This window comes from Actinomadura harenae, assembly GCF_003696215.1.
Lineage (GTDB): Bacteria > Actinomycetota > Actinomycetes > Streptosporangiales > Streptosporangiaceae > Spirillospora > Spirillospora harenae.
In genome coordinates this window covers 1-55,125 of the sequence record NZ_RFFG01000039.1, presented here as the reverse complement: position 1 = coordinate 55,125, position 55,125 = coordinate 1, and the positions used below count along the sequence as shown (strand labels likewise).

57 protein-coding genes (1 of these 57 only partly in view) are annotated in these 55,125 nt (G+C 70.7%); 24 read left to right on the top strand and 33 right to left on the bottom strand.

Annotation, left to right across the window (positions count from 1 at the left end; all coding sequences use genetic code 11):
* Window positions 1-302 carry the 3' end of an alpha/beta hydrolase gene (locus EBO15_RS21935; protein WP_158628321.1) on the top strand. The gene continues 1,264 nt to the left of window position 1, outside the view, so 302 of the gene's 1,566 nt are visible here — the last part of the coding sequence; the start codon falls outside the window, past its left edge; it ends in the stop codon at window positions 300-302.
* Between the two features lie 125 nt (window positions 303-427).
* Window positions 428-1,921: an alpha/beta hydrolase gene (locus tag EBO15_RS21930; RefSeq protein WP_147481606.1), complete on the top strand. Its 1,494-nt coding sequence runs from the start codon at window positions 428-430 to the stop codon at window positions 1,919-1,921.
* Window positions 1,922-1,963: 42 nt separating this feature from the next.
* Here EBO15_RS21930 and EBO15_RS21925 read toward each other — a convergent pair whose 3' ends face one another.
* Window positions 1,964-2,848, bottom strand: coding sequence for an ADP-ribosylglycohydrolase family protein (locus EBO15_RS21925; RefSeq protein WP_122196297.1), 885 nt, complete (start codon window positions 2,846-2,848; stop codon window positions 1,964-1,966).
* A 167-nt stretch (window positions 2,849-3,015) separates the two neighbouring features.
* Here EBO15_RS21925 and dnaE point away from each other — a divergent pair, with 167 nt between their 5' ends.
* Window positions 3,016-6,579: a DNA polymerase III subunit alpha gene (gene dnaE, locus EBO15_RS21920; RefSeq protein ID WP_122196296.1), complete on the top strand. Its 3,564-nt coding sequence runs from the start codon at window positions 3,016-3,018 to the stop codon at window positions 6,577-6,579.
* Window positions 6,580-6,642: 63 nt separating this feature from the next.
* Here dnaE and EBO15_RS21915 read toward each other — a convergent pair whose 3' ends face one another.
* Window positions 6,643-7,092, bottom strand: coding sequence for a MarR family winged helix-turn-helix transcriptional regulator (locus EBO15_RS21915; RefSeq protein WP_122196295.1), 450 nt, complete (start codon window positions 7,090-7,092; stop codon window positions 6,643-6,645).
* Between the two features lie 207 nt (window positions 7,093-7,299).
* On the opposite strand from EBO15_RS21915, the gene EBO15_RS21910 reads away from it, so the two are divergent.
* On the top strand, window positions 7,300-7,947 hold the full coding sequence (locus EBO15_RS21910; protein WP_122196294.1) for a nitroreductase family protein: 648 nt from the start codon (window positions 7,300-7,302) through the stop codon (window positions 7,945-7,947).
* Between the two features lie 4 nt (window positions 7,948-7,951).
* Here EBO15_RS21910 and EBO15_RS21905 read toward each other — a convergent pair whose 3' ends face one another.
* The gene (locus tag EBO15_RS21905) at window positions 7,952-8,944 is read right to left on the bottom strand and encodes a zinc-binding dehydrogenase (RefSeq protein WP_122196320.1); all 993 of its coding nucleotides are present in this window, start codon (window positions 8,942-8,944) and stop codon (window positions 7,952-7,954) included.
* Window positions 8,945-9,110: 166 nt separating this feature from the next.
* Here EBO15_RS21905 and EBO15_RS21900 point away from each other — a divergent pair, with 166 nt between their 5' ends.
* Window positions 9,111-9,761, top strand: coding sequence for a TetR/AcrR family transcriptional regulator (locus EBO15_RS21900; protein WP_122196293.1), 651 nt, complete (start codon window positions 9,111-9,113; stop codon window positions 9,759-9,761).
* Window positions 9,762-9,809: 48 nt separating this feature from the next.
* On the opposite strand, the gene EBO15_RS21895 is transcribed toward EBO15_RS21900, so the two are convergent.
* Window positions 9,810-10,370, bottom strand: coding sequence for a TetR/AcrR family transcriptional regulator (locus EBO15_RS21895; protein WP_122196292.1), 561 nt, complete (start codon window positions 10,368-10,370; stop codon window positions 9,810-9,812).
* Window positions 10,371-10,517: 147 nt separating this feature from the next.
* On the opposite strand from EBO15_RS21895, the gene EBO15_RS21890 reads away from it, so the two are divergent.
* Window positions 10,518-11,957: an MFS transporter gene (locus tag EBO15_RS21890; protein ID WP_158628320.1), complete on the top strand. Its 1,440-nt coding sequence runs from the start codon at window positions 10,518-10,520 to the stop codon at window positions 11,955-11,957.
* Window positions 11,954-12,760, top strand: a complete 807-nt coding sequence (locus EBO15_RS21885) for an SDR family NAD(P)-dependent oxidoreductase (protein ID WP_122196290.1) — start codon at window positions 11,954-11,956, stop codon at window positions 12,758-12,760. Before EBO15_RS21890 ends, EBO15_RS21885 begins: the two co-directional genes overlap by 4 nt.
* A gap of 175 nt (window positions 12,761-12,935) precedes the next feature.
* Here the strand turns inward: EBO15_RS21885 and EBO15_RS21875 are convergent, their stop codons facing one another.
* Window positions 12,936-13,439 (bottom strand): NUDIX domain-containing protein, encoded by a 504-nt coding sequence (locus tag EBO15_RS21875; protein WP_122196289.1) that lies wholly within the window; start codon window positions 13,437-13,439, stop codon window positions 12,936-12,938.
* Between the two features lie 31 nt (window positions 13,440-13,470).
* Window positions 13,471-14,052 carry a GNAT family N-acetyltransferase gene (locus EBO15_RS21870; RefSeq protein WP_122196288.1) on the bottom strand — a complete coding sequence of 194 codons (582 nt, stop codon included), beginning with the start codon at window positions 14,050-14,052 and terminating at the stop codon, window positions 13,471-13,473.
* Window positions 14,053-14,216: 164 nt separating this feature from the next.
* Between EBO15_RS21870 and EBO15_RS21865 the strand changes: the two genes are divergently transcribed.
* On the top strand, window positions 14,217-14,774 hold the full coding sequence (locus EBO15_RS21865; RefSeq protein ID WP_147481605.1) for a DUF6368 family protein: 558 nt from the start codon (window positions 14,217-14,219) through the stop codon (window positions 14,772-14,774).
* Between the two features lie 100 nt (window positions 14,775-14,874).
* On the opposite strand, the gene EBO15_RS21860 is transcribed toward EBO15_RS21865, so the two are convergent.
* A complete protein-coding gene (locus tag EBO15_RS21860; RefSeq protein ID WP_147481604.1) occupies window positions 14,875-15,513 on the bottom strand; it encodes a hypothetical protein in 639 nt (212 codons plus the stop codon).
* An 88-nt stretch (window positions 15,514-15,601) separates the two neighbouring features.
* Here EBO15_RS21860 and EBO15_RS21855 point away from each other — a divergent pair, with 88 nt between their 5' ends.
* Window positions 15,602-16,069, top strand: a complete 468-nt coding sequence (locus tag EBO15_RS21855) for a MarR family winged helix-turn-helix transcriptional regulator (protein ID WP_122196285.1) — start codon at window positions 15,602-15,604, stop codon at window positions 16,067-16,069.
* Between the two features lie 15 nt (window positions 16,070-16,084).
* On the opposite strand, the gene EBO15_RS21850 is transcribed toward EBO15_RS21855, so the two are convergent.
* Window positions 16,085-16,645: a helix-turn-helix domain-containing protein gene (locus EBO15_RS21850; RefSeq protein WP_158628319.1), complete on the bottom strand. Its 561-nt coding sequence runs from the start codon at window positions 16,643-16,645 to the stop codon at window positions 16,085-16,087.
* Between the two features lie 100 nt (window positions 16,646-16,745).
* Here EBO15_RS21850 and EBO15_RS21845 point away from each other — a divergent pair, with 100 nt between their 5' ends.
* On the top strand, window positions 16,746-17,105 hold the full coding sequence (locus EBO15_RS21845; RefSeq protein WP_147481602.1) for a hypothetical protein: 360 nt from the start codon (window positions 16,746-16,748) through the stop codon (window positions 17,103-17,105).
* A 202-nt stretch (window positions 17,106-17,307) separates the two neighbouring features.
* On the opposite strand, the gene EBO15_RS21840 is transcribed toward EBO15_RS21845, so the two are convergent.
* On the bottom strand, window positions 17,308-17,745 hold the full coding sequence (locus EBO15_RS21840; RefSeq protein WP_199744725.1) for a DUF6879 family protein: 438 nt from the start codon (window positions 17,743-17,745) through the stop codon (window positions 17,308-17,310).
* A 553-nt stretch (window positions 17,746-18,298) separates the two neighbouring features.
* Here EBO15_RS21840 and EBO15_RS21835 point away from each other — a divergent pair.
* From EBO15_RS21835 to EBO15_RS21830, 3 genes are all read left to right on the top strand, one after another.
* A complete protein-coding gene (locus EBO15_RS21835; protein ID WP_122196282.1) occupies window positions 18,299-18,493 on the top strand; it encodes a hypothetical protein in 195 nt (64 codons plus the stop codon).
* Window positions 18,494-18,555: 62 nt separating this feature from the next.
* Complete coding sequence (locus EBO15_RS44350; RefSeq protein ID WP_158628318.1) at window positions 18,556-19,089, top strand: DUF6879 family protein; 534 nt, start codon at window positions 18,556-18,558, stop codon at window positions 19,087-19,089.
* Window positions 19,090-19,120: 31 nt separating this feature from the next.
* On the top strand, window positions 19,121-19,957 hold the full coding sequence (locus EBO15_RS21830; protein ID WP_158628317.1) for a phytanoyl-CoA dioxygenase family protein: 837 nt from the start codon (window positions 19,121-19,123) through the stop codon (window positions 19,955-19,957).
* 102 nt (window positions 19,958-20,059) lie between these two features.
* On the opposite strand, the gene EBO15_RS21825 is transcribed toward EBO15_RS21830, so the two are convergent.
* Window positions 20,060-22,663: an ATP-binding protein gene (locus tag EBO15_RS21825; protein ID WP_199744724.1), complete on the bottom strand. Its 2,604-nt coding sequence runs from the start codon at window positions 22,661-22,663 to the stop codon at window positions 20,060-20,062.
* Between EBO15_RS21825 and EBO15_RS21820 the strand changes: the two genes are divergently transcribed.
* Window positions 22,644-23,018 (top strand): hypothetical protein, encoded by a 375-nt coding sequence (locus EBO15_RS21820; protein ID WP_147481601.1) that lies wholly within the window; start codon window positions 22,644-22,646, stop codon window positions 23,016-23,018. The genes EBO15_RS21825 and EBO15_RS21820 overlap by 20 nt on opposite strands.
* Before the next feature lie 133 nt (window positions 23,019-23,151).
* On the opposite strand, the gene EBO15_RS21815 is transcribed toward EBO15_RS21820, so the two are convergent.
* The 17 genes from EBO15_RS21815 to EBO15_RS21745 all read right to left on the bottom strand — a co-directional run bounded on the left by EBO15_RS21815 (window position 23,152) and on the right by EBO15_RS21745 (window position 38,394).
* A complete protein-coding gene (locus tag EBO15_RS21815; protein ID WP_122196279.1) occupies window positions 23,152-23,355 on the bottom strand; it encodes a protein-L-isoaspartate O-methyltransferase family protein in 204 nt (67 codons plus the stop codon).
* 579 nt (window positions 23,356-23,934) lie between these two features.
* On the bottom strand, window positions 23,935-24,804 hold the full coding sequence (locus EBO15_RS21810; protein ID WP_233616351.1) for a methyltransferase domain-containing protein: 870 nt from the start codon (window positions 24,802-24,804) through the stop codon (window positions 23,935-23,937).
* A 285-nt stretch (window positions 24,805-25,089) separates the two neighbouring features.
* Window positions 25,090-25,335, bottom strand: a complete 246-nt coding sequence (locus tag EBO15_RS21805) for a hypothetical protein (RefSeq protein ID WP_122196278.1) — start codon at window positions 25,333-25,335, stop codon at window positions 25,090-25,092.
* A 98-nt stretch (window positions 25,336-25,433) separates the two neighbouring features.
* Complete coding sequence (locus tag EBO15_RS21800; RefSeq protein WP_158628316.1) at window positions 25,434-26,297, bottom strand: helix-turn-helix domain-containing protein; 864 nt, start codon at window positions 26,295-26,297, stop codon at window positions 25,434-25,436.
* A gap of 7 nt (window positions 26,298-26,304) precedes the next feature.
* Window positions 26,305-26,814, bottom strand: coding sequence for a DUF6879 family protein (locus tag EBO15_RS44345; RefSeq protein WP_158628315.1), 510 nt, complete (start codon window positions 26,812-26,814; stop codon window positions 26,305-26,307).
* Complete coding sequence (locus tag EBO15_RS21795; RefSeq protein WP_122196276.1) at window positions 26,783-27,058, bottom strand: hypothetical protein; 276 nt, start codon at window positions 27,056-27,058, stop codon at window positions 26,783-26,785. The genes EBO15_RS44345 and EBO15_RS21795 overlap by 32 nt, the downstream gene beginning before the upstream one ends.
* Window positions 27,059-27,366: 308 nt before the next feature.
* Window positions 27,367-27,570 carry a DUF397 domain-containing protein gene (locus EBO15_RS21790; RefSeq protein WP_199744723.1) on the bottom strand — a complete coding sequence of 68 codons (204 nt, stop codon included), beginning with the start codon at window positions 27,568-27,570 and terminating at the stop codon, window positions 27,367-27,369.
* A complete protein-coding gene (locus EBO15_RS21785; RefSeq protein ID WP_122196275.1) occupies window positions 27,567-28,430 on the bottom strand; it encodes a helix-turn-helix domain-containing protein in 864 nt (287 codons plus the stop codon). Before EBO15_RS21785 ends, EBO15_RS21790 begins: the two co-directional genes overlap by 4 nt.
* Window positions 28,431-28,502: 72 nt before the next feature.
* Window positions 28,503-28,871 carry a cupin domain-containing protein gene (locus tag EBO15_RS21780; RefSeq protein ID WP_122196274.1) on the bottom strand — a complete coding sequence of 123 codons (369 nt, stop codon included), beginning with the start codon at window positions 28,869-28,871 and terminating at the stop codon, window positions 28,503-28,505.
* A gap of 446 nt (window positions 28,872-29,317) precedes the next feature.
* Complete coding sequence (locus EBO15_RS21775; protein ID WP_122196273.1) at window positions 29,318-30,967, bottom strand: bifunctional 3'-5' exonuclease/DNA polymerase; 1,650 nt, start codon at window positions 30,965-30,967, stop codon at window positions 29,318-29,320.
* Between the two features lie 51 nt (window positions 30,968-31,018).
* On the bottom strand, window positions 31,019-32,533 hold the full coding sequence (locus EBO15_RS21770) for a metallophosphoesterase family protein (protein WP_233616350.1): 1,515 nt from the start codon (window positions 32,531-32,533) through the stop codon (window positions 31,019-31,021).
* Between the two features lie 146 nt (window positions 32,534-32,679).
* Window positions 32,680-34,335, bottom strand: a complete 1,656-nt coding sequence (locus EBO15_RS21765; protein WP_122196272.1) for a solute symporter family protein — start codon at window positions 34,333-34,335, stop codon at window positions 32,680-32,682.
* Window positions 34,332-34,745 carry a DUF485 domain-containing protein gene (locus EBO15_RS21760; protein WP_122196271.1) on the bottom strand — a complete coding sequence of 138 codons (414 nt, stop codon included), beginning with the start codon at window positions 34,743-34,745 and terminating at the stop codon, window positions 34,332-34,334. The genes EBO15_RS21765 and EBO15_RS21760 overlap by 4 nt, the downstream gene beginning before the upstream one ends.
* A gap of 267 nt (window positions 34,746-35,012) precedes the next feature.
* The gene (locus EBO15_RS21755; protein ID WP_122196270.1) at window positions 35,013-35,411 is read right to left on the bottom strand and encodes a YccF domain-containing protein; all 399 of its coding nucleotides are present in this window, start codon (window positions 35,409-35,411) and stop codon (window positions 35,013-35,015) included.
* A 68-nt stretch (window positions 35,412-35,479) separates the two neighbouring features.
* Window positions 35,480-35,626: a hypothetical protein gene (locus EBO15_RS44340; protein ID WP_158628314.1), complete on the bottom strand. Its 147-nt coding sequence runs from the start codon at window positions 35,624-35,626 to the stop codon at window positions 35,480-35,482.
* A gap of 212 nt (window positions 35,627-35,838) precedes the next feature.
* Window positions 35,839-36,723 carry a diacylglycerol/lipid kinase family protein gene (locus EBO15_RS21750; protein WP_122196269.1) on the bottom strand — a complete coding sequence of 295 codons (885 nt, stop codon included), beginning with the start codon at window positions 36,721-36,723 and terminating at the stop codon, window positions 35,839-35,841.
* A 6-nt stretch (window positions 36,724-36,729) separates the two neighbouring features.
* Window positions 36,730-38,394 (bottom strand): FAD-binding oxidoreductase, encoded by a 1,665-nt coding sequence (locus EBO15_RS21745; protein WP_122196315.1) that lies wholly within the window; start codon window positions 38,392-38,394, stop codon window positions 36,730-36,732.
* Between the two features lie 64 nt (window positions 38,395-38,458).
* Between EBO15_RS21745 and EBO15_RS21740 the strand changes: the two genes are divergently transcribed.
* The 4 genes from EBO15_RS21740 to EBO15_RS21725 all read left to right on the top strand — a co-directional run bounded on the left by EBO15_RS21740 (window position 38,459) and on the right by EBO15_RS21725 (window position 42,229).
* Window positions 38,459-39,097, top strand: a complete 639-nt coding sequence (locus EBO15_RS21740) for a TetR/AcrR family transcriptional regulator (RefSeq protein ID WP_122196268.1) — start codon at window positions 38,459-38,461, stop codon at window positions 39,095-39,097.
* Window positions 39,094-40,701, top strand: a complete 1,608-nt coding sequence (locus EBO15_RS21735; RefSeq protein WP_122196267.1) for a glycerol-3-phosphate dehydrogenase/oxidase — start codon at window positions 39,094-39,096, stop codon at window positions 40,699-40,701. The genes EBO15_RS21740 and EBO15_RS21735 overlap by 4 nt, the downstream gene beginning before the upstream one ends.
* A gap of 133 nt (window positions 40,702-40,834) precedes the next feature.
* Window positions 40,835-41,743 (top strand): sucrase ferredoxin, encoded by a 909-nt coding sequence (locus tag EBO15_RS21730; protein WP_122196266.1) that lies wholly within the window; start codon window positions 40,835-40,837, stop codon window positions 41,741-41,743.
* 189 nt (window positions 41,744-41,932) lie between these two features.
* Complete coding sequence (locus EBO15_RS21725; RefSeq protein WP_084337764.1) at window positions 41,933-42,229, top strand: WhiB family transcriptional regulator; 297 nt, start codon at window positions 41,933-41,935, stop codon at window positions 42,227-42,229.
* 222 nt (window positions 42,230-42,451) lie between these two features.
* Here the strand turns inward: EBO15_RS21725 and EBO15_RS21720 are convergent, their stop codons facing one another.
* From EBO15_RS21720 to EBO15_RS21710, 3 genes are all read right to left on the bottom strand, one after another.
* On the bottom strand, window positions 42,452-43,111 hold the full coding sequence (locus tag EBO15_RS21720; protein ID WP_122196265.1) for a phosphoribosyltransferase: 660 nt from the start codon (window positions 43,109-43,111) through the stop codon (window positions 42,452-42,454).
* A gap of 108 nt (window positions 43,112-43,219) precedes the next feature.
* Entirely contained in the window at window positions 43,220-44,179 is a 960-nt protein-coding gene (locus EBO15_RS21715; protein ID WP_122196264.1) for a phosphotriesterase family protein, read from the bottom strand.
* 119 nt (window positions 44,180-44,298) lie between these two features.
* Entirely contained in the window at window positions 44,299-45,345 is a 1,047-nt protein-coding gene (locus tag EBO15_RS21710; RefSeq protein WP_233616349.1) for a YihY/virulence factor BrkB family protein, read from the bottom strand.
* Window positions 45,346-46,023: 678 nt separating this feature from the next.
* On the opposite strand from EBO15_RS21710, the gene EBO15_RS21705 reads away from it, so the two are divergent.
* The 4 genes from EBO15_RS21705 to EBO15_RS21690 are packed head-to-tail and all read left to right on the top strand — an operon-like array spanning window position 46,024 to window position 49,428.
* Window positions 46,024-47,694, top strand: coding sequence for a nitrite/sulfite reductase (locus EBO15_RS21705; protein WP_378239351.1), 1,671 nt, complete (start codon window positions 46,024-46,026; stop codon window positions 47,692-47,694).
* Window positions 47,691-47,957 (top strand): hypothetical protein, encoded by a 267-nt coding sequence (locus EBO15_RS46180; protein WP_233616348.1) that lies wholly within the window; start codon window positions 47,691-47,693, stop codon window positions 47,955-47,957. Before EBO15_RS21705 ends, EBO15_RS46180 begins: the two co-directional genes overlap by 4 nt.
* The gene (locus EBO15_RS21695) at window positions 47,954-48,664 is read left to right on the top strand and encodes a phosphoadenylyl-sulfate reductase (RefSeq protein ID WP_122196262.1); all 711 of its coding nucleotides are present in this window, start codon (window positions 47,954-47,956) and stop codon (window positions 48,662-48,664) included. The genes EBO15_RS46180 and EBO15_RS21695 overlap by 4 nt, the downstream gene beginning before the upstream one ends.
* Window positions 48,664-49,428: a sirohydrochlorin chelatase gene (locus EBO15_RS21690; protein ID WP_378239424.1), complete on the top strand. Its 765-nt coding sequence runs from the start codon at window positions 48,664-48,666 to the stop codon at window positions 49,426-49,428. Before EBO15_RS21695 ends, EBO15_RS21690 begins: the two co-directional genes overlap by 1 nt.
* A gap of 168 nt (window positions 49,429-49,596) precedes the next feature.
* On the opposite strand, the gene EBO15_RS21685 is transcribed toward EBO15_RS21690, so the two are convergent.
* From EBO15_RS21685 to EBO15_RS21675, 3 genes are read right to left on the bottom strand one after another with little or no spacing between them, the layout of a single operon-like run.
* The gene (locus EBO15_RS21685) at window positions 49,597-50,910 is read right to left on the bottom strand and encodes a M20/M25/M40 family metallo-hydrolase (protein WP_122196260.1); all 1,314 of its coding nucleotides are present in this window, start codon (window positions 50,908-50,910) and stop codon (window positions 49,597-49,599) included.
* Window positions 50,907-52,247, bottom strand: coding sequence for a cytosine permease (locus tag EBO15_RS21680; protein ID WP_122196259.1), 1,341 nt, complete (start codon window positions 52,245-52,247; stop codon window positions 50,907-50,909). The genes EBO15_RS21685 and EBO15_RS21680 overlap by 4 nt, the downstream gene beginning before the upstream one ends.
* The gene (locus EBO15_RS21675) at window positions 52,247-53,233 is read right to left on the bottom strand and encodes a DUF1177 domain-containing protein (RefSeq protein WP_122196258.1); all 987 of its coding nucleotides are present in this window, start codon (window positions 53,231-53,233) and stop codon (window positions 52,247-52,249) included. Before EBO15_RS21675 ends, EBO15_RS21680 begins: the two co-directional genes overlap by 1 nt.
* A gap of 186 nt (window positions 53,234-53,419) precedes the next feature.
* Between EBO15_RS21675 and EBO15_RS21670 the strand changes: the two genes are divergently transcribed.
* Together EBO15_RS21670 and pepE are read left to right on the top strand one after the other, a co-directional pair.
* Complete coding sequence (locus EBO15_RS21670; protein WP_122196257.1) at window positions 53,420-54,211, top strand: IclR family transcriptional regulator; 792 nt, start codon at window positions 53,420-53,422, stop codon at window positions 54,209-54,211.
* Window positions 54,212-54,260: 49 nt separating this feature from the next.
* Window positions 54,261-54,980 (top strand): dipeptidase PepE, encoded by a 720-nt coding sequence (gene pepE / locus EBO15_RS21665; protein ID WP_122196256.1) that lies wholly within the window; start codon window positions 54,261-54,263, stop codon window positions 54,978-54,980.
* Window positions 54,981-55,125: the final 145 nt, after the last annotated feature.

The following is a 55,125-nucleotide window of genomic DNA, read 5'->3' as shown; positions in this document are numbered from 1 at the left end:
CCGCGTCCGAGGCGTGGCTGATGACGGACCTGTGCGCGTCCTGGCCCGTCCCGGCGTCCGACCCATGGGCCCCGCAGAAGATCACCGGGACCCCGCCGATCCTGATCACCAGCACCCGGTACGACCCGTCCACCCCGCTCGTCTGGGCCCAGGGCCTGCACCGCGAGATCGCCGGCAGCCGCCTGCTCGTCGCCGACGTCGCCGGGCACACCGCGTTCTTCAACTCCGCCTGCGCCCGGGCCGCGGAGGCGGACTACCTCATCTCGGGCAGGCTCCCCGAGTCCATGACCTGCGGCGTCTGAGCGTCCCGTCCGAGGGCGGCCCTGCGGTCCACGCCCTCGGACGCCCCCGGGTCCTCCCTTCTGCTGATCATCCGTACGACCTGGGAGGGATGAGGGGAATGGGGCGATCTCTATACCTTCCTCGCATGAGGAGATCACGTCTGGTGACACTCGCCGTCGCGGTACTGGCCACCACCGCCGCGACCGCCGCCTCGCCACCCGAGTCCGCGCTCGCCGCGCCGTCCACCGCACCGTCCACCGCACCTTCCTGGGGCCCCTGTCCCGAGGCCGAGCCGGGGGCCGACGCTCAGTGCGCGGACATCAAGGTGCCGCTGTCCTGGTCCGCCCCCCGCGGCCGGACCATCACCCTCCATGTGTCCCGCCTGCCCGCCCTCGACCGGAAGCACCGGATCGGGGCGATGCTGTTCAACCCCGGCGGCCCCGGCGGCGAGGGCGGCGCACTGATCGCCGCGGCCGGGCGCGAGGTGATGGCCCCCTCGCTCCAGAACCGCTTCGACATCATCGGCTTCGACCCGCGCGGTGTCGGCAGGAGCACCGCCGTGAAGTGCGGCGGGCCAGCCCTGTCCGCCAAGGTCCCCGTCTTCCCGGACTCGCCCGCGCAGTTGGCGGCGGTCCGGCGGCAGAGCGCGGCCTACGGGGCGGCCTGCGTCAAGAACTCCGAACCCGGCCTCGTCGCCAACGTCGACACGGTCAGCGCGGCCCGCGACATGGACGCGATCCGCGTCGCGCTCGGCGAGAAGAAGATCAGCTACCTGGGCCTCTCCTACGGGACGTACCTCGGCCAGACCTTCGCGCGCCTGTACCCGCACCGCGTCAACACGATGGTCCTGGACGGCGCGATGGACCACGCCGTCAGCCCGAGCGACTTCCTCTACGAGGAGGCGTCGGCGGTGTCGGTCGTGTTCGGCCGGTTCGCCTCGTGGTGCTCGGCGACGGCGTCCTGCGCGCTGCACGGCCAGAACGTCACCAAGGTCTGGGACGACCTGCTCGCCCGCGCCGCCCGCAAACCGATCCCCGCCCCGAACGCCCAACACGGCGCGACGACGGTGAACGACGACACGATCCGGATGGTGCTGCCGAACCTGCTGCTGATCTCGTCGTCCTCGCTGGTCCCCGCGACCTGGCCGACGCTGGGCGACGCCATCGCGCGCGCACGAGCGGGTGACGCGTCACTTCTCGCGAACAGCTCCTCGGTCGACCAGACTCAGGACGCCTACGCCGCCATCGGCTGCCAGAGCTTCCCGCCGCAACTCCGCGGCTACGCCGACGCCGCCGCCCGCCTGAGGAAGGCGCGCGCGTTGTCCCCGCACACCGGCGGCGCGTCCGAGGCGTGGCTGATCACGGACCTGTGCGCGTCCTGGCCGCTCCCGGCGTCCGACCCGTGGGCCCCGCAGAAGATCACCGGGACCCCGCCGATCCTCGTCACCAGCACCCGGTACGACCCGTCCACCCCGCTGGTGTGGGCCCAGGGCCTGCACCGTGAGATCGCCGGCAGCGGCCTGCTCGTCGCCGAGGTCGCCGGGCACACCGCGTTCCTCAACTCCGCCTGCGCCCGCACCGAGCAGGCGAACTACCTGATCACGGGCAAGCTCCCGACGACCGCGACCTGCGGCGCGTAACCCGTCCCGGGCGGCCGGGCCCACCCGGCCGCCCCCAACGGATCAGCCCGGCGACGCCCAGGACGGCAGCGGCTCGACCGCCTCGAGCCATCCGTTCGGCAGCCCCTCGGAACCGAGCCCCGACGCGACGATGCCGCCGACGATCGCGCAGGTGGTGTCCACGTCCCCGCCCGCGGACGCCGTCGTCCAGAAGGCCCGCTCGAAGTCGTCCAGGTTCCGTGCCGCGGCCCAGATCGCGAACGGCACCGTGTCGTGGGCCGCGACGGCCCGCCCGTTCCCCAGGATCTGGGCGACGGTCCCCGCGTCCGACAGCGTCAGCAGATGGCGCGCCTCCACCAGCCCGTCGCGCACCTTCCCTTCCGGGACGTGCTCGAGGATCCGGTCGATGAACGTGCCGGGCCGCTGAGCCCCGGACGCGGCGAGACCGGCGGCGACGGCCACCGCGACCGCTCCCGCGACGGCCTCCGGATGGGTGTGGGTGACGGTCGCGGAGAGCGCGGCCTGCCGCGCCGCCTCGGACAGGTCGTCCGCCAGAAAGGCCCCGAGCGGAGCGACGCGCATCGCCGCCCCGTTCCCCCACGAGCCGCCCCCGTCGAACAGCCCGGCGGCGAGCTCCCGCCAGTCGCCGCCCTCCCGGACGAGCCGCAGCATCCGGTTCGTCGACGGCCCGTAGCCGCGGTCGAAGTCGTGCCGCTCGGCGAAGGACGCGGCGAGGACGTCCTGGTCGATGCCGCGATGGACGGCCAGGACGAGGTACACCGAACAGGCCATCTCGGTGTCGTCCGTCCACTGCCAGGGCCCGGGCGGCAGCGACCGCGCGTCCAGATGAGAACGGTTGGAGGGGACGAAGAACTGCGACCCGAGCGCGTCTCCGAGGGCGAGCCCGGCCAGGGACCCCCGGGCCCGGTCGATCCGATCGTGTGACATCGGCCCATCCTCGCCGATCCGGGAGCGCGGCAGGCCAGGGTTCCCGGGGTGCTCACGTCGGGCGGCGGGTGGGTCATAGGGTGGCGCCACCACGCCGGAGGCGGGCGTCGACCCGACCCCCAATTGTGGCTTTGACCTGCGCAAACGCGTTCTCTTGGGGGTGTCCCTTGTCCGACTCGTTCGCCCATCTGCACGTCCACACCGAGTACTCCATGCTGGACGGCGCCGCCAAGATCGATCCGCTCGTCCGCCGCGCCGCCGAGCTCGGGATGCCCGCCGTCGCGATGAGCGACCACGGCAACATGTTCGGCTCGTACGAGTTCTACAAGAACGCCAAGAAGGCCGGGATCACCCCGATCCTCGGCGTCGAGGCCTACGTCGCCCCCGAGTCGCGGCACGTCAAGAAGCCGATCCTGTGGGGCGAGCCCCACCAGAAGAAGACGAACGAGCAGACGGGTGAGGGCGGCGACGTCTCGGCGTCCGGGTCCTATCTGCACATGACGATGTGGGCCAGGGACGCCGGCGGGCTCCGGAACCTGATGAGGCTCACGTCGCTGGCGTCGCTGGAGGGCCACTACCGCAAGTGGCCGCGGATGGACGACGAGCTGCTGTCGGAGTACGGCGCGGGGATCATCGCGACGACCGGCTGCCCGTCCGGCGCGGTGCAGACGCGGCTGCGGCTCGGGCAGTACGACGAGGCGCTGAAGGCCGCCGCGAAGTACCAGGAGATCTTCGGCAAGGAGCACTACTTCCTGGAGCTGATGGACCACGGCCTGCCGCTGGAGCGGCGCGTCCGCGAGGACCTGCTGAGGATCGCGGGCGCGCTCGGCATCCCGCCGCTGGTCACCAACGACTCCCACTACGTCACCGAGGACCAGTCCGAGGCGCACGACGCGCTGCTGTGCGTCGGCACCCAGGCGCTGCTCACCGATCCGGACCGGTTCCGGTTCGGCGGGTCGGGCTACTACCTCAAGACCGCCGACGAGATGCGCGCGGTCGACGCGTCCGAGACCTGGCGGGAGGGGTGCCGCAACACGCTGCTCGTCGCCGAGATGGTCGAGCCGTACGACCCGGTGTTCGAGCGCCGTGACCTGGCCGCCAAGTTCCCGATCCCCGAGGGCGAGACCGAGTCGTCGTGGCTGCGGAGGGAGGCGTTCGCGGGGGCGGGGCGGCGGTTCGGCGACCCGGTCCCGCCGGAGGTGGCCGAGCGGATCGAGTACGAGCTCACCGTCATCGACGACATGGGGTTCCCCGGGTACTTCCTGGTCGTCTCCGACATCTGCCGGTACGCGAAGAACAACGGGATCTGGCTCGGCCCCGGGCGCGGCTCGGCGACCGGCTCGATGGTCTCCTACGTCACCGACATCACCGACCTCGACCCCATCGAGCACGGCCTGATCTTCGAGCGCTTCCTCAACCCCGAGCGCGTGTCGATGCCGGACGTCGACCTCGACTTCGACGACCGCCGCCGCGAGGACATGATCCGGTACGTCACGGAGAAGTACGGCCGGGACAACGTCAGCCTGATCATCACCTACATGTCGATCAAGTCCAAGGCCGCGGTGAAGGACGCCTGCCGGATCCACGGGCTGCCGTTCGCACTCGGCGACCGGATCACCAAGGCGTTCCCGCCCGCCGCCGGCGGCAAGGAGATCCCGCTGTCGGCGGTGTTCGACGAGGACCATCCCCGGTACGCGGAGGCCACCGAGCTGCGGCAGCTGTACGGCGACGACATCGAGGTCAAGCGCGTCATGGACACGGCCGTCGGCATCGAGGGCCTGACCCGCGGCACCGGCGTCCACGCGGCCGGGGTGATCCTGTCGTCGCGTCCGCTGATCGACGTCATGCCGATCCAGCAGCGCCAGGACGACGGGGCCCGCATCACCGGCTACGACGGGCCGTCCTGCGAGGAGCTCGGCGCGCTCAAGATGGACTTCCTCGGCCTGCGGAACCTGACCATCCTCGGCGACAGCATCGACAACGTCCGCGCCAACCGCGGCGAGGAGATCGTGCTGACCGGGCTGCCCATGGACGACGCGCGAACGTACGCGCTGCTGCGCGAGGGGCACACGCTCGGCGTCTTCCAGCTCGACTCGTCCATGATGCGGGACCTCACCAAGCTGATGTCCCCGACCGAGTTCGAGGACGTCTCGGCCGTCCTGGCCCTCGGACGCCCCGGGCCGATGGGCGCGAACGCGCACGTCAACTACGCGCTCCGCAAGGCCGGGCAGCAGGACGTCGCGCCGATCCACGACGAGCTGAAGGACGCCCTCGAACCGATCCTCGGCAACACCTACCACCTGGTCGTCTACCAGGAGCAGGTCATGGCGATCGCCCAGCGGCTCGCCGGATACACCCTCGGCGGCGCGGACCTGCTGCGGCGCGCGATGGGCAAGAAGAAGAAGGAGGAGATGGACAAGCAGTGGGCCATCTTCTCCCAGGGCATGGCCGACAAGGGCTACACCGCCGAGGCCGCCCAGGCCGTGTGGGACGTGCTCGTGCCGTTCTCGCAGTACGGGTTCAACAAGTCCCACACCGCCGGGTACGGGATGGTGTCGTACTGGACGGCCTACATGAAGGCGAACTACCCGGCCGAGTACATGGCGGCGCTGCTGACGTCCGTCGGCGACAACAAGGACCGCATGGCCATCTACCTCGGCGAGGCCCGGCGGATGGGCGTGAAGGTGCTGCCGCCGGACGTGAACGAGTCCGCCGGACGGTTCGCGGCGGTCGGCGACGACGTCCGGTTCGGGCTCGGCGCGATCCGCAACGTCGGCGAGAACGTCGTCGCGGGGATCATCGAGGGGCGCACGGAGCACGGGCCCTACGGCGACTTCAACGACTTCCTCTCCAAGGTCCCGATGCCGGTCTGCAACAAGCGCGCCGTCGAGTCGCTGACCAAGGCCGGGGCGTTCGACGGGCTCGGGCACCGGCGCCGGGCCCTGATGACCGTCCACGAGCAGGCCGTGGACGCCGTCATCTCCGAGAAGAAGAACGCCGCGATCGGCCAGGACTCCCTGTTCGGCGGCCTGGACGCGTCCGCGCCCGACGCGGGATCGGCCACGGTGGGCGTCCCGGACGAGCCCGAGTGGGACAAGTCCACCCTGCTGGCGTTCGAACGGGAGATGCTCGGCCTCTACGTCTCGTCCCATCCCCTGGACGGCACCGAACGCATCCTCGAGCGCCACCGCGACGCGACCACCGCCGACATCACCGGCGGCGGCCGCGAGGGCATGGTGCGGGTCGCGGGCCTGATCGCCGGTCTCGACCGCAAGGTCACCAAGCAGGGCAAGACCTGGGCGATCGTGAAGCTGGAGGATCTCAACGGCTCGGTCGAGGCGCTGTTCTTCCCGTCCGCCTACCAGCTGTACGCGCACGCCATCGCGGCCGACCTGGTCGTGTCGATCCTCGGGCGCGTCAACGAGCGCGACGGCGGCATCTCCCTGCACGCCCAGGAGATGGAGGTGCTGGACGTGGCGTCGGCGAGCGGCAGCGAGCCGCCCGTGGTGATCACCCTCGGCGCCGACAAGATCACCGAGGAGACGGTGGACCAGCTCAGGAACATCTTCCGCGCCCATCCCGGCGACGTCCCCGTCCACCTGTCGGTCAGGCGGCTCGGCGGCCGGAAGACCGTCGAGTGGGACCTGACCTTCTTCCGGGTGAAACCGTCGCCCGCCCTGTTCGGCGACCTCAAGTCCGTCCTCGGAGCGGGCGCAGTCACCCAGGGCTGACCCCTGCGCGGGCCGACGCCCGGCGCGCGGCGTTCACCGGGCGCGGGCCGGGCGGGCCCTGGGTCAGAGCTCCATGAGTTTGCCGACGAGCGCGGTGAGCTGGGCGCGTTCGGCGGCGTCGAGCGGCGCGAACGTCTCGTCCAGGAAGGACGGGACGGCGCCCTCGGCCTCGGCGAGGCGCGCGCGGCCCTCGCCCGTGAGGGTGACGGCGTAGGAGCGGCGGTCGTCGGGGTTGCGCTCGCGGTGGACGAACCCGGACTTCTCCAGGTCGTCGCACACGTTCACCATGACGCTGCGGTCGATGCGCAGCTCCTCGCTGAGGACCTGCTGGGAGCAGGGGCCGACGGCGTCGAGCATCTTCAGCACCAGGTGCTGCCCGACGCCGAGTCCGTGCCGGGTGGCGTGGGCGTCGGCGGCGCGGGCCAGCGCGGACGAGAGCCGGCAGATCGCGATGTCCGGGCGCTCGGTCGCGAGCACCGGGAAGTACGCCGGGCGGGCGGTCTTGGACGGCATGGCTCTCCTGCTCTGTCGGCGCGTCCAGGCTAGCAGAACCATCTTTCGAGCGATTGTTTGACAGCAGACGATTGACGATCATACGGTTTTGATCGTCTTTCCACAGACGATCTACACCAAGACGGTTCGCTCGAGGACGGAGTCCGCGGTGACGCCTTCCGAGACCCGTCCGGCGACCGCACCCACCTCCCGAGGAGGAGCACCACGATGACCCTCGACCTCACCCCCGACGAACTGCTGTCCACCACGCGGGCCGTCCGCAAGCGGCTCGACTTCGACCGTCCCGTCCCGCGCGAGCTGATCGAGGAGTGCGTCGACCTCGCCACCCAGGCGCCCACCGGACGCAACCGCCAGCGCTGGCACTTCATCGTCGTCACCGAGCCGCGCCTGCGCCGCGAGGTGGGCGACGTCTTCCGCCGCGCGCTCGCCGCCGCCGAGGGCCCGCCGCTGAACGCCCGGGACGTCCGCCGCATGAACCACTCCCCGCGCTCCACCCAGGGCGTGTTCGACGGGCTGCGGCACCTGACCGAGAACATCCACCGCGTCCCGGCGTTCGTCATCCCCGCCATCGAGGGACGCACCGACCGCGCCTCCGTGGCCGTCCAGTCCGGAACGTGGGGCTCCATCCTCCCTGCGGCATGGAGCTTCATGCTCGCCGCCCGCGCCCGTGGTCTCGGCACCACCTGGACCACCGCCCAGGGCCCCCTGGAACGCGAACTCGCCGCCACCCTGGGCGTCCCCTACAACGAGGTCATGCTCGCCGCCTTCATCCCCCTCGCCTACACGATCGGCACCGACTTCAAGCCCGCGCCCCGCGTCCCCCGCGACCAGGTCCTCCACTGGGACCGCTGGTAGGGGTTCAGGGGAGGAGGGCGAGTTTGCCTGTCGTGGCTCGGGATTCGAGGGCGGTGAGGGCCTTCGAACCATCGGCCAGGGCGTAGGTGGTGGGGTGGGCGGGAGTGAGGACTCCGGCGGCGATGAGCCCGAACAGTTCGCCCATGACCTCGCCGAAGATGTGCGGCGCGGACTCGATCAGCACGCCGATGTTCAGGCCGATGAGGTGGACCTGGTGCTTGTAGACGAGGTCCCAGTTGGTGAGGGTCGCCTCGCCGCCCGCGAGGCCGAAGACGACGACGCGGCCGGTGACCCGCCTGGTCGCGCCCAGACTGGCCTCGAAGGTGCCGCCGCCCGCCGATTCGAGGACCAGGTCCGCGCCGTGCCCGCCGGTCAGGCGCGACACCTCGGCGGCGATGTCGGCGTCGCGGGAGTCGAGCACGTGGTCGGCGCCCAGCTTCCGCACCGTGTCGTGCTTGCCCGCGGACGCGGTGGCGATCACCGTCGCGCCGTAGTGCCTGGCCATGACCACCGCGGCCTGGCCGGTCGCGCCCGCGGCGGCGTGGACGAGGACGGTCTGCCCGGCCTCGATCCGGCCCAGCGGCTTGAGCGCGGCCAGCGCGGTGGGCAGGTTCACGACGAGGCCGAGCGCCTGCGCGTCGTCCCAGCCCTGCGGCACGGGCACGGCGGCCACCGCGGGCATCGGCATGTACTCGGCGAAGGCGCCGTGGCCGACGCCGACCACGTGGACGCCGGGCTCCAGGCCGGTCACGTCCGCGCCCACGGCGGCGACCTCCCCGGCGGCCTCGAAGCCCGCGAGGTACGGCGGCCGCGGGCCGTCCCGGAACGTGCCGTGGGCCTGGGAGATGTCGGCGTAGTTGACGCCGGCGGCGGTCACGCGGACCAGCACCTCGCCCGGCCCCGGCGACGGGACGGGCGCGTCGGTGACGAGGCGCAGGTCGCGCGGGCCGTTCAGGGACGTCTGCCGCAGTGCGCGCATGGTGACGGGAATGCTCACGGCCATCGTCTCCGTCCTGCCGGACGCGACGCCCGCTCCTGCACGGTCGTGCGGGCAGCGTCGGCCGGCGCTGTTTGTTTGTCGAACGACAAACAAAGCATCGCACGCTCCTCCTGGGCATGTGGCCTATTATTTGTCGAACGACAAAAAATTATGGAGGACGTCGATGGCGACGCGAGGCAGGCCGCGCACGTTCGATCCGGACGCGGCGCTGCGCACGGCTCTGGACGTGTTCTGGGAGCGGGGCTACGAGGGGACGTCGATGACCGACCTCGCCGAGGCCATCGGCGTCGCCTCGGCCAGCATCTACTCCTGCTTCGGCGGCAAGGAGGACCTGTTCCGCCAGGTCGTGCGACTCTACGGCTCCCTCTCGGGCGAGCCGCCCCGGCGGGCGCTGCGCGAACAGCCGACCGCGCGCGCCGCGATCCACGCCATGCTGCGCGCCACCGCCGACGAGATCACCCGCCCGGGAACGCCGCACGGCTGCATGCTCGTCCTCGCCGCCCCGACCGGCGCGGTGGAGAACCACGGTGTCCGGGAGTTCCTGGCCGACCGCCGCCGCGCCGTCCTCGCCGAGATCAGGGACCGCCTCGTCCGCGGCGTCATCGAGGGGGACCTGACGGTGTCGATGGACGACCTGGACGCCCTCGCCCGCTACTACACGACGGTCGTCCAGGGCCTCTCGATCCAGGCCCGCGACGGCGCCACCCGCGCCGAACTCGAGACCGTCGTCACCTGCGCCATGGCCGCCTGGACCGCCCTGACCTCCCCGCCGCCCTCGGTGTCCCCGCCGTCCCCGCCGGTCTCGCCGTCCTGAACCACGGCGGACGGCCGGCGTCGCGGTCGACCGGTGCGCCGTGGCCGGTCAGGCCGACACGATCTCCCTGGCCAGAAGCACCGCCTCCGCCGCCGCCCTGCCCTCTCCGGCGATGACGGTGTACGGGGAGTAGAGGCCGTTGATGATCAGCAGGATCCGGTCGACGAGCCGGTCCGGGTCGGCGGTGGGGGTGCGCGCGGCCAGGTCGTGGAGCCGGCCGCGGACCTTCTCCAGGTGCTCCACGATGAACCGGTGCACGGGATGGTCGGGGTCGGGGTACTCGGCGAGGGTGTTGCGCAGGCCGCAGCCCCGGGTCCCGGGCAGGCCGGCGCCGACGACGCGCACCAGCTCGACGAGCTGCTCCTGCGGCGTGGCGGCGGCGGCGAGCGCGCGGGCGAACTTGACGTCCCACTCGGCGCCGCCTCGCTCCAGGTACGCCACCACCAGCTCGTCCTTGCTGCCGAACTCGCGGTAGAGCAGGTTCTTCCCGCAGGCCGCCTCGTCGATGATCCGCTGCATGCCCACGGCGTGCACGCCGTACCGGTCGAACAGGTCGTTCGCGGCGTCCAGGATGCGTTCGCGCGTTTGTGGTGAGGGCCTCCGGGCCATGCCGCCACGATAACAGACCGATCGGTCCGTCCGAATGCGCCCGGGTTGACAGGGTCACCCCCGAACGAGAACGATGGCGGACCGATCGGTCCGCCCGTCATGGGACCGATCGGTCCGTCATCAGCGGCTCAGGGAGGGCCCCACCGAATGAACACCGAGACCGCGACGTCCGGCAGACCCGGCGTCGAGGCGCCGTACCCGCGCCGCTGGGCGGCGATGGCCGTCCTGGTCGCCGCCTTCATGCTGGACCTGCTGAACGTCACGATCGTGAACGTCGCGCTGCCCGCCATCCAGCGGGACCTGCGAGCCGGTCCCGCCGACCTGGAGTGGATCTCGGCCGCCTACCTGCTCGCCTTCGCCGCGGCACTGATCACCTTCGCCCGGGTCGGCGACCTGCTGGGCCGCAGGCGGGTCTTCCTGTGCGCGGTGGCCGCCTTCGCCCTGACCGGCCTGTGGTCCGGCCTCGCGGACGACGTGCCGACGCTGATCGTCTCGCGCGCGGCCCAGGGACTGGCCGCCGCCGCGATCGCGCCGCAGGTGATGAGCATCCTCTACAGCATGTTCAGCGGACGCGAACGGGGCACGGTCTTCGGCGTGTTCGGCCTCGTCTCCGGGGCCGCCCAGGCGGGCGGGCTGGTGCTCGGCGGCGCGCTGGTCGGCGCGGACCTCGGCGGGCTGGGCTGGCACATGATCTTCCTGGTCACCGTGCCGGTCGCCGCCGCGCTGGTCGCCCTGGGCGCCTGGCTGGTGCCCGAGAGCCGGGCCGCCGGTGGCGCGCGCCCCTGGTGGCCCGCCTCAGGAGTGCTCACCGCCGGGCTCGTCGCCATCGTGTTCCCGCTCCTGGAGGGCCGCGCCCTCGGCTGGCCCGCCTGGATCTGGATCTGCCTGATCGCGGGCATCGCGGCCCTGGCCGGGCTGGCCGTCGTCGAGCATCGCCGGCCGGAGCGCAGGGCGGGCGCGCTGCTGCCCGTCGCGCTGTTCCGCGAGCGGATCGTCACCGCCGCGCTGGTCGTCGAGCTGGTCGCCTTCGCGGCCTTCAGCGGCTTCAACCTGGTGATCCTGGTGTGGATGCAGAGCGGCCTGGGCTATTCGGCCCTCGACGCCGGACTGACCACCATCGCGCTCATCGCCGGAGCCCTGGCCCTGACCTCGTTCGTCGGCCGCCTCACCCACCGCTTCGGCCACCGCGTGATCCTGGCGGGCTCCCTGGTGGCCGCGGCGGGCAGCGCCACCGTGCTGGTCGCCGCCGAGACGGGCGCGGCCGACACGACCGGCTGGGCCCTGGTGCCCGGCCTGCTCCTGGTCGGCGGCGGGACGGTCCTGATCATGCCGCCGCTCACCACGCTGTTCCTCGCGGCCGTCCCGGCCGAGCACGCCGGTTCCGCCTCGGGCCTCTGGAGCACCGGCCAGCAGTTCGGCGCGACGCTCGGCGTCGCCGGCGTGGGCACCACCTTCTTCGCGGCCGCCGACGACGGCGGCTACGACTCGGCGATCTCGGCCGGCATGTACGTCGTCACCGCGGCCCTGGTCCTCGCCACCGTGCTCACCCTCACCCTCAAGCCACGACCACAGGGAGACAGAGCATGAAGAACATCGTCATCCCGGGCGGCACCGCCGGTCTGGGCAGGGCGCTCGCCCGCGCCTGCATCGAGCGCGGCGACAACGTCCTCGCCATCGGCCACGACCCGGCCAACGGGGAGCGGTTCGTCGCGGACGGCGGGGAGTTCCTTCTGGCCGACCTCAGCCTGATCGGCGAGAACGAGCGGGTCGTCCGGGAGATCGAGGCCCGGTTCCCCTCCCTCGACGCGCTCGTCCTGTGCACCCGGTTCTTCCGTTCGCACCGCCGCGAGACCTCGGACGGAATCGAGCACCAGTTCGCCCTGTTCTACCTCAGCCGCTACCTCCTCGGCCACGGCCTCGCCGGCCTCCTGGACAAGGCCCCGGAGCCGGTCATCGTGAACGTCGCGGGGCCGGGCACGCCCGCCGGGCGGATCCACTGGGACGACCTCGAACTGCGACGCGGTTACGACGGTTTCGAGGCCCTGTTCCAGGGCGGCAGGCTCAACGACCTGCTCGGCGTCTCCTACGCGGGCGCCCACCCCGGCAGCCGGATCCGCTATGCGCTCGTCTTCCCCGGCAACGTGGCGGGGAACCTCGCGGGAGAGTTCGACCCGCGGACGGCGGCCCAGGTCGAGCGGATGAAGGCCGCCGGGCTACCGGTCGCGACGGCCGTCCCCCCGATCATCGACCTCATCGACGGCCCGCCCGGCGAACCGCTGAGCGCGTTCTCCGAAGGCCGGCGGCTCGGCCTGACCGGCCCGTCCTTCGACCGGGCCGACGCGGCACGCCTGGAGTCCATCACCAGAAGCCTCCTGAGCGAAAGGGGCTGAAGCGTGTCTCGAAGTCGGCGCCCGTCGCGCAGCAGGGCAGGTGACTTCGAGACACGCCCTAGCCCCCCCAAACGCGTCCAGCTGGCCCCCACCGCCACCGACCCCGAAACCTGCCGCCGCCTGTGGGACCTCTCCGAACAGCTCACCAACCAGCCCTTCGCCACCACAACCTGAGTCACCAGCCGGTACGAGCGAGGGGCCGTCCATGCTGAAGGTAGGCGGTCCGACCAGTGGCCAACGCGACGGAACACGCCCGAACCCGCCGCACCATGTGCTCTGCCAGCAGCCCGTCCCACTCGTCCATGGCCGCCAGGCGCCATTCGAACAGCTCGTCGCCCGCCAGGCGCACCCGCCGCTCGGCCTCGGCTCCCGTGATCAGACCACCGTCGAACAGGTAGTTGACCAGCGCCGGACGCCCATCAGGCTGAGGCGGAACCCAGTCGACCACGAGGAGCTCTCCGGGAGCCAACTCCAGCCCGAGTTCCTCCTGGACCTCCCGGCGCGCGGTCTCCCACGGGTACTCGCCGTGCTCCATCGCACCGCCGGGGATCTCCCACGTGTCGTCCCGATACGCGGGACGAACCAACAAGATGCGCCCATCGGGGTCGTGCAGGATGGCCCCCGCACCGGCAATGTGCTTCGGCAGGCTGTCGTAGTACTGCTCCGGAGGCAGGCTCACACACTCACGCTAGGTCCGCTCCCGCACGACGTCACCAGGACGTCGCCTCCCACATCGTGCGGGTCATCTCGTACTCGACCTCACCGAGGTGCGTGTCCGGCAGCGGATCGTCGAACTGCGGGTAGTACGTGCGCACGTAGCGCATGCCGATGGCCCGCATGACTCCGATGGATCCGGCATTGACGGCCATGGTCTGGGCGATCACGCGACTCTGCCCGATCGTGTCGAAGGCGTGCCGCAGAAGGACGCGGGACGCCTCGCTGGCCAGGCCCTGCCGCCAGTGCCGGCGGACAAGGCGGTACCCCAGATCGCAGACGGTGGGGTCGTCGGGCTGATCGGGACCATGCGCGGGCGGCAGCATCATGAGCCCGACGAACTCGCCTTCCTCTCCTCCATCGCAGAGGTGGGCCGTCCAGAAGCCCAGCCCGTCCACCTTGCCCGCCATGGCCATCCGCCGCTGATGAGACGCGGCCACTTCGTCCCTGGTCGGCGTCCGAGCGTCGAGATACCGCAACACCTCGGGATCCGAGTCGAGCTGAACTTCCAACTCGAGATGCCGATCGGCCAGCGGTACCAGCAGCAAACGCTCAGTGCGCAAGATCGGTTGAGCCATGCGCCAACCGTGTCACGCACGCCTCAGCGAAACGACCGCTTTTCTCCCCAGCCGCATCCGGCCGTTGCGTGGTGCTCCGGGGCAGGACGCCGACCAAGATGATGGCCGCATGCCTGTCCTGGTCAGGTTGGCGCGGCTGCACTCATCATCGCTAGCCTCCTGGGATGGCTGGACCAGCCCTTGTGATCGATCTGGCGGAGCCCCTCCTTCTGGCCACGTTGTGTGAGCTCCGCACGATGATGCGGGAGCTCTCCTCGCATTATGAGGAGATGCGGCCGGGGCTCTTCGACGTCAGCGTGCCCGCGACGCGCCTGGGGATCCGGAATTGGCGCGAGGGGGACGACTCGGAGCAGGAAGAGCACCGGCCGTTCCTGGTCTCCTTGATAGGACCGGGCATAGGTGACGAGGACGTCTTCGACGCCGAACACGCCGATGAGCCCGAGGTGGAGGCCGTCCTGGGGTTCCGGCCCACGCACGCCGTCAACGTCATCGCCGGCTGCAACCGCTGCCTCGACCATGTGGCCACGGCCTTGCTGGCCGCCACCGTCATGGACGTGATCGGGGGCTTCGTCAAGGCCGAGCTGCGGCCCGGACATGGGCCCGACATCGCCGACCTCCCAGGCATGGTCGGGATCATCGGCGGCCAATGGCCGACGGCATTGGGTACTGCGGAGTTCTTGCGCTCCTGGGTCAGGGAGCCCGGCTTCCGGCTGGTCAAGTAGTCCTGCTGGAGCAGCTGCATCACGGTGTCCGCAGGGATTTGCGGTAGATGCAGGGTCTGCCGACCAGGTGCCTCACCGAGTGGCTGTCGGGGGCGGGTGTTCACTGCCAGGGGTAGTGGGTGGTGACCGGTCTTGGGGCGGGGAGGGGCTGGGCGGCGAGGCGCTTGACCGACCGGGGGGTTTCGCCGATCTGGAGTGCGGATACGCGCTCCCCGATCCGCACGGTGGCGTAGGAGCCCTGCCGGGGGACGTCGTCCGGGATCGCGATCTGGTGGACGCCGGCGGCGAGTTCGCCGTCGAGGATGAGCACTGACTGGGCGACCGGTTCCGGCGGGACGAAGGTCGCCCAGAGTCCTTCCACCTTGACGGGGGCGGCGTCGCCGAGCGCTATGCGGAACAGGCGCGCGGACGGGTCGTACTCCACGCCGGACGGCGCTCCACCCGCATACTCCTCGACCTGCGCGACCACCAGTGGCGCGATGCCGCCGAGCCCCTGGAGGAAGCTCACGCGGGGGTTGAGTTCGTGGATGTCCGTCCGTAGCCGCTCTTTCGTCGCCGGCGGGACCATGCCGCCGAAGACCACGAGATCGACCTCGCCCAGGTCGTAGTCGTTGAGGAGCGTGTCGAACTGGTTGCTCGCGTTCGCGCCGTAGCCGCGGTCTCGCAGCATCGCGACGGCATCGAGCAGAACCGACGCGCTGCGTCCGACGATGAGCACGCGCTCTGTCCTGACCGGCATCCTGGCTCCCTTTGTTGGTGACACCAATGTTGGCACCACCAACATAGTAATCGTTGGACGCGCCAACAAGTGGCCTACACTTGGGATCATGCGCGAGCACGTCGCACCTCACCGCATCCCGGATCGACTCAAGGAGCGGCCCACGTGGCTGCTGGGGCAGGCCGCCGCGCGGGCGTCCTCCCTGCTGGCGGCGGGGTTCGCCGAGCATGGGGACGGGTTGCGCGGGTACCACTACCGGCTTCTCGTCGCGCTTGAGCAGTGGGGACCGGAGAGCCAGGCCGACCTCGGCCGCGACACCGGCATCGACCGCAGCGACGTGACGGCGGCGCTCGGCGACCTCGAAGCGCTCGGCCTGGTCGAACGCACGGTCGACCCCGGCCATCGCCGCCGGAAGATCGTGTCGATCACAGAGTCCGGCTCGGCGACGTTGCGCAGGCTCGACGTCGTGCTCGACGACGTTCAGGAGGAGTTTCTCGCTCCGCTGTCGGCGGCTCAGCGTGAGCAGTTCGTCGAGATCATGCTGCTGCTCAACGACCAAAGAGCAACCGGATCCTAGGCACTCGGCCGCACGTCACGAAGGGGGCGTGCTCGGCCTGTCGGTGTGGTCCGGTTCGGGCGACGGGATGACCACGGTGGAGAACATGAGCCGCCTCCTGCCGGGCGCCGGGCCGTTGGCCAGGTAGGGGCGGAGGACGACGGCCATGGCCTGCGCCATCTCCTGGACCTCCTCGGGCGACAGGTACAGCGGGGCCTCCTGGAAGGCGAGGCCGTCCCGGATGGGGTCAGGGTCGGGCCCGTCGAAGTACTCGTCGAACTCCGCCAGCAGGCCGGCGATGAGCGCGGTGACCACGTTGCAGTGGTCCTCCGTGGTCATCGTCCGGGCCTGGTCGGCGCCGATCCTGGCCGCGTCCGGGCGCAGCGCGTAGGTGTGCTCCACCGCTCCCCTCGCCTGCCGCTCGCCGACCGAGACGATGACCCCGCCGTCCGCCAGGGCCTTGATGTGGCGGTAGAGGCTCGCCGGCGGCACGTCGCCGAGTTGCTCGCGCAGCTCCGCCGGGGTGGACGGGTTGCCGATCAGCTTCTTCACAATCCGAACCCGCACGGGGTGCATCAGCAGGTCTGCGCTGCCCATCCGCCCGGCCTCCCGAGGCTTGACATTGTTATCATTCTCGATAACGATACCATTCGAGGTCGACGCCACCAAGGGTTCGACACTGTCGAGGAGGAGAACCATGGCGAAGCTCGTCATCAACGGAGACCGGCTCACCGTCACGCTGACCGCCTGGGAGAAGACCAAGGCCGTTCATGGTGACGTCACGGTTCCGCTCGACGCCGTCCGCGAGGTGACGGTGGTCGAGCACCCGCTCGACGCACCCAAGGGCCTGCGCTTCCCGGGCACCAGCGTCCCCGGGGTCACCAAGGCCGGCACCTGGGTCTCGAACGGGGAGCGCCAGTTCGTCCTCGCCTCCCGCGGCGACCGCGCGGTTCACATCGCCCTGGCCGACGGCCGCGGCGACTTCGACGAACTCATCGTCGCCACCGAGAACCCCGAGGCCGAAATGGCCGCCATCCGCGCCGCCGCCAACCTCTGACCACCCCACGACGCGGATCCCGCAGCACCCACATGCGCAAGGCCCCCCGCCAGCGGGGGCCTTCGTGTTCTCGGTCCCGGTCATCAAGCAGGACGCAAGGAACCCACGCTCCAGCTCCAGAACTACCGGGCGACGGACCGACGCGACGCGTCCAGCAAGCCGGAACCAACGGGCCGCCCCAGCCTCGGCCCCGACAGCTGAGCTAGACCCGGTACTCCGCGTGATCCACCCCGCGTTCCCAGACCGCCGCGAAGGCCGAAGCGCAGGCCGCGACGGTCGCGGGGGCTCTTGACACCGCGGACCCGGCCGACTGTCCGTCCCCGGAGAAGAAGTAGAACAAGGCGACCTCGTCGTCCAGGAGCCAGCCGTCGCACCCGGGGACGAGCAGGTCCCAGGTATTAGTCCTGGGCACCCACCTGATCCGTTCACCGCCCGCGATGTTCACACGCCCGGTGACCGCATGCTCGAAACGGATGTAGTCACTGACCGGCTCGGACACGATCCGCACACGCCGCATGTCCACCCCGCGCGACACGGCCTCGCGCGCGGTGTCGGTCCAGGGCGAGTACAGCCGAAACGTCTCCTCCCGATCGCCCTTCTGCCATGCGAGGTAGGCCGGGTCGTTTCGGCAGGTAGACATCACGCAGTTCCAGCTTCAGAGCCGACCGAGCGGACGCCTCCAACAGGTCGGCGAACGACGTCAGGGTGGGTTGCGAGGAACTCACGGGCGACCTCCACGTAGAGCGGCAGAGCCATAACGGATTCACTGCTGCCCAGCGTTCAACGACCGGCCCTTGCTCTTCAGCTTCGCCGGTTCCCGCCGGACAAGACAGGCCAGGTAGTTCAGGGTCGAACACAACAAGACAGCGAAGCACAATAGAACAGAACGTGAAACCTCTGCCTGCGGGGGCGGAGCAGAGACCACCTCTCCTGCCAGGAATTCTTCACGTCCACGGCCAGCCACGCCGCCCGCGATCACGCGGTGATCAGCAACCCCGAAGAGCCTGCCCGAAGAGGCTCATTCTGTACCAAAGTTCACATAAGGAGATCATGTGCCACGATCGACTATTTTGGGCGCGAACATAACCACACAAATAGACACTCATCGCAGCTTGACCTTCAAATATCACTTGACTCTACGTCGTACTCAGGATATGAGTGGGAGAAAGTCTGACAGGTCGAGGGGATATGCAATGAAGCTAAAGCTGATCGGCGGATCCGGATGCGGCAACGGCCCCTGCCCTGCCGTTTATGAGACCGATAACAAGACCATCGTTGTGCAGGGCTTCGTCGTCGACCCCGCCCAGGCCGGCCTGGATCTTCCACCTGGCGAAACCGCAGTCGAGATACCCCGCTACATCTTGGAGCAGGCACTGAACGCGGAGTGACGGCCGCAGATGCACGCCACGAACCCCGACCGACCTGAGGGAGACCTGTCATTATCCTGAACATGGAGCAGTTCGGGCGATTTTTCACCGAATTCAAATCTTCCGCCACCCGGATCGAGACACTCGACATCTACACGGTCGAGGAGGAGCGCGAGAACCTCGATCTCTACCTCAAGGGCGCCCCGCTCCCACCGGCCCGCAACCAGGAATGGGCGGCGAATATCCGATCATGCGTCGCCGAAGGCAAATACATGGGCCGGGTTCACATCATCGATCACACGCTGACTCCATATCTCCAGTTCGAGATCGACTGGTACTACGCGATCAACGGTGCAGCCGGCGAGGACATCCGGTTCATTCATCGCGAGAACGTTCCGGATCTGGTCTACACTGACACCTGGCTCTTTGACGAGAAGACGGTTCTCGACCTCAGCTACAACACCAATGGCGAGCTCCTCTACGTCAACCATAACGAAGATCCAGAAAGGCTGGACCAAGCCATCGCCGCATGGCGGGAATTCCACCGGAGGTCATTCACGCTTGCCGAGTTGCTGGCCACGATCCGAGCGAGCGAATTGCCTATTCCTGGTAGATAGCTCTCCCCCGAAGCGGCCTGAGTGGAGGTGGATGGTGGACACCGAGGGCCGGCCGGGCCTGCGTACCGATTTTGTCCTCAACGACCAGGTGAGGGATTATCCGACCAGGTCGGTGGAGTGCACGATGGATCCCCGAGACCTCGATGAGCTGGTCCGGACCGGTTTCCTGGTGCGTCGAGGCATCTTGAATCCACAGGTGGCCACGTGGCTTGCCGGCATCGTTCTCAAACTGGCACGGTCCGAGCAGAAGTGTCCTGAGGCCGAGTACCTCCCTGGCCAGAGCATCTATATCCGTGCCCTGCTCGACAAGGACGCCGCGTTCCACCGCCTGCTCCGCCTTGAGCCGGCGTTGTCGATTGCGCGTTCTCTACTCGGCCCGCAGGTATGGGTGGATCTGGAAGCCCGGCTGAACTATCAGGGGCAGAGCGGGGTCGCGGTACCGTGGCACAGCCACCTACCGGTGATCCCCGACCCATTGCCGCCGTTCTTCAGCTACCCCCACCAGATTCACTGTCTGATCTACCTTGACGAGGTCACCGAGCTGGAAGGCCCTCTGTGCCTTATTCCTGGCTCGCACATGGAGCCGGAGCTGCGGATTCCGCTCGGCGATCAGAATGACCAGCCGGGGCAGGTCAAGCTCTACTTCGAGCCCGGTGACGCGGTGTTCATCCACGCCAACCTCTGGCATCGAACCATCCCGTCCAGCCCTGGCGCCGGATTCCGCAGGCTGCTGCTGCTCGGCTACGTGCCTTCCTGGGTCAAGGCCGATGTCAGCCGTGGCGCGCTGGCCGAGCGGCCGTTGACAGCGGACCTGATGCGGACTGCGGATGCCGAGACCCGAGAGCTGCTGGGTGAGTTCACCTGGTAGCCGCATAGTGGCGGCTTACACGGTGGTGAGCTGGTCTGGCTCCATCATGGAAGGACGGCTGCGTACTCCAGCGGGCGCCAGATCCTTGACCGATAGCTTCTTTCACTCGCGGCTCCGCGACGATCCACCCGTCGTCGGATAGGCAGAGCCGCCGTCCGCGGTCTCCAGCCAGGACCGGAACGCGGCGGACTTTCTGTCCGGGTAGCCGCTGAGGATGGCAAGGGCCTGCGTACGTAGCCGGTCGGCCTCATCCTGGCCTCCAAGCGAGCTGAGTGCAGTCGCGAGGTGACCGAGGCTGGTCGCGTGTTTCCATTGATCACCGAGCTGTTGGTGGACGGCTGCGGCGTGGCGGTGGAAGCCGACAGAGTCGGCAGCCCGTCCCAGGTCGATGTATGCCCGTCCGGTGCCTTCGATGGCCATCGCCTCGCGGCTGAGGTCGCCTTCCTGCCGAAAGACAGCGGCGGCACGCTGGCAGGATACGAGTGTTTCACCTGCCTGCCCGTTCGCGCGCTGGGCCTTGCCGAGATAGAGCAGGGCGGTTCCCTCCCAGAGTTGGTTTCCCATTTCTCGGGCGATCTCGACTGCGGCCTCGGCTGTGGCCAGGGAATCGCCGGCCTGGTCGCGCTGGCGGTGAAGCAGGCTGAAGGCAGTGAGGACCATGGACTCGTACAGCCGGTCGCCGAGCTCCCGAAAGATGCGAAGGGACTCGGTCAAAGGGCTTTCTGCCTGGTCTGAGTGTTGCTGTTGGAGTTGCGTGTAGCCGAGGCTGTAGAGGATCGTTGCAGTCCAGTAGGGGTCGTCGAGTCTGCGGACGATGGTGAGGGCGTCGGTCAACTCCGACGCGGCATCGTCGAGGCGATGGGCGAACAGGTGCACCCAGCCGAGACCGTTGAGGGCCTTGACGGTGCTGAGCGGGTCTTCGAGTTCGCGGTGGATGTCAGCCGCGGCCCGGTGGTATGCCTCGGCCTCGTCGAGCCGCAGAGTCATCCGGCTGAGTCGGCCGAGGCTTTCACACAGGACCGCCTCCTGCTCACGCAGGCCGAGTCGCCGCACTGCCTCCAGCCCGATCTGGGAGGTCGTCCGCCAGTCTTGAAAGTGGTTATGGCTCGCGTAGATCCGTTCGAGGGCGACGGCCAGGCGCCAAGCCAGCTGGAACAGCCCGGTTCCTGCGGCAGCCCGGACCGCGCCCACCAGGTTGGACCTCTCCTCCACGTACCACTGGGCGGCGCGGGACCGGTCCTCAAAGGCCACCGGCGTGATCCCTGGCACTGGCTCAAGAGTGAACAGCAGGGTCGTGTCGTGGGCGAGGGACAGTACACACTGGTAGGCGGAGTGCAGGTACCACGTGCAGATGCGCTCGATCGCCGCGAGTTGCTCCGCTTGGCCGATCTCATACCGAGCCCGATCGACGGCGTAGGCACGCAGAAGATCATGGAACTGGTAGCGGTCCGCACCTTTGTGCTCCAGCAGACACGCCCCGACAAGAACGTCCAGCGAGTTGCGGACGCGGTCCGCTTCATGCCCTGCCAGGACGGCCGCTGCGGCCCGGCTGATGTCGCCGCCAGGATGCATCCCCAGCAGGCAGAACAGGCGAGCGGCACTGCTGGGGAGTGCCCGGTAGGACCAGGCGAAGACGGTACGGACGGCGTCTGCCTCGTCCTCGTCGCCGGTGGAAAGCGCGTCCCAGAGCGCCGACTCATCACGCAGATCGACGATCAGCTCGCTCAACGGCATGGCGGGATGGCTTGCAGCGCGTTCAGCGGCGATCCGCAGCGCGAGCGGTAGGTAGGCGCATAGCCGCGCCAGCTCGGCGATGTCCGCCGGGTCGTCGCCGGTCCGATAGTCGCTGGTGGTCGCGGTCAACAGCTCGACGGCCTGCGCCTCGGTGAGCGTGTCGAGGGTCGTACGGTGTGCGCCGTCCCGGACGACCAGCCCGGATAGCCGACTACGGCTGGTCACGATCGCGAGGCTGCGACTGGTACCCGGGATCAGTGGCCGGACTTGGCCGACCGTCCCCGCATTATCGAGAATGATCAACATCTGCCGGTCGGCAAGGATCGACCGATACAGCGCGGACTTGGCCTCGACCTCGCCAGGGATGGCCATGGCAGGCACTCCGAGCGCGAGCAGGAACTGTTCCAGCGCCTGATCGGCGGTCACCGGGACACCCGGGTCGTAGCCCCGTAGGTCCACGTACAACTGGCCGTCGGGGAACCGGTCACGAACCCTGTGGGCCCAGTGCAACGCCAACGAGGTCTTCCCGACCCCGGCCGTTCCCGCGATCACATAGGCAACGACCGTGTCGGCGTCCGCCTGCCGCTCCGCAAGCAGCACGTCGAGTTGGGCGAGGTCCGCCACCCGATTGATGAACACCCTGATGCCGCGGGGAAGCTGCTGCGGAGCCGCATCCGGTGACCCCCGCCCGTAGTGGAAATGAATCCCGCCATTGACATCGCGGGCCTGCACCACATCACCAGCGTTACCCGCTAGATGGGAATATGTCCCGCCAGAAGCGGCGTCACGCGGAATCTCCTGCATGCCCTCCACCCAGTAGCAGATCGCCCCCAGCCTACAATCGCGCTCCGGCTTGGAGAACCTCTCCCACCGGCGGACACGCAACCCTGGCCAACTTCCGCCGGCTGTGCTGAACTGCGTAAGTAAGTCGCTGATCAGGATGGTGGCATTGATGTCGGATCCGATGACCATAGCGATCGCTACGGCTATGGCCGGTAAGGCTGTCGAGGTGGCGGGCGAGCCGGCCAAGGAGGCGGTGGCCGGCATCGTTCGTAGGGTCCGCGACCGGTTCCGTGGGCGCTCGGACGAAGCCGTTCTGACCGCCGCTGCGGCGAACCCCGACTCCACGACTCACATGGATGAGTTCGCGCTGGCGCTCCGGCGCCTCATGACCGAAGATCCCACCTTCCGAGCCGAACTCGAAGTCCTGTGGAACCAGGTAGAGACGAGTTCGACAGTCCAGCATGGCGTCGTCAACAACTTCCATGGCCAGGCGGAGAAAGTCATCATGACCGGCGACATCGATGGCGGCCTGACGATCAACTAACGCGGTGACGGTGGCCCCGGCTTCGCCAGTCTGGCCAGCGAGCTGGCCCGTTCGTTGGCCTGGGGCGTGCAGGGCATCGCCGCCGACCACGCTCGCACGGGTGTGAACGGTGCTGACGTCGATCGGGACGGCTTCAGGGATGCCCGGCCGCCGACCGCGCCAACGCCGGATCCACTTCCAGCGTGGTCACGTTCTCGGCTCCGACCCGCGCTGACAGGAGCGCGGCGGTCCACCCCGATCCGGTGCCGATCTCCAGTACTCGGTGATGGTCACAAGGGGCGAGCGGGTCCAAGAACTCGGCCACCACGGTAGGCATCGACAGCGAGGACGTCGCCATGCCTTCGCCCTCGGTGCGGCCGTCCTCGAACTGGGTGATCAGTGGCTGGTCCAGGGCGACCCCCCGTTCCCACTCGACGGGATCGGCGTCGCGGTCGATCCGCGCCCAAGGGCCTGGGGCCGATGTCGGCCCAGGCCCTTGGGTACGCGAACAGGCTGCGCGGAACGCGCTGCATCACCTCACGCCAGTCGGTCACGGTAACTACGTCTTCCCGTCGATAGGGTTGCCGTTGGTGCCGTCCCGCTTACCGCCGTGCCCGCCGCCCTTCTGGCCATCGCCGCTGTTCCCAGGTGTCTACCCTCGTCGCCCTTGCCGCCTTCGCGTCGTCCCATCGCCGTGCTCTCTTCTCGGCCCTCCTGCAAGGCCGGTCGCCATGCCGGCAACTCGGTTCCTCAGCGCCCCAAGCGTGATCTCCTCAGGCCCTGTGCCGGGCCTCCACACCTGGACATCCGTGCCGTACCTGGACATCCGTGCCGTTCGGACGGACGATCGTCCACCACCCGCGGCTAACCTCCTGGGCACTGCTCGTGCCCTGTCGGCAGGCAGGTAGCGCTGGACGCCGGGGAAGCCGACCTCGCCTTAGGGAGTGAAGGGGTTGTCAGGTGAGTCGAGCCAGATCTGTTGCCCGTTGTGGGTGACGGTGACGCCGTAGCGTGTGACATCAGGCTTGCCGGCGGCGGCCCATCGGTCTTCGGCGTCATCGACGGCTTCCAGGGACACGTGCTGTGCGCGAAGCGGCATGAACGGGGACGGACCGACGCACCGGCCCTGGGCCATGCCGTCCTCCTGGACCTTGAGAGCCGCGAGCGGCCATTCAGGATGAACGGTGGGCGCCAACGGGACCAGGATCAGCCCGCCGGGCCGGGTCTGCTCCACCCATGCGTGCGGGACCGTATGAGCTGAGGCCGTGGCGATGACGCGGTCGTAGGGCGCCCCGGCCGCGTGACCCAGTTCTCCGTCCCCGACGACGACCTTCACACGGAATCCGGCCGACTCCAGCGCCGCTCGAGCCCTGGATGCCACCACAGGATCGATCTCGATGCTCACGACCTTCTCCACCCCGACGAGGTGCGCCAGGACGGCCGCGTTGTAGCCGGTGCCCGTACCGATCTCGAGCACCCGCATACCCGGCCGCACGTCCAGCGCCTCGATGAGCCGAGCCATGATGAAAGGCGCACTGCTCGAACTGGTGGACACCATCCCCTTGCCGGTAGCCGGATCGCATACCTCCGCCGGGAGGGCCGGATCAGGAGCGACCCGGGTCACGATCGGGGCATCCGCGCTCACCTGTTCCCGCCACCGTGTGGGGTCCTCGGAGCGGTGCAACGGCTCCAGCCGACCAGCGTCGTCACGCACGAAGATCTCATCCGGGATGAACGGCTCCCGGCCGACAGCCGCGACCGCCTCACGGGCGTTCACTGCTTCCCCGATCCGTTGCACATCACGCACGGCCTCCAGACCTTGTTGCCGTCGTCGGACTCCCACTTACCGCCCTTGCCATGACATGCCGAGCAGTCCACTTCCCTCTTGTGCTTGCCCATACTGCTGCCCCTCCCAAGTCCGGCGCGGCCGAACGCCATGCCTTAGGAACCGAGACCGCCCATCGGACGGGGATCAGTGGGTTCGGTGCTTGATCCAGGCTCGTCCGGCTTCGGCGGCCCGTGCCTGGAACCTCCGGGCGGACGGGTCGCAGGGTTCGCTCACTGAGAGCGGACACCACCCGCCCGGAGGGGTCTACTGATCCACTGGCCCGCCGCACTCGGGGCAGCCATTGAAGACATGGACCCTCGCCCCAGCGGGCACGTCACTGGACTCCTCGTCCAGAGCGGCAAGGTTCTCCTCGGCGTACATGCCGATCAAGGAGATCGTTGAGGGCAGCAGGCCATGTCTGCGCATCGCGTCCCGATAGGCGGCCTTCGTGATGTCGGCCGCCAACCTCAACACCGTCGACTCCAGCCGGACCGTTGTCGCACCGTCCATGTCACATGCTCCCGATCAGAACCCGAGCATCAGATCGGGCGTGCCACAGGCTGTCGAAGCTCATGGCCACGACGGTAGGAAGCCCTGACCAGCGACGGCTAGGAGGTTTCCCGAGTTTGCGCGTAGCCGCCTCGCGCCGTCTCGATCAGGGTCCGGGCCGCCTCGCCGTAGACAGCCATGCCGCGAAGCTGAGCGAACAGCCTTACGAAGAAGGCCAGTTCCTCCGCTCGTCTCGTGCGGAACCCACCTGACCACATCTCGCTGCGTACCAGCTGTTCGTCGAAGAGGTAGAAACCTTCGCCTGCCCGAACGGTCCGTTCTCTCCACGGCGGGATGATGCCGAGGGCGACATTCGGAAGCCGTGTGACCTGGAGCAGGAAATCACATTGCCCCGCCATAACAACCCGGCCACCAAAACCGTGCTCAAGTACTCCATGCTCGATCACGAACGAGTAGTTGTTCAGGCCGTTTCCCGCCGTGACGAGATGTTGACGAGAAAGGCGGGCGTCGGCAGCGGCCTCGATGTCCCCAAGAGGCACCCCGTGAAGGCGGGCACTTGCAGTAAGAACCGCGACGGTGTAGGCGTGCGTTTGGAGAATGCCGGGCACCATGTTCGCCTCGTAGGCCCGGAGCAGCCTCGTGCTTTCGTACAGAGGGGTGCTCCGGGACTGGATGTGGACCTGTCCAGCGCGCATCTCTCGCCTGTACTCCACCCACATCTGTTCGATCTCCCGAAGTACCGCGATCAACTCCGGGATCAGATGAGGGACGCCGCAAGCGCCGCACCACCTCCTGATGTCGTCCTCGGACGGATTCTGCCGGCCATGCTCAAGCCGGGAGATCTTGGTGTTGCGCATCCCCGATCGTGCGGCGAGCTCCCGCCCGGTCAGGTCGGCATCCAGGCGAAGGTCACGGAGCTTGATGCCGAACGCCTTCTTAGCTGCAGCGGCGCTGTCTGACACCTCTGGCTCAGGACCCCGTGTAGTACTCGCCATAGGGGATCGCCAGCGCCCACGCCGAACCGAACGCGCTGACGCAGAGCTTCGCCACCTCAGGTTCATCAGCGAACTGAATCTCAGCCCGCCGGTCGGCTCCGTCGAAGACGTTGAAGAGCACGATCTCACCATCGAGGACGAAGAAGTCATTACCAGGGAGCAGAACCGCCGAGGCGAGGCGTCGAGGGAGCCACCTCATTTCCTCGCCCGCGTCTATCGCGTTCTTGCTGGCATCAAGAATGAACCGATGGTAATCCGAGAGAGGTTCGGAGACGACTTTCACGCGTCGGGTCACGACACCGGCCGCGACCCTCGCCGCCGCTCGTTCTCCCCAGACGCTCACCGTGTCCTGGATGGATTGACCCGCCTGCCATGCGTTGAACGCGTCAGCGTCGACTTCATAGTTATCCCTCAGTTCAAGCTTGAGGATGGTCTTGGCAGACCGCAGAAGCTCACTGCGCCGCTCCACCGAGATCGATTCCATAGCGCTCCTTGACGTACGTGCGCACGACGAGATCCATGAGCGGATCAGGGAACTCGCAGAACGTCTCATCGTCTGCCAGGGAGCGGAGCTGAGCGGCCACCTGTGGGCCGCGTCGCTTGCCCTGTGCGATCCAACTTCCCCGGTTCGTCCGGTAGAAGGCCGGGCAGTCGTCCAGATCTCCGCTCTCTGGGTCCTTGCACACGAAGGTAGCGATCAGATCGTCGTCGTCGGCAGGTGTTCGCATGAGATTGTCTCCTCGCGGATCGTCGTTCGGCCGGGCGACAGAGCCACGATGGATTCACTGGGCGGCATCGGGCTGTGCATGGCGCTCGGCCAGGATCGTGGGGGCGGTGACGGTGTCACCGTGGAAGAGCCACGAGCCCCTCCTCGGCCGGTGTTCGCCTTGGGTGGCCCCACCCAGCGTCGCCGGGCGGCACAACCAGCACAAGCCGCCCCCCGAGCCACGACTTTGCTCACAGGGCGCGCGAGTGTAGAGACGATCGCGGTAGGTGGGTGGCGGCACGCCCGCCCGCAACCTGTGGCCCCCGCCCCTTACGCGTGGGGTCGCTCCTTGAGCACGGCGGCGAAGGCACGCCAGTCGGCGGGACGGACGACGAGCTGGGGGCCGCTCGGGTTCTTGGAGTCACGGATCGCGACGCGCGAACCAGCGTCAGCGACCTCCACGCAGTCCCCGCCGCCCTGACCACTTCGGCTGCTCTTGCGCCACGCGAGAGTACGGCTGCTTGGGGGGATCACTGGCTCACACCTCTCGTGGTCATACCCATCTCATGTGCAATCTGCCTGACGAACGCCGCGCTGTCCACAGTGTTGAACGCGCTGGAACGCAGGTGCTCGAAGGCGACGGACGCTCGCTTGAGCTCGGCAGGCTGCTCGTAGTACTGGCATCCGCCAAAGTGCTCGACGTACAGGACATCGGGGTAGTCATCGAAGCCCAGCAGGGTGAAGGGGCCGTCCAACGCGGAGTGGGTGCCTGCTCCGAACGGGATCACTTGCAGGGACACGTTCGGGAGCTGAGATATCTCGGCCAAGCGCACAAGCTGCTCGTGCATGACCGAGGGGCCTCCGACGATCCGGCGCAGCGCCCCTTCGTCCAGGACGTGCCAGACCTGGAGGCTGCGGCTGCCGTGCGAGGCGTCCAGTCGGGTCTGGCGCGCGAGGCGCACCTCGGCGATGCGGTCAGCGTCCTCAGGGCTGCGTGCGTAGGGGATCGATTGGAGGATGGCGCGGGCGTAGTCCGGTGTCTGGAAGATTCCGGGCACGAGGTGATTGTGGAAGCCGTAATACGTGTCGGCCTCGGCTTCGAAGGCGAGGTAGTCGCTGAAACCTTCCTTCACAACGTCCCGGTAGGGCTCCCACCACCCCGCTGTGCGCGCCTCCCGCGCGAGCTGAACAAGCGCGGAACGGCGCTCGGCGTTGAGGCCGTACACCTCGCAGAGCTCCATGACCTCGCCGACGGTGACACGCATCCAGGCGTTCTCAATGCGACTGATCTTCGCTTGGTCCCAGCCGACGCGTGCTGCGACTGGGGCTTCCTCGTCCTGGACGACGGGCGGCTGCGGGTCTGGTTCTCGCTGGTCCTCGAAGGTTGACGGCATGAGTCGGCCGCCTCCTCCCTCGGTTTCCGAGGGAGGAGGCGGCCTGGGCCCGCAACTCGGCCCGGGTCGGCGCTAGCCGATGACGACGATCTTCTGCAGAAGGCCGCCCGGGACGACGTAGCGCTCCCCCGGGTTCATGCTGTGCGCGGATCGTCCCGCGTAGTAAACGGTGATCCGGTAGCCGCCGGACCAGACCTCGTCGTAGTGGTCGTTCGAGTGGAGCGTCTCACCGCCGCCGTGCGGGAACTGGAAGCACTGGTCGTTCCAGCTGTAGTGCACGATCTTCACCGGCCATTTGATGAAGGGCCCGTAGCAGGCGACCCTGACGTACGACGGGGAAGCCGTCTTCGGCTTCGGCGACGAGGCTGAAGCAGGTGGCGCAGCGGCGAGGCCCGCGATGGCGATGGTGGCGGCGGCGAGTGCCGCGACCTTCTTTGGCATCTCTTCTCCCGGGAGCAGTGGAGGGCGCCGAACAGCTGACGCCGCGTGACGGCATCGTCGAACTGGCGGACGCGGCTCACACGCTCTGTTCAATGCGTGTGTCCGGACATGGCCAGGGCTTCAGCCTTCGGCCTGCTCTCCGGGGCCGTCAAGAGGGCAACGATGTCGCCGCATCGCCTTGTTATAGCCTCCCTAGGCGCTCTTCTCACGGGCTGGGCCGAGGCACTGCCGTGCCGGTGCCGCTCCAGAGCGCATGGCCGTCGGCGGCCGACGGTGACGGTCGATGACCGTCTCCGATCTTGGCGGCGGCCGTCGACAGATTGGTCAGCTGGGTGGTCTCCGTCTTCATGGTGAAGAGCGGGCCGTGGGCACGGCTTCACCAGCTGGTGCTCCTCGGTGTGCCGCTGGTTCCTGCCGTCCTGTTCGCGAAGGCTGCTCTCTGACGCCTACTTGGCGTCGGAGTAGCGCTGGACGATTGCGGACTCCATGGGGAACACGACCGGGGTGCGGCCGAAGAGGAGGTCGCCGGCTTCCTTCGCGGACGCCTCGATGGCGGTGACGACCTCGTCCGCCAGCGGGGTCGGGGTGTGGACGATGACCTCGTCGTGTTGGAAGAAGACCAGGTGGGGGTCTCCGAGGACCGTGAGGCGCTGGCGGAGGCGGGCCATCAGGGTCAGGGCCCAGTCGGCGGCCGTCGCCTGGACGACGAAGTTGCGGGTGAAGCGGCCACGGCTGCGGACGGCCGAGGCCGAGCGGGTGTCGTCGCCCGTGGACGTCAGTTCGCGCCACTCCCCCGACGGCGGCGGGCAGGTTCGGCCGAGGCGGGAGCGCACGAGGTGGCCGCGTTCTCCGGCTTGGGCGGCCGCTTCGACGAAGTCGAAGGCGTCGGGGAAGCGCTTCTTCAGCACGCCGAGGAGCTGCACCGCATCGCCCGTCCCGCCGCCGTACATGGCCGAGAGCAGCGCGAGTTTCGCCTTGTCGCGGGCGGTGAGGTCGGCGGACGGCGTGAACACGTCGGCGAGCGCGGCGTACAGGTCGCCCTGGGCGGCGGCGTCGGCGAAGGCGCGGTCGCCCGCGAGGGCAGCGAGGACGCGGGGCTCCAGCTGGGCCGCGTCCGCCACCACGAGGGACCAGCCCTCGTCCGCCACGACGGCCGAGCGAAGGACGCGCGGGATCTGGAGCGCGCCGCCGCCGTTGGTGGCCCAGCGGCCTGAGACGACGCCGCCGACCACGTATTCGGGACGGAACCGGCCGTCGTGCACCCACGTGTCCAGCCACGCCCAGCCGTGGGCGGTGTGCAGGCGCGACAGTTCCTTGTACTCCAGGAGCAGCGGGACGGCCGGGTGGTCGATCTCCTTCAGCACGTGCGCGCGCGTCGTCTTCACCTGGTATCCGGCCGCCGCCAGGGCCTTGACGATCTGGGCGGGCGAGTCCGGGTTCACGTGGCGGCCGAACGCGGTGCCGATCTTGTCGGCGAGGTCCTGGAGGCGGCGGGGGCGCAGGCCGCCGGACGGGCGGGGGCCGAGCATCTCGGTCAGCAGCGCGTCGTGCGCGGCCACCGACCAGGGCAGGCCCGCGTGCGTCATCTCGGCCGCGATCAGCGCCCCCGCCGACTCGGCGGCCGCGAGCGTCGCGAAGCCGGGCAGCGCGGCGATCCGCCGCTGCTGCTCGGCGTGGACGGCCACGATCGGCCCCAGGTCCTCGGCGTCGTCGGCGTCCTCGTCGTCGAACAGGGACGCCTGTGGACCGGCCTCCGCGGGCGGCGGACGGTCGTCCGGGACCGGCTCCCCGCGCAGCCGCGCCCACGCCGCCGCGACCGACCGCGGCTCGCCGTACCGCCCGTCGTGGCCGGACAGCAGGCTCTCGATCAGCTCCAGATCGTGGCAGCGCCCGACCCGGACGCCCGCCTCCACCAGCGCCCGGTACACCCGCGCGGACGACGACCACACCCAGCGCGGGCGGTCGGCGCGCTCGCGCTCGGCCACCGCCGCGACCAGCGACGGGACGGGCTCCGCGTCGCCCAGGGGCGTGCCGTCATCGGCGAGGGGCCGCAGCGTGCCCCCGCCTCCCGGCCCTACGGCGACGGCGATCCTCACCCGGACATTGTGCCGTCCGGGTCCGACAGAATCTCAGCCGAGGGCGGGACCTCAGCCTAGGGGGATGGTGAACTCGTCCTCGATCGGCGGGTCGGTCTCGTGGTCTCCGCAGCCGGTGACCGCGTAGCAGCGGACGCGCAGTTCGGTCTCCGTGACGTCCAGGCGCAGGAAGCTCTTGAAGAACGGCGGGTTGTCCCAGTCGGCCATCTCCGACCGGAAGCGCTGCGGGACGCGCTTCACGGGCAGCCGCCGGAGCTTGCCGCGCCGCCGCTTCCCGCGGGGGACGCCGAGGAGGGCCGCCACGAACCGCGCCCGCAGTGACACCTCCTCGTCCCGGTAGGTGCGCCCGGGGTGGATGCCGAGGCGCTTCTCGACGGCCGCCGTCGCCTCCCGTGGCGTCAGGTTGAACAGCCAGGGCATCCGGAACCAGCGGCCGTACAGCTGGCTGTACCGGGACAGGGAGTCGCCGCGCAGCGGATAGCAGCGGAAATCCGACTCGTCCACGATCGTCGTCTTCGGAATGATGTGGGTCGCGTGCATGAACGCGCCGCCGCCGCCCGACACGACGTACTGGAGCGTCCGGTCGCCGACCTTGACCGGGAACCGCTCGTAGTTGTGGATGTCGCCGCCGATCGCCGCCACGTAGTTGTTCGCCGGGTCGCGGACGATCGCGTCCACGGTCCCGCCGCCCTCGATCTGGTCGGGGTGGCTCATGTCCTCCACGACCAGCGGCTTCCCGGTCACCAGCAGCTTCGGCTTCGGCCCCGCCGACACCCCCGCCAGCCAGCGTCCCTGCTCGTCGTCGATGCCGCCGAGGATGCCGGTGTCGATGCCGATGATCCGCAGCGTCGGGGTGTCGATCGCCCAGTACGGCGCGGGCTGGAGCGCCCGCTGCCCCGGCGCGCCCCGGTACCGCGACCGGATCTCGGCGAGTTCCGGCCCGTCCACGACGCCCGACTTGCGCCAGAGCCGCTTCGCGAGCCAGGTGAACCGGCCGTTCCAGGACGGCGTGCAGTCCATGTCGAACTGGCAGAACACGTTCAGGAAGCCGCGCAGCCCGTCGTACCAGTCGTGGTTGCCGGGCACGGCGTAGATCGGGCCCGGGTATCCGGCGTAGGGGCGGAAGAACTTGTCCTCGTAGTCTCCGGTGTCTCCCGTCGGGTAGATCACGTCCGACGCGATGACGAGGAAGTCGGTGTCGGCGCCGACCGACAGCAGCGGCGGGACGACGGCGTACTGCGACCGGTCGCCCTCGCCCGTGTCGCCCATGAGGATGAACGAGAACTCGCTTTCCGGGCGGTGCATCGTGAGCGAAGCGGGCGCGCCGCGGCGCTCGCTCAGCGCGGCGAGCGCCCGCTTGCGCAGCTCGTTGGACGGGTCGCCCCAGAGCCGCGCCACCACGTCGTTCCGCGACCGCCACAGGACGCTCGGACGCCGCCACGAGAACGCCCGCACGTGCTCGGGCATCAGCCGCGGGAACGTGCCCGGCCGCCCGCACACCCACCCGGCCCCGGCCTCGGACGTCCGGGAGTTCTCGACCTCGTGCGGCCGATCTTGGGCGTGCATGAAGAAACCTCCGGGGGGTGGGGGTTCCCCCACCTTCCCCGGAGGTCTCCGCGGACGTCAAGCTGACACGATGGCCGGATTCACTCCTTCGTATCCGAACCGTCCAGAACGTCCGTCATGGCGTGTTCGCCGCCGGGCGGGAACCGTCAGTACGCACCCTCGCCGGTGAGGGCGCGCACCTCCAGCTCGGCGTACTTCTCGTCGGTCTTCTCCCTGGTCAGGACCGTCCCGAGGTAGGCGCAGAGGAACCCGATCGGGATCGAGAACAGGCCCGGGTTCTGCATGTGGAACGGCGCGACGGTGTGCTCGCTGAACAGCGCGTCCGGATTCCCCTTCGGGATGGTCGCGGACTTGCCGCCCCAGCAGATCGGGCTCAGCAGGACGAGCCCGACCGCCGACACGAGGCCGCCGTAGATGCCCGCGACCGCGCCGGCCGTGTTGAACCGCTTCCAGAACAGCGAGAACAGCAGCGTCGGCAGGTTCGCGGACGCGGCGATCGCGAACGCCAGCGCCACCAGGAACGCCACGTTCAGCCCGCGCGCGAAGATCGACAGGACGATCGCGACCGCGCCGATGACCAGCGCCGACACGCGGGCCACCTTCACCTCGTCCCGGTCGCCGGTCCTCCCCCGCCGGAACACGTTGGCGTAGAGGTCGTGCGCGAACGAGGAGGACGACGCGAGCGTCAGCCCGGCGACGACGGCGAGGATCGTGGCGAACGCGACCGCCGCGATGATCGCCAGGAAGACCGCGCCGCCGGTCGTCCCGGCGCCGCCGCCGAGCTTCTCGGCGAGCTGCGGGGCCGCGGTGTTGCCGCCCTTGTCCTGCTCCATGATCGCCTTGCTGCCGACCAGGGCCGCCGCGCCGAACCCGATGACCAGCGTCATCAGGTAGAACACGCCGATGATGCCGATCGCCCAGTTGACCGACGTCCGGGCGGCGCGCGCGTTCGGGACGGTGTAGAAGCGGATCAGGACGTGCGGCAGGCCCGCCGTCCCGAGCACCAGCGCGAGGCCCAGCGACAGCAGGTCGAGCTTGGACCACACGTCGGTCGCGCCGTACTTCAGGCCCGGCTGGAGGAACCTGTCCCCCTTGCCCGAGCTGTCGGCGGCCGCGCCCAGCAGGTGCGACAGGTTGAAGTCGAACTTCGACAGCACCCACACGGTCATGACGACCGCGCCGATCATCAGCAGGACGGCCTTGACGATCTGCACCCAGGTGGTGCCCTTCATGCCGCCGACCACGACATAGAAGATCATCAGCGCGCCGACCACCACGATCGTCCAGATCTTGGCGGCCTCGCCGTGCGTGCCGAGCAGCAGGTTGACCAGCGCGCCCGCGCCGACCATCTGCGCGAGCAGGTAGAAGATCGACACCACGATGGTGGAGATCCCGGCGGCCGCGCGGACCGGGCGCTGCCGCATCCGGAAGGCCAGGACGTCGGCCATGGTGAACCGGCCGGAGTTGCGCAGCATCTCGGCGACCAATAGCAGCGCGACCAGCCACGCGACCAGGAACCCGATCGAGTACAGGAACCCGTCGTAGCCGGACAGCGCGAAGATCCCCGCGATGCCGAGGAAGGACGCGGCGGACATGTAGTCGCCGCCGATGGCCAGGCCGTTCTGGAGGCCGGTGAACTGGCGTCCGCCCGCGTAGAAGTCCGCGGCGGTGCGGGTCTGCCGGCTGGCCCGGATCGTGATGTAGAGCGTGATCGCCACGAAGACCGCGAACAGGACGAGGGAGATCGTCCGGTGCTCGGCCTTCGATGTCGCGGCGACCGCGAGGACGTGGTGCGCGTTCACTCGGCCACCTCCTCACCGGCCGCGGGACGGGTCTCCCCCGCCGGGTCGGAGCTCGTGGCGCCGGTGGTGGCGTCCGTGGGGACGCCGGCGGCGAGCGGTTCGAGCGTCCGGCGCGAGTAGCGCTCGTAGGCGACGGCGATGAGGAAGGTGGACACGAACTGGAGCAGTCCGAAGACGAGGGCGACGTTGACGTCGCCCCAGACCTTCTTGGCCATGAAGTCGCGGGCGTAGGCCGACAGGACGACGTAGAGCAGGTACCAGAGCAGGAAGGCCGCCGTCAGCGGGAAGACGAAGCGGCGGAACGCGGACTTGAGCCGCCGGAACTCCGGGCTCGCGTCGATCCTCAGGTAGGCCGCCTCGTCCAGGCCACCGCCGTGGGACTCCGGCCGCCGGGTGGGCTCCGTGGTCATCGATCACCTCCGGGAGTAGATCCCTTACCGAATGTCACCGTGATCGGGCGCAACGATGCCCTACGGAGGTGGCCGGGACAGGCCGACCGACCAAGAACTTGGTCGGTCGAACGAACCGGATATCGCCCCGATGCTTTACCGATGCCCGAATGTGATGCGAATCACAGTGATTCCGCCGCCGATGGACAGAACCTGACCCCGGCGGCCTGCGGCGTGGAGGTGCGGGGAACAGGGGCGCGGCACGGGGCCGCGCCGGCTACGACGGTGCTACGCGACGCCGAAGGTGCGCGGGTCGTCGGTCGAGACGATCTCCCGGCCGAGCGGGGTCAGCGAGATCGGGACGAGCTTGAAGTTCGCGATGCCGAACGGGATCCCGATGATCGTGATGCAGAGCGCCACACCGGTGACGACGTGCCCGATGGCGAGCCAGATCCCGGCGAAGACCAGCCAGATCGCGTTGCCGACGCAGGACCCCGTCCCGGCGTCCGGGCGCTTGACGACGGTCTTGCCGAACGGCCACAGCGCGAACGCCGCGATGCGGAACGAGGCGATCCCGAACGGGATGGTGATGATCAGGATGCAGCAGATGATCCCGGCGACGGCGTAGCCGAGCGCCATCCAGAAGCCGGCGAAGACCAGCCAGATGATGTTCAGTAGGAAGCGCACGCTGTCAACTCTAAGCCCTCAGGTCGTTCTACCGCCGACTTTGAGTGTCACCGGGCCGAGGAAGCGGGTCAGGTCACGCTTCTGATGGGGATCGGCCGGACGTCCCCGGACGCGGCGGACGCCGGTGCCACCCCCATGGACACCGGCGCCACCACGGCGAGGGCGTCTGCGGTCATCATGAGTCCCCCCAGAACGGCGACGAATCGCCTTCTCATGATGCCTCCACAGACGGCCCTGGTCCCAGCAGAACCGGGACGCACTTAGAACACTAAGTGGACATCCGTAATGCCCGCGTAAACCCGCCCAAATGCCCTGGGCAAGTCTCGAATCCGCAGGTCAACGCCCTGATACCCGCCGTCCCCGCCGGCCACCCCGTCGGCCCCGTCGGCCGTCCCCGTCCGCCCCCGCCTGCCCCGGGGCGGGAAGGTCAGGGGGCCAGCACGCGGAGGGCGCCGGGGAGGACCTTGACGGTGACCGGGAGCTCGCCGGGGAGCTCCCCGTCCGCGCCGTAGGGCAGGACACGGCCCGGGTCGTCCAGCTCGATGCGGATCTCGCGGCCGCGCAGGACCTCGACCTCCGGACGGCGCACGTGCGAGCCGTCCTCGAGCTCGCGCATCACGGCGAAGAAGATCCGCTTCGGGCCGTGCTTGACGACGACCACGTCGAGCAGGCCGTCGTCGACCGAGGCGTCCGGGGCGACGTGGCGGCCGAAGCCGTAGTAGCCGGAGTTGGCCGCGATGACGGTGAAGCCGCGGAAGCGGTGCTCCTCGCCGTCCACCGTGATCCGGTAGCCCGCGGGCTTCCACGACGCGACGGCGCGGAGCGCGCCCACGTAGTAGGACGCCGAGCCGCGCAGCCACCGGGACCGGTTCGCGTTGAGGTTCGCGACGGCGTCCACGCCCGCGTAGACGCTGCCGAGGACGGGCACGCCGTTGGCCTCGATCGCGTCGACCGCGCGCGGCTCGCCGTTCAGGAGCAGGTCGGCGAGCGCGTCCGGCCCGGTGGGGATCGCGAGCTGCCGGGCGAAGTCGTTGCCGCGCCCGGCCGGGACGATCCCGAACACGGCGTCCGTCCCGACCAGGGCGCCGCCGACGCAGCCGACCATGCCGTCCCCGCCGACGCCGAGCACGACGTGACCGGCGTCGGCCGCGCCGCGGGCGAGGGCCGTGGCGTGCTCGAGGCCGCGGCTGTACTCGACGACGAGCTCGGCCCCGGCCTCGCGCAGCGCGCGGGCGAGGGGGATCAGCGTCGCCGCCGAGGCCGAGCTGCCCGCCGTCGGGTTGACGACGGCGGTGAACACACGGGGGGTCATCGGGGGCTACTCCTCGGCGGCCTGGGGGAACCGGTCGTCACTGGGGGAAGGGGCCTCTCCCCGCACCCGCTCGCCAGGCCCGGCCTGGAAGAGGATGCCGGGATTCAGGATGCCGGACGGGTCAAGGGCCCCCTTCACCGCCCGCAGCACCGCGACGCCGAGTTCGCCGGTCTCCCGGGCGTACCAGTCGCGGTGGTCGGTGCCGACGCCGTGGTGGTGGCTGATCGTCCCGCCCGCGGCGAGGATCGCGTCGTTCGCGGCGTGCTTGGCCTTCTCCCAGTGCGGGACGGCGTCGGGGCCCTGCGCGGAGACGACCGTGAAGTACAGCGACGCCCCGGACGGGTAGACGTGCGAGATGTGGCACATGACCAGCGGCGGCGTCCCGGACCCGGCGAGCGTGTCGGTGAGCGCCCGCCGGACGCCCGCGTAGAGCGCGGGGATGTCGGCCCAGAACGCGGCCGTCTCCAGTGTCTCCGCGAACGCGCCGACGTCGAGCAGCGCGTCGCGCATGTACGGGGCGTTGAAGCGGCCGTGCTCCCACTTGTCGCCGGGCTCCGCGCCGAGCGGCTCGCCGCCCAGCCCGCTGAGGACGTCGTGGATCCTCGCGCGGCGGGCCTCGATCTCGTCCGGGGTGCCCTCCAGGCCGAGGATGACCAGGCACCCGGACGCCGACAGCCCGGCGCCGACGGCGGACGGGTCGGCCAGGCCGATCATCGTCTCGGTCTCGTCGGAGAGGCGCAGGACGGTGGGGAGCGGGCCGTCCTGGGCGAGGGCGCGCAGCGCCGTGGAGCCGGTCGCGAAGTCCGGGAAGCGCCAGCCCTCGTACGCCTGGGTGTCCGGGACGGGCCGGATCCGCACCCGGACGGAGGTGATGACGCCGAACGCGCCCTCGGAGCCGAGGACGAGCTGCCGCAGGTCGGGTCCGGCGGCGGACTTCGGCGCGCGGCCGAGGTCGAGCGTCCCGGACGGGGTCGCGACGGTCAGGCCGACGACCATCTCGTCGAACCGCCCGTACCCGGCGGACGCCTGGCCGCTGGAGCGCGCGGCGGCGAACCCGCCGATCGTCGCCCACTCGAACGACTGCGGGAAGTGGCCGAGGGTGTAGCCGCGCTCGCGCAGCATCTCCTCGGCGCGGGGGGCGCGCAGGCCCGGCTGGAACTCGGCCGTGCGCGACACCTCGTCCAGCTCGACGAGCCCGTCGAGGCGGCGCAGGTCGAGCGCGACGAACGCGGTCAGGCCGGACTCGTCGGCGCCCGCGGGCGCGAGGCCGCCGACGACGGACGTCCCGCCGCCGAAGGGCACGACCGCGACGCGGTGCTCCGCGCACGCCGCGAGGACGGCGAGGACCTCCTCGTGCGCCCCCGGCAGGACGACCGCGTCGGGCGCGTCGTCCACCTGACCGGCGCGGACGCGCAGCAGGTCGGGGGTGGACTTGCCGCGCGTGCGGCGGACGCGGGTCTCGGCGTCGGTGCGCACGTGCCCGGCGCCGACGGCCTCGCCGAGCGCGGCGAGGGCGGCCGCGGAGAGCCGTGACGCCGGCGGGACGATCTCGTCCAGGGCGAGCGGCGCGGCCTCGGCCGGCTTCACGCCCAGCAGGTCGCGGAGCAGCCCCACGACCGACTCGGGCAGGGGCGTGGCCCGGGCCGGATCGCCCCACCCGCTCCACAGCATGTCCCCGGTTCCCACCGCGCCTCCAAGTGGCTCAACACGTGCTTACTGCCTTACACTGTGACACATGACGTCGATTCGTCACAACAAGATGGACGAGCAGGCGGTGCTGGACGCCGCGCGCGACTGCGTCCTCGCCGTCGGCGTGCGCCGCACCACGCTCACCGACATCGCCCGCCGCGCCGGGGTGTCCCGCATGACGCTGTACCGCCGCTGGCCGGACGTGCGCACGATCGTCGCCGACCTCATGACCCGCGAGTGGACCGCCGTCGGCGACGCCGTCCGCCCCCGGCGGCCCGCCGACGGCCGCCCGGTCTCCGGGGCCGAGGCGCGCGACGGCGACGGGCCCGTCCGGGAGCTGCTGGTGGACGGCCTGGTCAGCGGGGTCGCGCAGTTCCGGGAGCACCCGCTGATGCGCAAGATCCTCGACGTCGACCCCGAACTGCTGCTGCCGTACCTGCTCGACCGGATGGGCGCGAGCCAGGACGCCTTCATCGAGATCTTCGAGGAGGCGCTGGCCGCCGGGCACGCCGACGGCTCGATCCGCGCGGGCGACACCGCCCGGCAGGCGCGGGCGCTGCTGCTGGTCGTCCAGTCCTTCGCGCTGTCCGGCCGGACGGTCTGCGACCCGTCCGACCCGGCGCTCACCCCCGAGGCGTTCGACACCGAGCTTCGCATCATCCTGGAGAGGACCCTCGCGCCATGACCCCTGTCAGCGCCTCGCTCCCCGTCGGCGCCTCGTTCCACGCCGGTGCCCCGGCCCCCGTCCGGTCGTCCCTCAACGCCGCGCGCCGCGCCCGCGAGCTGGACGCGCTGCCCGGCGAGGTCGTCGACGTGCTGGTCGTCGGCCTCGGCGCGACCGGCGCCGGCGTCGCCCTGGACGCCGCGTCGCGCGGGCTCACCGTCGCCGCGATCGACGCCCACGACCTGGCGTTCGGGACGTCCCGGTGGAGCTCCAAGCTCATCCACGGAGGGCTGCGCTACCTGGCGTCCGGGCAGGTGGACGTCGCGCACGAGAGCGCCGTCGAGCGCGGCGTCCTGATGGCGCGCACCGCGCCGCACCTCGTGCGCGTGACGCCGTTCGTGATGCCGCTGACCCCGCTCGTCTCCCGCAAGCAGGCCGCGATCGTGCGCACGGGCTTCCACGCCGGTGACGCCCTCCGCCTCGGCGCCCGCACCCCGCGCGCGCTCCTGCCGGGCCCGCGCCGCCTGTCGCCGGTGGAGACGCTGCGCCTCGCGCCCGCGCTGCGCCCGCTCGGGCTGCGCGGCGGCCTCCTGTCCTGGGACGGCCAGCTCGCCGACGACGCGCGCCTGGTCACCGCCATCGCCCGCACCGCCGCCGCGCACGGCGCCCGGATCCTCACCCGCGTCCGCGCGCTGCGCCTGGACGGCTCGGGCGCGCAGGTCCGGGACGAGCTGACCGGGCGCGAGCTCACCGTCCGCGCCCGCACCGTGGTCAACGCGACCGGCGTGTGGGCGGGCGGTCTCGTGGACGGCGTCCGGCTGCGCCCCTCGCGCGGGACGCACCTGGTCGTCCGCGCCGAGTCCCTCGGCGGCCTCGGCGCCGGGCTGCACATCCCGATCCCGGGCGCCTCGAACCGGTTCGTCCTGGTGATCCCGCAGGGCGACGGCCGTGTCTACGTGGGCCTGACCGACGAGCCCGCCGACGGCCCGATCCCGGACGTCCCGGAGCCGACGCCCGCCGAGATCGGCTTCCTCCTGGACATCCTGGACTCCGCGCTCGACCTGCCCGTCCGCCGGAGCGACGTCCTCGGGGCGTTCGCCGGGCTGCGCCCGCTGCTGGACGACGCGCACGGCGCGACCGCCGACATCTCCCGGCGGCACGCCGTCCTGACCTCGCCGGACGGCGTCGTCACGATCGTCGGCGGCAAGCTCACCACCTACCGCCGCATGGCCGAGGACGCCGTCGACGCCGTCCTCGCCACGGGACGCGTGACCGCCGGGCCGTCCCGGACGTCCCGGATCCCGCTGGCGGGCGCCGCGGCGCCGGACGTCCTCACCCGCCTCGACGGCCCGCGCCGCCTGGTCCAGCGCTACGGCGCCGAGGCCCCGCTGCTCGCCGCCCTGGCCCGTGAGGACGCCTCGCTCCTGGAACCGGTCGTCCCCGGCCTGCCCGTCCTGCGCGCGGAGCTCGCCTGGGCCGTCCGCCACGAGGGCGCGCTCGACGTGTCGGACCTCCTCGACCGGCGCACCCGCATCGGGCTGGTCCCGGCCGACCGGGCCGCCGCCCTCGCCGCTGCCCAGGCCGTCCTGCCGCCCGGGGCGACGGGCACCGCCCCCGCCGCCTGACAGGACGGGCTGACGAACCGGCGGGGCCACGGTGACGTGAGTGCGGGGTATGACGTGGGTCACCTGCCGTGGCGCGGCGACTGAGTGTGAGGTTAACCTAACCTAATCAGCACTCAGGGTGACGGGAGGCCGCGTGACGCGCCAGGGTGGTTGCGAGCACTGTCCGGGGAGTCACACCGGGGAGCGGTCGTGTCTGGCGAGCGCGACGACCAAGGCGCGGGCCTGGCTCCTGATCGAGCATCCCGGTCCCTGGCCTGAGCGTGTCGAGCAGGTCACGGGGCCCCCGGCGCTCGCCGAGGCCGTCCGGAGCGCGCCGGCGGCCGGGGTCCGGCCGCAGCTCATCCGGCGGGCCGGGCGGGGCCGCAGGCCCACTCCCCCGTTGCGGGTCTACGTCGGCTGGTCCCACGGCACGGACGTGTGGCTGGAGACGCGCGAGCTGGACGACCACGCCGGGCTCGCCTCCCTCGACCTCGCGTCCGTCGCCGCCGGGACAGCGCCCGGCTGGGGCGACCCGGTGGACGAGCCCGTGCTCCTCGTCTGCACGCACGGCCGCCGGAACGCCTGCTGCGCCCGGACGGGCGCGCCGCTCGCCCGGCGCCTCGCGTCCCGGTTCGGCGACCTGGTCTGGGAGACCACCCACGTCGGCGGCGACCGCTTCGCGGCGAACCTCGTGTGCCTGCCGCACGGCCTCTACTACGGCGCCCTCGGCCCGGACGACGCGGAGGCCGCCGTCTCCGCCTACCTGGACGGCCGGGTGGCCCTCGACCGCTTCCGCGGACGCGCCGGACTGCCCGAGGCGGCCCAGGCCGCCGAGCACGCCGTCCGGGTCCGGACGGGCGTTCTCGACGTGTCCGGAGTGATCGTCGAAACACTCTCCGGATCTTCTCCGTATGAGGCCGTGGTGTCCGCCGGAGGGCGCCGTTACCGAGTGGTCGTGGAACGCGCCGAAGAGTCCGGAGGATGCGGTCCGGAGTGCCAAGAGAAGCTCCAGACCCACCTTGTTACCGACCTCACCCTTCTCAACGAGGCGGCCCTCGTGTAATCTCACCGAGGCCCCATTATTTCGAGGGTCTCCCGTCGTCTCGTCCCCACGGACCCGGTCAACCGGGCGGGGAACAAGAGCGGCAACTCCAGACGTTGGACCATTCGGCGCTTCGGACGCTCGCGACTGAAGCACGTCGAGCGTCCATGTCCGAAATTGCTCAGTAAAATCAACCAAGGTGGGTGTTCCATGGCTCAGGTACGTCGGCAGGCAAACCTCCCTCGTCCCTCGTGGGGCTGGCAGGACGCCGCGGCGTGCCGGGGGGAAGACCTCGTGCTCTTCTTCGGCCCCGACGGCGAGCGTCAGCCCGAACGCGAGATCCGTGAGCGTAAGGCCAAGCAGATCTGCATGGGCTGCCCGGTCCGCGGCGAGTGTCTCGACTACGCCGTCTCCCGGCCGGAGAAGTACGGCACCTGGGGCGGTCTCAACGAGGACGAGCGCGCTTCCGAGCGCCGCCGTCGCATGCGCCGCGCCAACGCCGCCTAGCAAGCCGCAACCCTTGCCCCTTCCTCACGAAGGTCGCTGACGGCAAGCCCCCGGCACGCCACCTGAAAAACGTTACGGCCCCGCTCCGGCGGGGCCGTTGGCGTGTTCGGGGATATTTATTCCCGATACCGCACCGGAACGGCGTCGGGCAGGGAATTCAGAAAACGCACAGGACCATTTTCGGACTAGTACCGCCGGGCCATGTCCATGATCCACTCGGCGCTACCAGCGGGTGGTTCCGGCGCGTTCCAGCAACAGGACGACATCGGTGTCCCCCACCTGTTCGAAATCCACATACCACTCGCCCACTGCGCGGAAGATCCGGGGTGCGGCGAGGACCACGACGGCGTCCGCGTCGTCGCCCATGTCCCGCACCGTGGAGGCCGCGCCGACCGGGACCGCCAGCACCAGCCGCTCGGGTCTGCGGGGCCGGAGGGCCGCCAGCGCCGCCCGCGCCGTCCCGCCCGTGGCGAGCCCGTCGTCGACCACGACGACCGTCCGGCCCGCCGGGTCCGGCAGCGGACGGTCCCCCCGGTAGGCGCGGACACGGCGCTCCAGCTCGGCGCGCTCGGCGGCGACGGTGGCGGCGAGGTCCCCCTCGTCCAGGCTCAGGCGGTCCAGCAGGCCCGCGTCCAGGGCCGGTTCCCCGCCCTCGGCGATCGCGCCCACACCGAGCTCCGGCTGCGGCGGGTACCCGATCTTGCGCGTCACCAGGACGTCCAGGGTCCCGCCGAGCCGCCGCGCGACCTCGTACCCGACCGGGACCCCGCCGCGCGGCAGCGCGAGCACCAGCGGGTCCCGCAGCTCCAGCGGCTCGAGCCGTTCGGCGAGCATCCGCCCGGCCTGACGCCGGTCCGCGAACGGCAACCTCACGGGTGACATGACGGCCTCCCCCAGGAAGCTCACGGCGTGACTCAAGCTTAGTTCGGGAGCCCCCGGCGGGACGCGGCGCACCCTCCCACCAGCCGGAACACCCCTGGGGAAGGGGTGTCAGTGCGACGCGGTGAGCCAGGCGAGGGGGTTGGCGTGCAGGATCAGGTCCAGGGTCGCGTCGTCGGCCCCGGCGGCCCTCAGAGCCGGGACGACCTCGCTGAACAGGTGCCCGTACCCGGGGCCGTCGTAGCGGGTGACCTGGGTCATCCGGACGACGCCCGAGCCGAGCATGACGCGGTCGGCGTGCCCGGCGTCCAGCAGGTCCAGGACGGGCCGGATCCGCGTCTCCAGGGACGCGGCGGGCGCGTCCGGGTCGGCGGGCAGCAGGCTGAAGGAGACGTACGCGCCGCTCTCGGCGATCTTGCGGTGCGCGGCGGGGTCGTCGCCGAGGTCCTGCCGGGTGACGGCGACGCGCGACGGGGCCAGCCCCGCGGACGTCAGGACCTCCAGCAGCGCCAGGCCGGGACGGCCGTGCGCGGCGACCGACAGGCCGGAGTACTCGGCGGCGCGGGCGGCGGCCCGCAGGCACCGCTCCTCGGTCTCCGTGGCGACCTCGCCCCAGGTGCCGACCTCGCCGATCACGCCGGGTAGCGCGCTGGTGCCGTCCAGGCCGAAGCCGATCTCGGCGAGCAGCCGCTCGGCCAGCCGCCCCTCGTCGCACTCGTCCACGAAGGACGGGTGGAACGGGCCCGCGAACACCCCGGTGGCGGCGATCACCGCGACCCGGGACCCGGCCGCGATCCGCGACAGCGCGGCGGCGTTCCGGCCGATGCCCGAGCAGGTGAGGTCGACGACGAGGCCGACGCCGTGGTCGGCGCGCATCCCGGCCAGCTCGGCGGTGACGGTCTTCTCCTCGTCCAGCCAGCGCCGGGGGTCGGAGTCCAGCTGGGCGGGGCGCGTGGGCCACCGCAGGTCCAGCTGGAGGTGCTCGTGCGCGAGCACCGGTCCGGTGACGGAGGAGACGTCGATGGGTCCGGTGACGGTGCGCAACCGCCCGGCCTGCTCACTGGGGGCCATACCTGGCGAGGTTACGACATACTTGACGGTTTCCCTGCCCACTGCTGGGCTTTCTTTACCCTCCGGTCCGAAAGAGCGCCCGCCCCGCCATGCCCGCCCCGCCGCACCCGTCCTGGGGGCTACGGGGTCTCGGACGCGTCGGCGGCGCGGTTGCGGGCCTGGAGGGTCCCGGCGCTCGGCCAGCGGCGGTCGATCTCGCTGTTGAGGGCCGCGCCCAGCAGGACGGCGAGGGCGGCGACGTACAGCCAGCCGAGCACCGCGATGGACGCCGCCAGCGACCCGTACACCGAGATGCCGCGCAGCGACCCGGCCAGGTAGAAGCGGAGCAGGAAGCTGCCGGCGATCCAGATCATCAGCGCGGTGACCGCGCCCGGCAGCTCGCGCCACCACGCCGTCCGGACGGGGATGCTGTGGTGGTACAGCAGGGCCAGGAAGACCACCGACACGGAGGTCACGACCGGCCAGTAGAAGATCTCCACGAAGCCGGAGCTGCGCGGGACGGCCTGCCGGGCGAGCGCGGGCCCGGCGACCAGCAGCGGGATCACCACCGACAGCAGCACCACGCCGAGCAGGTACAGGAAGAACGCGCGCAGCCGGGTCCGGATCACGCCGCGCACCCCGGACAGCCCGTAGGTGATGGTGATGGTGTCCACGTAGACGTTGGTGGCGCGGGACCCGGCCCACAGCGAGATCAGGAAGCTGACCGACACCACGTCCGGGCGGCCGCCGCGGATCACGTCGTCGATGAGCGGGACGACCAGGCCCTTCACCGCGGGCCCGGTGAGGACGTTCTCGGCGCGGTGGATCGTCCAGGTGCGGATCTCACCGATGGTCTCGGCCCCGAGCAGGCCCTTCATGTGGCCCATCATGCCGACCAGCCCGATCACCAGCGGCGGCAGCGACAGCAGCGCGAAGAACGCCGCCTCGGCCGCCAGGCCGGTCACCCGGTACCGGAACGCGGTCACGACCGTGCCGCGGACGAGCTCCCAGGCCGTGCGCAGGGCCGTCCGCAGGGCCGATCCCGGCCACTCCGCCCCCGCCCGCCGCACCCTCCGCGCCCGCCGCGCCGGCGGCGGCGTGGAGGTCGTGGACGACGGGACGCCCGCCGTCTCGCTTCCCGTGCGCTGGCGCGGAACGGACGCCGGCACCGACTCGAATTCGGACACTGTCTGGCCCGTTCCCTCCGACGATCCGCCCATGCCGCCCGGATGTTCACCCGAACGTTCGTCCGATTCCACCGGACGCCCGACGGCACCGTCCAGCGTCTCGCTACTCACGTCCGTGCTGGTGGTACTCATGTCCGGGCCGGTGGTGCTCACGTCCGGGGCGGTGCCGCCCCTGCCCGGGCGCCCGCCGCTCACCGTCCTCCACCGTAGAGCGTCACCCGCCCGGAACATCCCCGCCCCACCCATTTCTGTGATCCGCCGGGCGCGTCGCGCCCACGATTCGACGGTGCCGGACGCCATCCGGCCCTTGATCGACATATATCCGGAATGAACGATGTCACCCGTCCGCATGCCGGACGGAACTGGACAGGCCGCTCCGGCGCGTGTCACAGTTCAGGCATGTCTGCTGTGGACCCGCTGCTGGTGATGCGCCGGCACGTGGACTTTCACCGGGTCAGCAGCGCCATCTGTCGGTGACGCCCAGACCACGCCCCTGTCGTCGTCGATCCGTGCCTTCTCCGCACTAGACGATCCGCCGAACGCGGGCGCGTGGCGCATCGGCGTCACCCCGAACCGACCTCGCGCGCAGCGCGGGACCGCCCCGCGCTCAGCGCCGAGCCGGCCGTTCACCATGACCGCCGGTGCGTCCGCGTCCCCTTGCCTCACCAAGGACGCGCCGTGCCATCTGCCGTGCCATCAGCGACCACCACCAGACGCCAGCGGGGTGAGGGCCAGTGGGCCCTCGGCTACCACGAGCCCCTCAACAAGAACGAGGAGAACAAGAAGAACGACGACGGGCTGAACGTCCGTGACCGCATCATCGAGATCTACTCCAAGGCCGGATTCGACTCCATCGACCCGGCCGACCTGCGCGGACGCTTCCGCTGGTACGGGCTGTACACCCAGCGGAAGCCGGGCATCGACGGCGGCAGGACCGGGGCGCTGCCCGACGAGGAGCTCGACGACCGCTACTTCATGATGCGCGTCCGCATCGACGGCGGACGGCTCGACGGGCCGCAGCTGCGCACGGTCGCCGACATCGCGACCCGGTACGCGCGCGGCACCGCCGACATCACCGACCGGCAGAACATCCAGTACCACTGGATCCGGATCGAGGACGTCCCCGCGATCTGGGAGGCCCTCGAGGCGGTCGGCCTGCACACCACCGAGGCCTGCGGCGACACCCCGCGCGTGATCATCGGCTGCCCGCTGGCCGGGATCGCGGCGGACGAGGTGCTCGACGCGACCCCGCAGCTCCGCGAGGTGCACGACCGGTACATCGGCTCGCAGGAGTTCTCCAACCTGCCGCGCAAGTTCAAGTCGGCGTTCTCGGGCTGCACGGCGCACTGCACCGTCCACGAGATCAACGACGTGGCGTTCGTCGGCGTCGTGAACGCGGACGGCGAGGCCGGCTACCAGGTGTTCGTCGGGGGCGGCCTGTCCACGAACCCGATGTTCGCGCGGAGCCTCGGCGTGTTCGTCCGGCCGGAGCAGGCGCACGAGGTCTGGAAGGGCGTCATCTCGATCTTCCGGGACTACGGCTACCGGCGGCTCCGGCACCGCGCGCGGCTGAAGTTCCTCATGGCCGACTGGGGCGCGGAGCGGTTCCGCGAGGTGCTCCAGGACGAGTACCTCGGGTACGCGCTCCCGGACGGCCCCGAGCCCGCCGCCCCGCTCCCCCGCCGCGACCACGTCGGGATCCACCCGCAGCGGGACGGCGACTACTACGTCGGGTTCGCGCCGCGTGTGGGCCGTGTCAACGGCGAGCTGCTCGGCGTGATCGCCGACCTCGCCGAGCGGTACGGGTCCGGGCGGGTCCGGACGACGGCCGAGCAGAAGATGGTCATCCTGGACGTCCCGGAGGAGAACACCGAGGCGCTCGCGGACGCCCTCGCCGAGCACGACCTCCAGGTCCGGCCGTCCACGTTCCGGCGGCAGACGATGGCCTGCACCGGCATCGAGTACTGCAAGCTCGCGATCGTCGAGACCAAGCAGCGCGCCATGGACCTCGTCGACGAGCTGGAGAAGCGGCTCCCGGACTTCGAGCAGCCGCTCACGATCAACGTCAACGGGTGCCCGAACGCGTGCGCGCGGATCCAGGTCGCCGACATCGGCCTCAAGGGCCAGCTGGTCGTGGACGAGAACGGCGACCAGGTGGAGGGCTTCCAGATCCACCTCGGCGGCGCGCTCGGCCGGTCGTTCGGCAAGAAGGTGCGCGGGCTGAAGACGACGTCGGCGGGCCTGACCGACTACGTCGAGCGGGTCGTCCGGAACTACGACGCGCAGCGGGCCGCGGGCGAGACCTTCGCCGAGTGGGTCGGGCGCGCCGACGAGGCGGACCTGAAGTGAGCGGGCGGGCCGCCCCCTTCCACTGCCCGTACTGCGGCGAGGAGCGGCTCGTGCCGCGCGCCGGGGAGGGGGCGTGGTACTGCCAGGACTGCGTCCGGTCCTTCAAGCTGACGTTCCTCGGGGTCGGAGTGCCTCAGGAGGCCGGAGAGGTCCGGCGGGAGCACGCGGCCGGAGAGGTCCGGCGGGAGCACGCGGCTGGAGAGGTCCGGCGGGAGCACGCGGCCGGAGTCGTCCGGCCGCAGAGCGAGGAGTCGTCGTCGTGACGCTGCTGGAGACCGACAGGCCGGCCCTGGACCTGGAGGACATCGTCGAGTCGGCGGCCGCCGCGCTCGCCGGCGCGCCCGCGCGGGAGGTCATCCGCTGGGCCGCCGCGACGTTCGGCGACCGGATCTGCCTGACCTCGTCGATGTCGGACGCCGCCCTGATCCACCTGGTGTCCCGGGTGAAGCCCGGGATCGACGTGCTGTTCGTGGACACCGGCTACCACTTCGCCGAGACCGTCGGCACCCGGGACGCGGTGGAGGCCGTGTACCCGGTGAACGTGATCGACGTCCGGCCGTCCCGGACGGTGGAGGAGCAGGAGGCGGCGCTCGGGCCGCGCCTGTACGGCCGCAACCCGGATCTCTGCTGCCACCTGCGCAAGGTCGAGCCGCTCGGCCGCGCGCTGGAGGGCTACATGGCCTGGTTCAGCGGCATCCGCCGGGACGAGACGGCCGCGCGCCGCGACCGCCGCGTCGTGGAGTGGGACCGGCGGCGCGGCATGGTCAAGGTCAACCCGATCCTCGACTGGACGCAGGAGGAGATGGACAACTACGTCGAGGACAACGGGATCCTGGTGAACCCGCTGCACCACGACGGGTACCCGTCGATCGGCTGCGAGCCCTGCACCCGGCCGGTCGCGCCGGGCGAGGACCCGCGCAGCGGACGCTGGGCCGGAACGGGCAAGACCGAATGCGGAATCCACCTGTGATCCCCCTGCGGGCGGGCGGTCGACGGGGCGGGGTTCCGCTGGTCGCGGTGGCGCACGGGTCGCGGGACCCGCGCGCCGCCGCGACCGTCGCGCGGCTCGTGGACGCCGTGCGCGCGCTGCGCCCGGACGTCCCCGTGCACACGTCCTTCCTGGACCACTGCCCGCCGGCGCCCGTCCCGGTGCTGGACGGGATCGCCGCCGCGGGCGGGACGTCGGCGGTGGTGCTGCCGCTGCTGCTGACGGCCGCCTACCACTCCAAGTGCGACATCCCGGCGGTGCTGCGGGGCGCCGACGCGCGGCTCGTCCTGCGGACGGCCGGGACGCTCGGCCCGCATCCGCTGCTGACCGCCGCACTGGAGCGGCGGCTGGCGGAGGCGGGCGTGGAGGCCGGTGATCCGGACACGGCCGTCGTGCTGGCGGCGGCGGGGTCGAGCGACGCGGCCGCGAACGCGACGATCGCGGGGCTCGCGCGGGTATGGCGGACGCGGGGCTGGCGCGGCGTCGTGCCCGCCTACGCGTCGGCGACGCGTCCGTCACCGGGTGAGGCGGTCGCGGCGCTGCGGGACGCGGGCGTGCCGCGCGTCGTCGTGGCGTCCTACTTCCTCGCGCCCGGGTTCTTCTCCGACAAGGTGCGGGACGAGGCCCTCGCGGCGGGTGCCGCGGCGGTCTCCCCCGCCCTCGGCGACGCCCCCGAGGTCGCCGAGCTGGTCGTCCGCCGGTACGAGGAGGCCGTCGTCGGGGCCGAGGCCGCCGCCGCGAGCTGAGCGGGGCGGGCGGGGCGTCCCGCCGTGGCGCCCTCGTGTGTCCTCGTGTGTCCTCGTGCGGTGGGGCCGCGGCCGTCCGGGCGAGGACGGCGGCGGCACCGCCGGAGGGGTGCGCGGACGGCCCCGGCTGATGGTGGACTTTCGCCGGGGCCGCCCGCGCGGCCTGTTTCAGCAGGTGGCGAGCAGGCGGCGGTGGACGCGGACGCCGAAGGCGAGACCGTCCACCGGCACGCGCTCGTCCACGCCGTGGAAGAGGCGGGCGTAGTCGAGGTCGTGCGGCATGCGCAGGCCCTTGAACCCGAAGCAGCGGATGCCGAGGCGCGAGAACGCCTTGGCGTCGGTGCCGCCGGGGTTGCAGTAGGACGCGGGATGGCCGTCCGGGTCCTCGGCGCGCAGGGCGTCCTCCATCGCGGTGACGAGCCGCCCGTCGTACGGGGTCTCCATGGCGATGTCGCGGTGCACGAACTCGCGGGAGACCGCCGGGTCGAGGAGCGTGTCGAGCTCGGCGAGGAAGGCGTCCTCCCGGCCGGGCAGGAAGCGCCCGTCGATCCCGGCGGACGCGCGGCCCGGGATGACGTTGATCTGGTAGCCGGCCTCCATCATCGTCGGGTTCGCCGAGTTCCGGAGGACGACCTCGACCAGGTCGCGGACGTCCGGGCCGAGCCGGTCGAGGCTCCCCTCCACGTCGGACGCGTCGAACGCGACGCCGCGCAGGTCCGCGACCGTCTCCAGCAGGCCGCGCACCGAGTCGACCAGGTGGATCGGGAAGCGGTGGTGGCCGATGCGGGAGAGCGTGTCGGCGAGGGCGGTGACGGCGTTCTCGTCGTTCGGCGAGGAGCCGTGCCCGGCGCGTCCGCGCGCGGTGAGGCGCAGCCACGCCTGGCCGCGCTGGGCGTTCTCGATCGGGTAGAGGCGGCGGGTGCCGTCCAGCGGGTAGGAGAACCCGCCGCCCTCGCCGATCGCCTCGGTCACGCCGTCGAACAGGTCGCGGTGCTCCTCGGTGATCCACTTGCTGCCGTGGGTGCCGCCCGCCTCCTCGTCGGCGAGGAACGCGAACACCAGGTCGCGGGCGGGGCGGCGGCCCGTCCGGCCGTACTCGCGCGCCATCGCGAGGTGGACGGCGACGGTGTCCTTCATGTCGATCGCGCCGCGTCCCCACAGGTAGCCGTCGATGATCTCGCCGGAGAACGGGTCGACGGCCCACTCGGACGCGTCGGCGGGGACGACGTCCAGGTGGCTGTGCAGGAGCAGGGCGCCGCGCGACGGGTCGGCGCCGGGGACGCGGGCGACGACGCTGGCGCGGCCGGGGGCCGACTCCAGCAGGGTCGGCTCGATCCCGGCGTCCGACAGCCGCGCGGCGACGTACTCGGCGGCCTTCCGCTCGTCGCTGGTCGGGTTGGAGGTGTCGATGCGGATGAGGTCGCGGCAGAGGCCGACGACCTCGTCCTCCGCGCTGGTCTGGGTCACGTCGCTCCTCCTCATGGCGTGACGGTCCGGGCGGGGGCGGGGGCGGGGGCGGGTGTGACGCCCTCCATGGCGGTGTGGCCGGTGGGCCTGATCAGCCCGGCGTAGGCGAGCACGACGTAGAGGATCAGCGCGGTGCCGAGCGAGTTCAGCGCGGGGATGCCCCAGTGCACGAACCTGCCGACGCAGAACGCGGCGACCCAGACGGCGAGCGAGCCGGGGATCCAGGTGGCGACGCGGGCGGGCATGGTCCCGGCGGCGCGGGTGGCGTCCAGTTCGGGGCGCTGCCGCCGCGCGATCCAGTACTCGGCGACGATGATGCCGCCGACCGGCGGGATCGCGACGCCGAGGACGGTCAGGAAGTCCTTGAAGTGGTCGAGGAACCCGAGCGCGGACAGGATCGTCCCGGCCGCGCCGATCACGATCGTCACGGCGCCGCGGTGCAGGCGGCGGCCGAACACCGTGGAGGAGAAGTTCACGACGCCGAGCGAGGACCCGTACAGGTTCCAGTCGTTGATCTTCAGGGTGGCGAGGACGACGATGACCAGCCCCGCGAGGCCCGACGTGGACAGCACGATGTTGGTGACGTCGCTGGACCCGGCGGCGTGGCCGAGCAGCACGCCGGTCATGCCGACGACGTACTCACTGAGGATCATCGAGCTGGACGACTGGAGCAGCACGTGCCAGGGCTTCCGGTTGTACCGGGTCATGTCGGGCGCGACGATCGCGCCGGTCATGTACCCGCCCGCGATGATCGTCGCGGCGGCCGGGATCGAGATGTGCGCGCCCGTCGGGGCGGCGTTGACCAGCTCCGACAGCGAGTGCTGGTGCAGTTCGCTGATCACCGACCAGGCGACCAGGCCGAAGAACAGCGGCACGGCGATCCGGGCCAGCCACATCATGATCTTGAATCCGTACATCACCAGCAGGGTGAGCACGACGCCCGCGACGACGCACCACAGCCAGGCCGGGCCGCCGACCAGGCGGGTCATGGAGCGTCCGAAGATGCCGTTCTGCACCCCGAACCAGCCGACCAGGCTGACCGAGATCACGAGGCTGACCAGCGCGGACCCGTTCCGCCCGAATCCGGCGAAGCGGGTCAGCATGGTGGTGGACATGCCCTCGCGCTGACCGGCGGCGCCGATCAGGAAGATGACGATCTCCAGGATCACCGCGCCGAGGGTGAACGCCCAGAAGGCGTCCCGGAAGGTCATGCCGAGGCCGAGCGTCGCGCCGAGCACGAACTGCGACAGCGACCCGGACTGGGCCAGCCACTGCACGAGCATCGAGCCGAACCCGTAGCGCTCGTTCCGCGGGACGCGGCCCAGCGCGTGGTCGTCGTTACCGATCTTCATCACTGCCCCCCGGGGGACGTCGGGGCACCGTCGGTGCCGGCGTGCGGCCGGACGCCGAGGGTCTGGAGGTGGGACATCGAGCCGTAGCGGGCGACGAGCTCCGCGTAGTCGGCCGGGTCGTGGAAGGCCAGCGCGCCCGCGCCGAAGCCCTTGGCCACCTCGACGGCGAACCGGGCGGCGGCGGCGATGTCGGTCTCGTGGCTCGCGCCCGTCGCGCAGCCGGGGACGGCCGCGGCGGACGTGATCGCGAGGCCGACGACCGGGGCGTCCGTGGCGGTGGCGGGCTGGAGGATCGAGTTGAGGTGGTGGACGCCGTTGCCGTAGGGCGTGATGTCCTGCGTGGTGATCGGGAAGGTCACGGCGGGCTCGCCGGTGACGATCGCGAGCAGGTCGGCCAGCGCCGGGCCGACCCGCAGGATGTAGCCGGACCGGACGGTCGGCGACAGCGCCAGGCCGCGGTGGTTGATCACCGTGTTGCCCTTGGTGGTGTCGATCGACAGGACGGCGTCCATCTCGGCCGTGACCTCGTGGTCGTTCATGGTGGCGATGTCCACCGGGGAGTCCATGAACGGGACGGGGTCGTGCGGCTGGGTCGGGGCGTCGGGGCAGACGTGCGTGGCGATCACGACGTCGCCGGGCAGCGCGTCGCCGCGGGCGCGCATGGTCAGCAGCTTCACGGCGGCGGCGAGCGCGGCGGCGGCGCCGTCGCCGTCCGACACGAAGCCGGTGATGCCGGGCCGGGCGCCGACGCCGCCGAGGCGTCCGACGACACCGAGCGTGGGGGCGTCGCCGCCCGCGCTCTTCCCGCGGGTTCCGGGGACGCGGACGATCACGAAGTCGGTGTGGCCCTTGTCTCCGGCGACGCGGGTCACCTCGGCGCGCGCCCCCTCCGGACCCGCGGCCTCGTCGAGCAGGGCGGCGAGCGCCTTGCCGTCGGCGTTGGGGTCGTCCAGGCGGTCGATCACGTCCAGGACGTGCTTGAGCATCGCGGGGTGTCCTCTCGTGTGTGTCGGGACACCGGGGGTGTCCTGGGCCGGGATGGACGCGTCGTCGGGTCGTTCACGGCCGGGCGGTGGGGTGTTTCAGGGGGATTCGAGGGGGGTTCGCCCAGGTTGACCTGGTGTTATCTTATTCAGCAACCTTTTCCCGATAATCACAACTTGGAGGGCCGGATGGCCGGATCGGGGTTCGCCGCCGACCGCACCACCCCCCGCGGCCTGCTCCAGACCGCCGACCGGGCGCTGCTGGTGCTGCTCGGCTTCGACCGGTCCCGCTCCGACTGGGGTGTGACGGAGGTCGCGGAACAGTTCGGCTGGGACAAGTCGGTGGCGCAGCGGATCCTCGCGACGCTCGCGCACCGCGGCTTCCTGCTCGCCGACCCCGACACCCGCCGGTACCGGATCGGGCCCGCGGCCCTGCACCTCGGCCGGATCTGGGAGCGCTCGAACTCCCTCGCCGTGCTCGTCCGGCCGGTCCTCGCCGAGCTCAGCGGGCAGAGCGGCGTCACCGCGCTCCTGTCGGTGCCGGACGCGTTCCACATGCGCTGCGTCGAGGCGGTGGACGGCCCGGCCGGGCCGCTGCGCTACTACCCCCTGGTCGGCGAGCTGTACCCGGCGCACGCGGGCGCGACCAGCCAGGCGTACTACGCGTTCGTCCCCGAGGCGGAGCGGCTGCGGCTGTTCCGGAGCCGTCCGATGGCCCGCTTCACCGACCGGACGATCACCGACCTGGACGCGCTCGAGGAGCGCTTCCGGGCCGTCCGGCGGCAGGGGTACGCCTACACGGTCGGCGAGTACGACGCCCACGTCGCGACCGTCGCCGTCCCCGTCCACCTGAACGGCGAGCCGTACGGGAGCCTCAGCCTCGGCGGCCACGAGGACCGGTTCCCCGGCCCGCTCGACCGCCTGCCGCGCCTCCAGCACGCGGCCGAGATGGTCGAGCGCGTCCTCACCGGCCGCCGCTGACCCGGCGGCCCCTCCGATTCACAGGGTTCGCATTCACAGAGAGGGACACATGGAACTGCTGCTGCTGTCGAACTCCACCCAGCACGGGCACGGATACCTGGAGCACGCGCTCGGCGTCGTGACGGGCTTCGTGCCGTCCGGCGGGACGCTCGTGTTCGTCCCGTACGCGCTGGACGACCACGACGCGTACACCGCGACCGTCCGGGCGGCGCTCGAACCGTCCGGGATCACGGTGCGCGGCGTCCACGAGGCGGGCGACCCGGTCGGCGCGCTGACCGGGGCGGACGCGGTGTTCGTCGGCGGCGGCAACTCGTTCCGGCTGCTCCGCGCGCTGTACGCGACGGGCCTGCGGGACGCGCTGGGCGGGGCCGTCCGCGGCGGCCTGCGCTACATGGGCGCGAGCGCCGGGACGAACATGGCGTGCCCGACGCTCCGGACGACCAACGACATGCCGATCGTGGAGCCGCCGTCCTTCGCCGCGCTCGGTCTCCTGCCGTTCCAGATCAACCCGCACTACCTGGACCCGGCGCCCGGCGGGACGCACATGGGCGAGACGCGGGAGCAGCGCCTCACCGAGTTCCTGGAGTGCAACGACGTCCCGGTGCTCGGGCTGCGCGAGGGCACCTGGCTGCGCGTCTCCGGATCCCGCGCGGAGCTCGGCGGCGCGCTGCCCGCGCGCCTGCTCCGGCGCGGCCAGGAGCCCGCCGAGCTGCCCGCCGGATCGGACGTCTCCGTCCTGCTGTCGGCGTCCCCCGCCTTCGACTCCTGAGCGGCTTCGCGGTCGGGCGGGTCAGACATCCCTGGAGGTTGGATGTCAAGCGGCGAGGTCGTGGTGGTGGTGTGACCAGGCGGTTGCCTGGTCGTAGGTGGTGTGGGTTTTGAGGCATCCGTGGAGGATGCCGACCAGGCGGTTG

What these genes read in the sequence shown, in the direction of transcription:
- EBO15_RS21910 (WP_122196294.1), top strand. Translation starts at nt 7,300, where the DNA reads ATGACCCTCGACCTCACCCCCGACGAACTGCTGTCCACCACGCGGGCC.
- EBO15_RS21890 (WP_158628320.1), top strand. Translation starts at nt 10,518, where the DNA reads ATGAACACCGAGACCGCGACGTCCGGCAGACCCGGCGTCGAGGCGCCG.
- EBO15_RS21760 (WP_122196271.1), bottom strand. Translation starts at nt 34,745, where the DNA reads ATGACCACGGAGCCCACCCGGCGGCCGGAGTCCCACGGCGGTGGCCTG.
- pepE (WP_122196256.1), top strand. Translation starts at nt 54,261, where the DNA reads ATGGAACTGCTGCTGCTGTCGAACTCCACCCAGCACGGGCACGGATAC.
- EBO15_RS21840 (WP_199744725.1), bottom strand. Translation starts at nt 17,745, where the DNA reads ATGTCTACCTGCCGAAACGACCCGGCCTACCTCGCATGGCAGAAGGGC.
- EBO15_RS21825 (WP_199744724.1), bottom strand. Translation starts at nt 22,663, where the DNA reads ATGGTCATCGGATCCGACATCAATGCCACCATCCTGATCAGCGACTTA.
- EBO15_RS21885 (WP_122196290.1), top strand. Translation starts at nt 11,954, where the DNA reads ATGAAGAACATCGTCATCCCGGGCGGCACCGCCGGTCTGGGCAGGGCG.
- EBO15_RS44340 (WP_158628314.1), bottom strand. Translation starts at nt 35,626, where the DNA reads ATGAGAAGGCGATTCGTCGCCGTTCTGGGGGGACTCATGATGACCGCA.
- EBO15_RS21785 (WP_122196275.1), bottom strand. Translation starts at nt 28,430, where the DNA reads ATGCCGTCAACCTTCGAGGACCAGCGAGAACCAGACCCGCAGCCGCCC.
- EBO15_RS21795 (WP_122196276.1), bottom strand. Translation starts at nt 27,058, where the DNA reads ATGCGAACACCTGCCGACGACGACGATCTGATCGCTACCTTCGTGTGC.
- EBO15_RS21835 (WP_122196282.1), top strand. Translation starts at nt 18,299, where the DNA reads ATGAAGCTAAAGCTGATCGGCGGATCCGGATGCGGCAACGGCCCCTGC.
- EBO15_RS21780 (WP_122196274.1), bottom strand. Translation starts at nt 28,871, where the DNA reads ATGCCAAAGAAGGTCGCGGCACTCGCCGCCGCCACCATCGCCATCGCG.
- EBO15_RS44345 (WP_158628315.1), bottom strand. Translation starts at nt 26,814, where the DNA reads ATGGAATCGATCTCGGTGGAGCGGCGCAGTGAGCTTCTGCGGTCTGCC.
- EBO15_RS21805 (WP_122196278.1), bottom strand. Translation starts at nt 25,335, where the DNA reads ATGGACGGTGCGACAACGGTCCGGCTGGAGTCGACGGTGTTGAGGTTG.
- EBO15_RS21725 (WP_084337764.1), top strand. Translation starts at nt 41,933, where the DNA reads ATGGCTCAGGTACGTCGGCAGGCAAACCTCCCTCGTCCCTCGTGGGGC.
- EBO15_RS21830 (WP_158628317.1), top strand. Translation starts at nt 19,121, where the DNA reads ATGGTGGACACCGAGGGCCGGCCGGGCCTGCGTACCGATTTTGTCCTC.
- EBO15_RS21865 (WP_147481605.1), top strand. Translation starts at nt 14,217, where the DNA reads ATGGCTGGACCAGCCCTTGTGATCGATCTGGCGGAGCCCCTCCTTCTG.
- EBO15_RS21925 (WP_122196297.1), bottom strand. Translation starts at nt 2,848, where the DNA reads ATGTCACACGATCGGATCGACCGGGCCCGGGGGTCCCTGGCCGGGCTC.
- EBO15_RS21750 (WP_122196269.1), bottom strand. Translation starts at nt 36,723, where the DNA reads ATGACCCCCCGTGTGTTCACCGCCGTCGTCAACCCGACGGCGGGCAGC.
- EBO15_RS21850 (WP_158628319.1), bottom strand. Translation starts at nt 16,645, where the DNA reads ATGGGCAGCGCAGACCTGCTGATGCACCCCGTGCGGGTTCGGATTGTG.
- EBO15_RS21740 (WP_122196268.1), top strand. Translation starts at nt 38,459, where the DNA reads ATGACGTCGATTCGTCACAACAAGATGGACGAGCAGGCGGTGCTGGAC.
- EBO15_RS21675 (WP_122196258.1), bottom strand. Translation starts at nt 53,233, where the DNA reads ATGCTCAAGCACGTCCTGGACGTGATCGACCGCCTGGACGACCCCAAC.
- EBO15_RS21895 (WP_122196292.1), bottom strand. Translation starts at nt 10,370, where the DNA reads ATGGCCCGGAGGCCCTCACCACAAACGCGCGAACGCATCCTGGACGCC.
- EBO15_RS21900 (WP_122196293.1), top strand. Translation starts at nt 9,111, where the DNA reads ATGGCGACGCGAGGCAGGCCGCGCACGTTCGATCCGGACGCGGCGCTG.
- EBO15_RS21915 (WP_122196295.1), bottom strand. Translation starts at nt 7,092, where the DNA reads ATGCCGTCCAAGACCGCCCGCCCGGCGTACTTCCCGGTGCTCGCGACC.
- EBO15_RS21720 (WP_122196265.1), bottom strand. Translation starts at nt 43,111, where the DNA reads ATGTCACCCGTGAGGTTGCCGTTCGCGGACCGGCGTCAGGCCGGGCGG.
- EBO15_RS21745 (WP_122196315.1), bottom strand. Translation starts at nt 38,394, where the DNA reads ATGCTGTGGAGCGGGTGGGGCGATCCGGCCCGGGCCACGCCCCTGCCC.
- EBO15_RS21670 (WP_122196257.1), top strand. Translation starts at nt 53,420, where the DNA reads ATGGCCGGATCGGGGTTCGCCGCCGACCGCACCACCCCCCGCGGCCTG.
- EBO15_RS21930 (WP_147481606.1), top strand. Translation starts at nt 428, where the DNA reads ATGAGGAGATCACGTCTGGTGACACTCGCCGTCGCGGTACTGGCCACC.
- EBO15_RS21735 (WP_122196267.1), top strand. Translation starts at nt 39,094, where the DNA reads ATGACCCCTGTCAGCGCCTCGCTCCCCGTCGGCGCCTCGTTCCACGCC.
- EBO15_RS21820 (WP_147481601.1), top strand. Translation starts at nt 22,644, where the DNA reads ATGTCGGATCCGATGACCATAGCGATCGCTACGGCTATGGCCGGTAAG.
- EBO15_RS21770 (WP_233616350.1), bottom strand. Translation starts at nt 32,533, where the DNA reads ATGCACGCCCAAGATCGGCCGCACGAGGTCGAGAACTCCCGGACGTCC.
- EBO15_RS21715 (WP_122196264.1), bottom strand. Translation starts at nt 44,179, where the DNA reads ATGGCCCCCAGTGAGCAGGCCGGGCGGTTGCGCACCGTCACCGGACCC.
- EBO15_RS44350 (WP_158628318.1), top strand. Translation starts at nt 18,556, where the DNA reads ATGGAGCAGTTCGGGCGATTTTTCACCGAATTCAAATCTTCCGCCACC.
- EBO15_RS21860 (WP_147481604.1), bottom strand. Translation starts at nt 15,513, where the DNA reads ATGCCGGTCAGGACAGAGCGCGTGCTCATCGTCGGACGCAGCGCGTCG.
- EBO15_RS21680 (WP_122196259.1), bottom strand. Translation starts at nt 52,247, where the DNA reads ATGAAGATCGGTAACGACGACCACGCGCTGGGCCGCGTCCCGCGGAAC.
- EBO15_RS21855 (WP_122196285.1), top strand. Translation starts at nt 15,602, where the DNA reads ATGCGCGAGCACGTCGCACCTCACCGCATCCCGGATCGACTCAAGGAG.
- EBO15_RS21870 (WP_122196288.1), bottom strand. Translation starts at nt 14,052, where the DNA reads ATGGCTCAACCGATCTTGCGCACTGAGCGTTTGCTGCTGGTACCGCTG.
- EBO15_RS21815 (WP_122196279.1), bottom strand. Translation starts at nt 23,355, where the DNA reads ATGGCGACGTCCTCGCTGTCGATGCCTACCGTGGTGGCCGAGTTCTTG.
- EBO15_RS21685 (WP_122196260.1), bottom strand. Translation starts at nt 50,910, where the DNA reads ATGAGGAGGAGCGACGTGACCCAGACCAGCGCGGAGGACGAGGTCGTC.
- EBO15_RS21845 (WP_147481602.1), top strand. Translation starts at nt 16,746, where the DNA reads ATGGCGAAGCTCGTCATCAACGGAGACCGGCTCACCGTCACGCTGACC.